General features: G+C 61.7%; 54 protein-coding genes and 1 pseudogene (1 of these 55 cut by a window edge). 20 read left to right on the plus strand and 35 right to left on the minus strand.

Annotated elements, in window-relative coordinates:
* From BN1115_RS22180 to BN1115_RS06670, 4 genes and pseudogenes are all read right to left on the minus strand, one after another.
* On the minus strand, positions 1-72 hold a 72-nt coding region (locus BN1115_RS22180; RefSeq protein ID WP_156135271.1), incomplete at its 3' end, for an HAD family hydrolase.
* A 102-nt stretch (positions 73-174) separates the two neighbouring features.
* Positions 175-1,842: a DUF342 domain-containing protein gene (locus tag BN1115_RS06660; RefSeq protein WP_042656571.1), complete on the minus strand. Its 1,668-nt coding sequence runs from the start codon at positions 1,840-1,842 to the stop codon at positions 175-177.
* 275 nt (positions 1,843-2,117) lie between these two features.
* Positions 2,118-3,265 (minus strand): annotated as a pseudogene (locus tag BN1115_RS06665) (competence/damage-inducible protein A).
* A gap of 53 nt (positions 3,266-3,318) precedes the next feature.
* Complete coding sequence (locus tag BN1115_RS06670; protein ID WP_019446227.1) at positions 3,319-4,557, minus strand: cyclic di-GMP phosphodiesterase; 1,239 nt, start codon at positions 4,555-4,557, stop codon at positions 3,319-3,321.
* 144 nt (positions 4,558-4,701) lie between these two features.
* On the opposite strand from BN1115_RS06670, the gene metA reads away from it, so the two are divergent.
* Positions 4,702-5,649, plus strand: coding sequence for a homoserine O-acetyltransferase MetA (gene metA, locus BN1115_RS06675; protein WP_019446225.1), 948 nt, complete (start codon positions 4,702-4,704; stop codon positions 5,647-5,649).
* Here metA and BN1115_RS06680 read toward each other — a convergent pair whose 3' ends face one another.
* A complete protein-coding gene (locus tag BN1115_RS06680; protein ID WP_042656573.1) occupies positions 5,650-6,168 on the minus strand; it encodes a cyclin-dependent kinase inhibitor 3 family protein in 519 nt (172 codons plus the stop codon).
* Between the two features lie 143 nt (positions 6,169-6,311).
* On the opposite strand from BN1115_RS06680, the gene BN1115_RS06685 reads away from it, so the two are divergent.
* A complete protein-coding gene (locus tag BN1115_RS06685) occupies positions 6,312-6,782 on the plus strand; it encodes an Lrp/AsnC family transcriptional regulator (RefSeq protein ID WP_005336001.1) in 471 nt (156 codons plus the stop codon).
* A 91-nt stretch (positions 6,783-6,873) separates the two neighbouring features.
* Here the strand turns inward: BN1115_RS06685 and BN1115_RS06690 are convergent, their stop codons facing one another.
* Positions 6,874-8,838, minus strand: a complete 1,965-nt coding sequence (locus BN1115_RS06690) for an LTA synthase family protein (RefSeq protein WP_042656574.1) — start codon at positions 8,836-8,838, stop codon at positions 6,874-6,876.
* Positions 8,839-9,097: 259 nt separating this feature from the next.
* Between BN1115_RS06690 and BN1115_RS06695 the strand changes: the two genes are divergently transcribed.
* Complete coding sequence (locus BN1115_RS06695) at positions 9,098-9,355, plus strand: DUF2442 domain-containing protein (RefSeq protein WP_005335997.1); 258 nt, start codon at positions 9,098-9,100, stop codon at positions 9,353-9,355.
* Here the strand turns inward: BN1115_RS06695 and BN1115_RS22185 are convergent.
* The gene (locus BN1115_RS22185) at positions 9,352-9,612 is read right to left on the minus strand and encodes a hypothetical protein (protein ID WP_124928440.1); all 261 of its coding nucleotides are present in this window, start codon (positions 9,610-9,612) and stop codon (positions 9,352-9,354) included. The genes BN1115_RS06695 and BN1115_RS22185 overlap by 4 nt on opposite strands.
* Here BN1115_RS22185 and BN1115_RS06700 point away from each other — a divergent pair.
* Both BN1115_RS06700 and BN1115_RS06705 read left to right on the plus strand, forming a co-directional pair.
* Entirely contained in the window at positions 9,601-11,568 is a 1,968-nt protein-coding gene (locus BN1115_RS06700) for a TonB-dependent copper receptor (RefSeq protein WP_042656575.1), read from the plus strand. The genes BN1115_RS22185 and BN1115_RS06700 overlap by 12 nt on opposite strands.
* A 109-nt stretch (positions 11,569-11,677) precedes the next feature.
* Positions 11,678-13,300 (plus strand): alpha-amylase family protein, encoded by a 1,623-nt coding sequence (locus BN1115_RS06705; protein WP_042656576.1) that lies wholly within the window; start codon positions 11,678-11,680, stop codon positions 13,298-13,300.
* Between the two features lie 85 nt (positions 13,301-13,385).
* Here the strand turns inward: BN1115_RS06705 and BN1115_RS06710 are convergent, their stop codons facing one another.
* Positions 13,386-14,825, minus strand: coding sequence for a RimK family protein (locus tag BN1115_RS06710; RefSeq protein ID WP_042656577.1), 1,440 nt, complete (start codon positions 14,823-14,825; stop codon positions 13,386-13,388).
* A 188-nt stretch (positions 14,826-15,013) separates the two neighbouring features.
* On the opposite strand from BN1115_RS06710, the gene BN1115_RS06715 reads away from it, so the two are divergent.
* Genes BN1115_RS06715 through BN1115_RS06725 form a run of 3 tightly spaced genes read left to right on the plus strand, consistent with a single transcriptional unit; the run spans position 15,014 to position 16,615 of the window.
* The gene (locus BN1115_RS06715; protein ID WP_042656578.1) at positions 15,014-15,535 is read left to right on the plus strand and encodes a GNAT family N-acetyltransferase; all 522 of its coding nucleotides are present in this window, start codon (positions 15,014-15,016) and stop codon (positions 15,533-15,535) included.
* A 31-nt stretch (positions 15,536-15,566) separates the two neighbouring features.
* Positions 15,567-15,812 (plus strand): DUF3624 domain-containing protein, encoded by a 246-nt coding sequence (locus tag BN1115_RS06720; RefSeq protein ID WP_042057594.1) that lies wholly within the window; start codon positions 15,567-15,569, stop codon positions 15,810-15,812.
* A gap of 56 nt (positions 15,813-15,868) precedes the next feature.
* Entirely contained in the window at positions 15,869-16,615 is a 747-nt protein-coding gene (locus BN1115_RS06725) for an SDR family oxidoreductase (RefSeq protein WP_042656579.1), read from the plus strand.
* Between the two features lie 62 nt (positions 16,616-16,677).
* Here the strand turns inward: BN1115_RS06725 and BN1115_RS06730 are convergent, their stop codons facing one another.
* Both BN1115_RS06730 and BN1115_RS22545 read right to left on the minus strand, forming a co-directional pair.
* A complete protein-coding gene (locus BN1115_RS06730) occupies positions 16,678-18,150 on the minus strand; it encodes a C69 family dipeptidase (RefSeq protein WP_042656580.1) in 1,473 nt (490 codons plus the stop codon).
* Positions 18,151-18,260: 110 nt separating this feature from the next.
* Positions 18,261-18,443: a hypothetical protein gene (locus BN1115_RS22545; RefSeq protein ID WP_128821633.1), complete on the minus strand. Its 183-nt coding sequence runs from the start codon at positions 18,441-18,443 to the stop codon at positions 18,261-18,263.
* 180 nt (positions 18,444-18,623) lie between these two features.
* Here BN1115_RS22545 and BN1115_RS06735 point away from each other — a divergent pair, with 180 nt between their 5' ends.
* On the plus strand, positions 18,624-19,049 hold the full coding sequence (locus tag BN1115_RS06735; RefSeq protein WP_042656581.1) for a hypothetical protein: 426 nt from the start codon (positions 18,624-18,626) through the stop codon (positions 19,047-19,049).
* A 196-nt stretch (positions 19,050-19,245) separates the two neighbouring features.
* Here the strand turns inward: BN1115_RS06735 and BN1115_RS06740 are convergent, their stop codons facing one another.
* Positions 19,246-19,824, minus strand: a complete 579-nt coding sequence (locus BN1115_RS06740; protein ID WP_042656582.1) for a hypothetical protein — start codon at positions 19,822-19,824, stop codon at positions 19,246-19,248.
* Between the two features lie 245 nt (positions 19,825-20,069).
* Between BN1115_RS06740 and BN1115_RS06745 the strand changes: the two genes are divergently transcribed.
* Positions 20,070-21,221 (plus strand): iron-containing alcohol dehydrogenase, encoded by a 1,152-nt coding sequence (locus BN1115_RS06745; protein WP_042656583.1) that lies wholly within the window; start codon positions 20,070-20,072, stop codon positions 21,219-21,221.
* A 71-nt stretch (positions 21,222-21,292) separates the two neighbouring features.
* Here BN1115_RS06745 and BN1115_RS06750 read toward each other — a convergent pair whose 3' ends face one another.
* The 3 genes from BN1115_RS06750 to BN1115_RS06760 form a co-directional block, all read right to left on the minus strand.
* The gene (locus tag BN1115_RS06750; protein WP_005335971.1) at positions 21,293-21,751 is read right to left on the minus strand and encodes a methylglyoxal synthase; all 459 of its coding nucleotides are present in this window, start codon (positions 21,749-21,751) and stop codon (positions 21,293-21,295) included.
* 177 nt (positions 21,752-21,928) lie between these two features.
* Positions 21,929-22,405, minus strand: coding sequence for a bacterioferritin (gene bfr / locus BN1115_RS06755; RefSeq protein WP_042656584.1), 477 nt, complete (start codon positions 22,403-22,405; stop codon positions 21,929-21,931).
* Positions 22,406-22,551: 146 nt separating this feature from the next.
* Complete coding sequence (locus tag BN1115_RS06760) at positions 22,552-22,758, minus strand: bacterioferritin-associated ferredoxin (protein WP_005335965.1); 207 nt, start codon at positions 22,756-22,758, stop codon at positions 22,552-22,554.
* Between the two features lie 136 nt (positions 22,759-22,894).
* Here BN1115_RS06760 and BN1115_RS06765 point away from each other — a divergent pair, with 136 nt between their 5' ends.
* Both BN1115_RS06765 and BN1115_RS06770 read left to right on the plus strand, forming a co-directional pair.
* Positions 22,895-23,206, plus strand: a complete 312-nt coding sequence (locus tag BN1115_RS06765; RefSeq protein WP_042656585.1) for an HlyU family transcriptional regulator — start codon at positions 22,895-22,897, stop codon at positions 23,204-23,206.
* Positions 23,203-25,269, plus strand: coding sequence for a tRNA(Met) cytidine acetyltransferase TmcA (locus BN1115_RS06770; protein WP_042656586.1), 2,067 nt, complete (start codon positions 23,203-23,205; stop codon positions 25,267-25,269). The genes BN1115_RS06765 and BN1115_RS06770 overlap by 4 nt, the downstream gene beginning before the upstream one ends.
* On the opposite strand, the gene BN1115_RS06775 is transcribed toward BN1115_RS06770, so the two are convergent.
* The gene (locus BN1115_RS06775; RefSeq protein ID WP_042656587.1) at positions 25,256-25,975 is read right to left on the minus strand and encodes an SDR family NAD(P)-dependent oxidoreductase; all 720 of its coding nucleotides are present in this window, start codon (positions 25,973-25,975) and stop codon (positions 25,256-25,258) included. The two genes, BN1115_RS06770 and BN1115_RS06775, sit on opposite strands and share 14 nt — an antisense overlap.
* Before the next feature lie 204 nt (positions 25,976-26,179).
* Here BN1115_RS06775 and BN1115_RS06780 point away from each other — a divergent pair, with 204 nt between their 5' ends.
* The 3 genes from BN1115_RS06780 to BN1115_RS06790 all read left to right on the plus strand — a co-directional run bounded on the left by BN1115_RS06780 (position 26,180) and on the right by BN1115_RS06790 (position 28,483).
* On the plus strand, positions 26,180-27,196 hold the full coding sequence (locus BN1115_RS06780) for a chemotaxis protein CheV (RefSeq protein WP_042656588.1): 1,017 nt from the start codon (positions 26,180-26,182) through the stop codon (positions 27,194-27,196).
* Positions 27,197-27,371: 175 nt separating this feature from the next.
* Complete coding sequence (locus BN1115_RS06785; protein WP_082034809.1) at positions 27,372-27,851, plus strand: hypothetical protein; 480 nt, start codon at positions 27,372-27,374, stop codon at positions 27,849-27,851.
* Positions 27,852-27,868: 17 nt separating this feature from the next.
* Positions 27,869-28,483: a superoxide dismutase gene (locus BN1115_RS06790; protein WP_042656589.1), complete on the plus strand. Its 615-nt coding sequence runs from the start codon at positions 27,869-27,871 to the stop codon at positions 28,481-28,483.
* Between the two features lie 84 nt (positions 28,484-28,567).
* On the opposite strand, the gene BN1115_RS06795 is transcribed toward BN1115_RS06790, so the two are convergent.
* From BN1115_RS06795 to BN1115_RS06830, 9 genes are all read right to left on the minus strand, one after another.
* Positions 28,568-29,515: a SanA/YdcF family protein gene (locus BN1115_RS06795; protein WP_042656590.1), complete on the minus strand. Its 948-nt coding sequence runs from the start codon at positions 29,513-29,515 to the stop codon at positions 28,568-28,570.
* A 187-nt stretch (positions 29,516-29,702) separates the two neighbouring features.
* Positions 29,703-32,462: a collagenase gene (locus BN1115_RS06800; protein ID WP_042656591.1), complete on the minus strand. Its 2,760-nt coding sequence runs from the start codon at positions 32,460-32,462 to the stop codon at positions 29,703-29,705.
* Positions 32,463-32,681: 219 nt separating this feature from the next.
* Positions 32,682-34,109 (minus strand): o-succinylbenzoate--CoA ligase, encoded by a 1,428-nt coding sequence (gene menE / locus BN1115_RS06805; protein WP_042656592.1) that lies wholly within the window; start codon positions 34,107-34,109, stop codon positions 32,682-32,684.
* A complete protein-coding gene (menC, locus tag BN1115_RS06810; protein ID WP_042656593.1) occupies positions 34,102-35,031 on the minus strand; it encodes an o-succinylbenzoate synthase in 930 nt (309 codons plus the stop codon). Before menC ends, menE begins: the two co-directional genes overlap by 8 nt.
* Positions 35,031-35,891: a 1,4-dihydroxy-2-naphthoyl-CoA synthase gene (gene menB, locus BN1115_RS06815; RefSeq protein ID WP_042656614.1), complete on the minus strand. Its 861-nt coding sequence runs from the start codon at positions 35,889-35,891 to the stop codon at positions 35,031-35,033. The genes menC and menB overlap by 1 nt, the downstream gene beginning before the upstream one ends.
* Positions 35,884-36,021 (minus strand): hypothetical protein, encoded by a 138-nt coding sequence (locus BN1115_RS22190; protein ID WP_156135269.1) that lies wholly within the window; start codon positions 36,019-36,021, stop codon positions 35,884-35,886. Before BN1115_RS22190 ends, menB begins: the two co-directional genes overlap by 8 nt.
* Positions 36,014-36,811 (minus strand): 2-succinyl-6-hydroxy-2,4-cyclohexadiene-1-carboxylate synthase, encoded by a 798-nt coding sequence (gene menH, locus BN1115_RS06820; protein WP_042656594.1) that lies wholly within the window; start codon positions 36,809-36,811, stop codon positions 36,014-36,016. The genes BN1115_RS22190 and menH overlap by 8 nt, the downstream gene beginning before the upstream one ends.
* A complete protein-coding gene (gene menD, locus BN1115_RS06825; RefSeq protein ID WP_042656595.1) occupies positions 36,771-38,516 on the minus strand; it encodes a 2-succinyl-5-enolpyruvyl-6-hydroxy-3-cyclohexene-1-carboxylic-acid synthase in 1,746 nt (581 codons plus the stop codon). Before menD ends, menH begins: the two co-directional genes overlap by 41 nt.
* Before the next feature lie 32 nt (positions 38,517-38,548).
* Positions 38,549-39,868 carry an isochorismate synthase gene (locus BN1115_RS06830; protein WP_042656596.1) on the minus strand — a complete coding sequence of 440 codons (1,320 nt, stop codon included), beginning with the start codon at positions 39,866-39,868 and terminating at the stop codon, positions 38,549-38,551.
* A gap of 208 nt (positions 39,869-40,076) precedes the next feature.
* Between BN1115_RS06830 and BN1115_RS06835 the strand changes: the two genes are divergently transcribed.
* On the plus strand, positions 40,077-40,982 hold the full coding sequence (locus BN1115_RS06835; RefSeq protein WP_042656615.1) for a 1,4-dihydroxy-2-naphthoate polyprenyltransferase: 906 nt from the start codon (positions 40,077-40,079) through the stop codon (positions 40,980-40,982).
* Positions 40,983-41,065: 83 nt separating this feature from the next.
* Here the strand turns inward: BN1115_RS06835 and BN1115_RS06840 are convergent, their stop codons facing one another.
* On the minus strand, positions 41,066-42,460 hold the full coding sequence (locus BN1115_RS06840; RefSeq protein ID WP_042656597.1) for a PepSY-associated TM helix domain-containing protein: 1,395 nt from the start codon (positions 42,458-42,460) through the stop codon (positions 41,066-41,068).
* A gap of 275 nt (positions 42,461-42,735) precedes the next feature.
* On the opposite strand from BN1115_RS06840, the gene BN1115_RS06845 reads away from it, so the two are divergent.
* Positions 42,736-43,143: a hypothetical protein gene (locus BN1115_RS06845; RefSeq protein WP_042656598.1), complete on the plus strand. Its 408-nt coding sequence runs from the start codon at positions 42,736-42,738 to the stop codon at positions 43,141-43,143.
* Between the two features lie 16 nt (positions 43,144-43,159).
* Here BN1115_RS06845 and BN1115_RS06850 read toward each other — a convergent pair whose 3' ends face one another.
* Together BN1115_RS06850 and dbpA are read right to left on the minus strand one after the other, a co-directional pair.
* Positions 43,160-43,450, minus strand: coding sequence for a YkgJ family cysteine cluster protein (locus tag BN1115_RS06850; RefSeq protein WP_042057550.1), 291 nt, complete (start codon positions 43,448-43,450; stop codon positions 43,160-43,162).
* 114 nt (positions 43,451-43,564) lie between these two features.
* Positions 43,565-44,944: an ATP-dependent RNA helicase DbpA gene (dbpA, locus tag BN1115_RS06855; RefSeq protein ID WP_042057548.1), complete on the minus strand. Its 1,380-nt coding sequence runs from the start codon at positions 44,942-44,944 to the stop codon at positions 43,565-43,567.
* Positions 44,945-45,486: 542 nt separating this feature from the next.
* Between dbpA and BN1115_RS06860 the strand changes: the two genes are divergently transcribed.
* Positions 45,487-46,692 (plus strand): NupC/NupG family nucleoside CNT transporter, encoded by a 1,206-nt coding sequence (locus tag BN1115_RS06860; RefSeq protein WP_042656599.1) that lies wholly within the window; start codon positions 45,487-45,489, stop codon positions 46,690-46,692.
* Positions 46,693-46,756: 64 nt separating this feature from the next.
* Here the strand turns inward: BN1115_RS06860 and BN1115_RS06865 are convergent, their stop codons facing one another.
* Positions 46,757-47,257 carry a metal-dependent hydrolase gene (locus BN1115_RS06865; protein ID WP_042656616.1) on the minus strand — a complete coding sequence of 167 codons (501 nt, stop codon included), beginning with the start codon at positions 47,255-47,257 and terminating at the stop codon, positions 46,757-46,759.
* A 125-nt stretch (positions 47,258-47,382) separates the two neighbouring features.
* Positions 47,383-47,832 carry a YaiI/YqxD family protein gene (locus tag BN1115_RS06870; RefSeq protein ID WP_042656600.1) on the minus strand — a complete coding sequence of 150 codons (450 nt, stop codon included), beginning with the start codon at positions 47,830-47,832 and terminating at the stop codon, positions 47,383-47,385.
* A gap of 139 nt (positions 47,833-47,971) precedes the next feature.
* On the opposite strand from BN1115_RS06870, the gene zntB reads away from it, so the two are divergent.
* Both zntB and BN1115_RS06880 read left to right on the plus strand, forming a co-directional pair.
* Positions 47,972-48,937: a zinc transporter ZntB gene (gene zntB, locus BN1115_RS06875; protein ID WP_042656601.1), complete on the plus strand. Its 966-nt coding sequence runs from the start codon at positions 47,972-47,974 to the stop codon at positions 48,935-48,937.
* Between the two features lie 13 nt (positions 48,938-48,950).
* Positions 48,951-49,463, plus strand: coding sequence for a mechanosensitive ion channel domain-containing protein (locus BN1115_RS06880; protein WP_042656602.1), 513 nt, complete (start codon positions 48,951-48,953; stop codon positions 49,461-49,463).
* Between the two features lie 62 nt (positions 49,464-49,525).
* Here the strand turns inward: BN1115_RS06880 and BN1115_RS06885 are convergent, their stop codons facing one another.
* The 6 genes from BN1115_RS06885 to lpxL all read right to left on the minus strand — a co-directional run.
* Positions 49,526-49,774 carry a hypothetical protein gene (locus BN1115_RS06885; RefSeq protein ID WP_042656603.1) on the minus strand — a complete coding sequence of 83 codons (249 nt, stop codon included), beginning with the start codon at positions 49,772-49,774 and terminating at the stop codon, positions 49,526-49,528.
* A 78-nt stretch (positions 49,775-49,852) separates the two neighbouring features.
* Positions 49,853-50,425, minus strand: a complete 573-nt coding sequence (locus BN1115_RS06890) for a DNA-J related domain-containing protein (RefSeq protein ID WP_042656604.1) — start codon at positions 50,423-50,425, stop codon at positions 49,853-49,855.
* Positions 50,426-50,599: 174 nt separating this feature from the next.
* Complete coding sequence (locus BN1115_RS06895; RefSeq protein WP_005335907.1) at positions 50,600-51,121, minus strand: MltR family transcriptional regulator; 522 nt, start codon at positions 51,119-51,121, stop codon at positions 50,600-50,602.
* Positions 51,122-51,254: 133 nt separating this feature from the next.
* Positions 51,255-52,400, minus strand: coding sequence for a mannitol-1-phosphate 5-dehydrogenase (locus tag BN1115_RS06900; RefSeq protein WP_042656605.1), 1,146 nt, complete (start codon positions 52,398-52,400; stop codon positions 51,255-51,257).
* A 37-nt stretch (positions 52,401-52,437) separates the two neighbouring features.
* Positions 52,438-54,360 (minus strand): PTS mannitol transporter subunit IICBA, encoded by a 1,923-nt coding sequence (locus tag BN1115_RS06905; RefSeq protein WP_042057534.1) that lies wholly within the window; start codon positions 54,358-54,360, stop codon positions 52,438-52,440.
* Positions 54,361-54,987: 627 nt separating this feature from the next.
* Positions 54,988-55,213, minus strand: the 3' end of a protein-coding gene (gene lpxL, locus BN1115_RS06910) for an LpxL/LpxP family Kdo(2)-lipid IV(A) lauroyl/palmitoleoyl acyltransferase (RefSeq protein WP_042057533.1). 698 nt of this gene lie beyond the right edge of the window; only the last 226 of its 924 coding nucleotides appear in the window; the start codon falls outside the window, past its right edge; it ends in the stop codon at positions 54,988-54,990.

Here is a 55,213-nt window from a genome sequence, read left to right on the forward strand (position 1 = left end):
GGTGCGGGGAGTAATCTGGCCCTGCGGGTTGAGCAGGGTGCCATCCATATCCAATGCGATCAGCTTGTACATCTCTCACTACCTGAGTCTGGGTGGCCCGCCCGGTGGGGCCAAGGAAGTGGCGAGTGTAGCGAAAATTGGCGGCGGGATCACGGGCGACGGGCTGGTCTTGCTTTAGCTGTGCCCCTCGTACGGGGTCATCTCCAGTGCTTCGTCGTGGATGGCCAGGCGAGTGGGTCCCCGGGTGATGGTGACCCTGCGCTTGAAGCTGGCCATCTCGACCTCGATGCCGGAGAAGAGGTGTTGGGTGGCAATAACCTCCATTTGTGCCATCAAGTTTTGCAGCTCTTCAGAATTTGCTGTGAGCTGCTCGTGGATCAGGGTCAGCTCGGCAAGATGGTGATCCCGGATCGGTTTGATTTTGCGCAGGGTTTCCGGGTTGCGCTTGTCGCCGGGCAGTTGCAGCAGTTTCATCACCAGCGCTTTGATCTTGTCGAGCTGGGCCTGACACTCCAGCTGGCGCAACTTGAGCTGGTGCTCCTGCTCCTTGTGGGTGAAGTAGCCGCCGAGGATCTGCAGCCGGGTATGGTTGGCGGCCTCGGCACCCAGACTCGGCGCCATGATCAGGCGATTGGCAATGCTGGTACCCCCCAGCAGATTGCCTTTGCGCATGTTGCTATCGCCCACCTTGATATCTTGTCCGCTGCGGCTGTAGCAGTGGCTGAGCTGGCTCTGGATCTGGATATCCCCCCCCGCTTCCAGTTGGGCATATTGGGCGTAGCTGGCGTGGATCTCCCCCTGGGCATTGAGCTGGCAGAGGTACTCACCCTGTTCGTTGCGGCGGCCAATGATGCCGTGGCGTACCGTGATGCTGCCCCCCGCCTCGATCAGGCCCCCTTCGATAAAGCCGCCGATGACGATGTCGCCGCTGACCCGCACTTTCATGCCGGGGTTGACGTCACCGCTGACGATTAATCCCCCTTCAAACGCAATGTGACCGTGACGGGCATCCACCTGCTTGACGCTGAGCACCTCGTCCACCTTCATGCCCGCCTTCTCCTGACAGGGCAGTCCGGCGCGACTGGCGATCAGCAGGTCGGGATCGTCGGGAGAGATATAAGTGCCCTCACCTGCGCTCATCGGGCTGTCCTTGCCATCTTTGGCGGGCAGATCCTGACCGGTCACGGTAAAGCCGGGTACGCCCTGGGTGGCTGGGTGGCGGCGCATCAGCTGGGCGCCGGCTTTGACGGTGACGATGGAGCCGAGATCCCGCAGGTCGACTTTGCCATGATCCAGCTCCTGCGGTTTGAGGATCCGCTCGGCCGGGGTCTCCACCAGCCGCTCATAGCGGGTGTCCTGACCATTGACGGCAGGCTGGCCACGGGCAATCACCAGCTTGAGCAGGGTGCCGGGGGCCGCCTCCTTGGCCGATTGAATAGCGGCGGTGAGTAGCTGCTCGCTGACCCCCTGTTTGATCTCGCTGAGAGCGATCGCCTCTTGCAGCTGTTCCAGTGTCACATACTTGCCCCCCCAGTCGGCGGTGATCTGGGCGATGGCACTCATGCGCTCCTTCTCTATCATCACGGCGAGTCGGGCATCCTGACGTTTACCGACAGGGATCGGGCTGGCGGGCACGGGGGCGGCGGGGTTGGTGAGCAGGGTATTGAGCAGGCTGATGGCCTGTTTGATCCCCTCATTCAGCGGCTGATAGCGGCGACAGTTGGAAGCGAGCAGCAGAGCCTGCACATCCTGTTCCGTGACCGGTTTGGTGAGACCGGCGGCAATCCGCAGGCAGACCAGTTCCATGTCGTTTGATAGCAGCAGCCACTCTTTGCTTAACACCGTATCTCCTTGCCAGGTGGGGAGAGGGAGGCTCGGTTTTTCCCCTCTACTGTCATTTAATCTCTCAATGATTAATAAAGCGAGTCGTCAATCTTGAGAGTGGGCAGTATTCAGATATTTCTTCTGAATGGTCAATGGATTGAGGTCAAATCGGTGATGATGGCCGGATAAATTCGGGCGTTGTTCGGCAATGGGGCAGGGTGGCTCGCCGGATCGCGGCAGGGGCGCTTTGCCAGCGACATGGGGAGTGCTGGCAGGGGGAGGCATTGTGGTTATCAGCTGCGCTGCGTCGTTCTGGTCAACGTGAGGAATCACCGAGTACCGGCTCGCCCAGCAGATGGCGGCGCAGCATGTCGAGCGCGGCAAAGGCGAGGATCTTGCGGCGGCTCTCCGGGTCGGGATGGCTGACCTTGACCGTCTGGCCAATTTGCTGGCCATCGGCGCAGAGCTGCAGTGGCACACCCTCTGCCCCCTCTCGCCCTATGGTCAGTTGCAGACCCGTATCGGCTATCGGCAGCCGGGCCAGATCGTCGGCCAGTTGCGTGCTGAAGCGGGCCTCCAGCCGGGAATGGCCGTGACAAAGCGTCAGTAGTGCGCCGCCACTCTCCCCCTCCAGCAGCGTCAGTGGCCTACCTTGCAGCAGCGCGAGGATCTGCTGCGCCGGCTCCGTATCGCCGCTGCCAACCAGCCAGGGGCGGATCCTGTTCAGCAGTCTGCGCTCGGCGCTATTCATGTCAGCGGCGCTGGCGCCGTGGCCGATCAGTTTCAGCTCGATAAGGGGCATGGCGGAGCGGTAACCCAGCTCGATACCGGTGGGCCAGGGGGCGGCATCCAGCATATCGCTGAGGGCAGATTCCGAGACGCCGAAGGTGTAAAAGCGACGCAGCTCGGTATCGACCTGTGCTCCGGCCAGCGCCTTGAGGGGCGGCAGAATCTGCTCTCGCACCATCTGCTTGAACTCGAACGGCACGCCTGGGGTGAAGAAGAGCTGGCTCTGGCCACTTCGCACCACAAAGCCGCAGGCGGTGCCAACCGGGTTGTCGAGGATTTCGCACCCCTGTGGCAGCCATGCCTGTTTGGCATTGCTTTGTGCCATGGGGCGGCCACGGCTGGCGTAGCGGGCCGTGATGGTAGCAAGCCAGTCGGGGAAGAGGGTGAGCGGCTGGTCAAAGGCCTCGGCGGCGGCCTGAGCGGTGAGATCGTCGGCAGTGGGCCCGAGCCCGCCACACACCAGCACCACCTCGGTGCGGCTGGCACTCTCTTGCAGCACCGTTTTCAGGTCGGCGAGGTTGTCACCCACCGTCAGGCGACGGCGCACCTGCCACCCCTGTTCCAGCAGCAGAGCGCTGAGCCAGGCCGCGTTGGTATCCACCACCAGACCCGTCACTATTTCGTCTCCGGTACTGATGATCTCGATACGCATGGCGGGCTCCTTGGATTAAACGGGTGGCAACGGTTGGCCTCGGGCCAACACAATCAGGCTTTGTTGTGCTCGAAGTAGTAGCTGATCCGGGTACGCGGATTGAGGTACTCGAACACGGCGGGCGGCAGCCGTTTGGGGTGGATCACCTTGGCAATCGACAGTTCGGCTTGCTGCAGGTCGATGATGGCCGCTTCCTGACGGGGAATGCGCGGATCGTAGACCAGCACCGAGGGGTAGAGCAGGCGGGAAGCGTTGACCGACATCACCAGCCCCACCTGACCGTTGGAGAGTTGCACCACGCTACCGGGGGGATAGATCCCCATCAACCGGATCAGCATGCTGAGGTACTCCGGATTGAACTGCGCCTTGCGCTGCTTGTAGAGGCCGCTCAGGGCCGAGTAGGGCACCTTGGCCTGCATGTGGCAGAGGTTATCGTACTCGTTGATCAGCGACACCATCTGGGTCAGCGGATCGAGCTGGCCAGCCTTGAGCCCTTCCGGCCCGCTGCCATCGAGATATTCGTGGTGATGGAGCACGATCCCCTTCGCCTCGGCTGGGAAATCCTTGGCCAGATTGAGCAGATCCAGCCCGTAGCGCGGGTGCTGGGCCATCAGGTTCTGTTCCGGCTTGGTCAGCGGCTCGGTCTTGCGCAGGATCTGGCTCGGGATCTTCAATTTACCAATGTCGTGGAATAGAGCCCCCATGCCGACCTGACGGATCTCGTCGGCCGTCATGCAGCACTCCTTGGCCAGCAGCATGCTGAGCACGCTCACATTGAGGGAGTGGAAGTAGAGGTTGTTTCCATCCTCGCTGTCGGAGACCAGATGGAGCACCATCTCGTCCACCGAGAGCAGCTGTTCTGTCATTGCATTGACCAGCTCCTGCGCCTCGCCGATGGCATTGAGGGGGCGGGACTGGATCTTGCTCATCACGCTGCGCACCTGCGCCAGCGACTGCTGGAACTGTTTCTCGCACTGCTGCAGGTTGCGGCGATAGAGTTGCAACTGCTCGATGCGGCGATCCTTCTCCTGCTGCATCTGGGCCTGGCGCTGGGCGGCGTCTGCGCTCTCTTGTTGCTGAGGCTGTACCTGATTGAGAGGCTTGGGCGGAACGTCGCTCTTGTCGGGAATGATGGTGACCAGTTTCAGGCCGAGACGGCGGATCAGCTCGATCTCTTCTTCACTTTTGATTTTGAAGCTGGAAAACAGGAACGGGTGTTCGCGCCACCCCAGTGGCAGGGATACATAGTTGCCGACTTGCAGTCGATCTACGGAAATCTTGATACCGGTCATTATCTTGGAAGCAGGAGACACACTGAGCCGTATGCTAGTCAAAGGCGGGGGTGAATACAAAAGGTATCTGATGACAGGGCAGGAGCTTTATTATAGGCTTCTGGATGTCCAGACATATTTACTGATGCAGTACAGGGAGTAAGCATGCCGATCAAGATCCCGGATCAGTTACCCGCCGCCGAAGTGCTGGGGCAGGAGAACATCTTCGTGATGACGGAATCCCGGGCCGTCACCCAGAACATCCGCCCGCTGCGGGTGCTCATCCTCAACCTGATGCCAAAAAAGATTGAGACCGAGATCCAGCTGATGCGGATGCTCTCCAACTCGCCGCTGCAGGTGGATGTGGATCTGCTGCGCATCGATGACAGGGAGTCAAAGAACACGCCGCAGGCCCATCTGGAGAACTTCTATCACGACTTCGAGCAGGTGCGCGGCAACAACTACGACGGCATGATCATCACAGGGGCGCCGCTCGGGCTGGTGGAGTTCGAGGAGGTGGTCTACTGGCCGCGCATCGTCGAGATCATCGAGTGGTCCCATCAGCATGTCACCTCCACCCTGTTCCTCTGTTGGGCGGTGCAGGCGGCGCTGAAAGCTTTGTATGGCATGGAGAAGCAGACCCACGGCGAGAAGCTCTCCGGGGTTTATCGCCACCATCGCCTCGATGAGCACGAGCCACTGCTGCGCGGTTTCGATGACGAGTTCGTCGCCCCCCACTCCCGTTACGCGGCGTTTGATGGCGATCTGATCCGTGCCCAGACCGACTTGCAGATTTTTGCCGAGTCAGAAGAGGCGGGGGTCTATCTGGCGGCGACCAAGGATTGTCGTCAGGTGTTTGTCACCGGGCACCCGGAGTACGATGCCCTGACGCTGGACGGGGAGTATCAGCGGGATCTGGCGGCAGGGCTCGACCCGGCCATTCCGGTCAACTACTACCCGAATAACGATCCGGGCAAGACCCCGCGCGCCAGCTGGCGCAGCCATGGTCATCTGCTGTTTGCCAACTGGCTCAACTACTACGTTTATCAGCTCACCAGCTATCGGGTGGAAGATATCGGCAAGGTCTTCACCTACGACCAGGGAGGCAAGTAGTCAGTCGCCCTGCGCCAGCCGCTCGGCCAGCTGGTCGAGCCACTGGCGGTGGCAGGCCAGGGTAAACGCCTTGGGTCTGTGGGCCTTGATGGCGGCCATCGCCTCTTGCTGTGGCTGGCCGAGGGTCATCAGCAGCGCGGCGGCGACCAGACCGGTACGACCGCTGCCCCCTTTGCAGTGGATGACCAGATGTTTGCCATCCCCCAGCAGCTCGCGCAGCTGTGGCAGCGCCTGTTGCCAGGCAGCCTCGAAGTCGGTGTCGGGGGCCAGATCATCCTCGATGGGCAGATGGAACCAGCGCATCCCTTCGTGCTCGACCTGCTGGCCGAGCTGCGCCAGTTCGAGTCGGATCAACTCGGCGCTTGTCATCAGGGTCACCACTCCGTGGGCACCGGCCAACCGCAGTTGATCGAGCGCCAGGGTCAGCGGCACCTGCTGGGTGCCGGGGCAGGGGGTCAGCAGCAGCTGACCATCGACACGTGGAACCTCAAGGCTCCAGAAGGGGTGAAACGGGTGCATGGTGGATCCTCGCGTGGTGGCCGCAGGGCTGCGGCCGGTGAATGGCGCCAAGGATAGGCGGGGCAGGGGGGATGTCAATGGCCGTTGTGTTTGCCCCGGTTTACGGGCAGAGTCTAAAAAATTGAGCGGTTCAAGGAGTTAAGATGAGAAACCTGGATCAACTGGATTTGGATATCCTGGCCCATCTGTTTCGGGATGCGGGCATGACCAACAAGGATCTGGCCGCGCTGGTGGGCGTTGCCCCCTCCACCTGTCTGGAGCGGGTGCGCAAGTTGCAGCAGGATGGCGTGCTCAAGGGCGCACACTGCGAAGTGGATTATCAGGCCCTCGGTGGTCACATTCAGGCCATGGTCTCCCTGCAGCTGGCCCGTCACAGCCGCCAGATCATCGATGCCTTCCGCGATGCCATTCTGGCGCTGCCCGAAGTGATCAGCCTGTTCCACATGGGTGGCAAGGATGATTTTCTGGTGCACCTCTGTGTCTCCGACACCGAGCACCTGCGCAACTTCGTCTTTGACCACTTCACCTCCCGCGAAGAGGTGGTGCACCTCGAAACTTCGCTGGTGTTCGAGCACAAGTTCAGCCGCTCCCTGCCCTGCTTTCCCCAGCCATAACGGCCTGTGGGCTGACAGTATGGGTAGATGGAAAAAACCGCCAGCTGGCGGTTTTTTCCATTCTGCTATCGGTTGAATCAGCACGAGCGGCTCAATTGGCGGCGGTGCGTTCATCCTTGGCCGTCCGATAGAGACTCTTCTGATAGGCCATGCTGCCCCACAGCGCCAAACCAAGCGCATCCTCCTTCAAGGCGTCCGGTTGCGCTGCCGGGGTCAGCTTCTCGCTGGCATCATCGTAGACATAGCCTTCCGCCGCGCGTTCCGGTTGCAGGATCACCACATCCTTGCCGCGCATCAGGGCGAAGTTCTTGTCGTACTGCATGATGGCGCGCCCCGGCCAGTCGGCAGGCATGCGAGTCAGATCCTTGCCCAGCATAGGGTAGTCGGCACTGATCCCCATCAGGGAGAGCAGAGTCGGCGCCATATCGATCTGGCTGACGATGCGCGGATCCTTTCTCGGCGCAATACCGTCGCCCACGATAACCCCCGGAATATGGAAGCGGGGGATGGGCACCAGACTGGCGCCACTGACCCGGCTGTCGTGATCGGCGATGACCAGGAACAGGGTGTCTTTCCAGTATTCGGACTGTTTCGCCCTCTTGAAGAACTCGCCGATGGCGTAATCCGCATACTTGGCCGCGTTGTTGCGGGTCTGCTTGGGCTGCTCGAAGAGTTCGATGCGGTTGTCCGGGAATTCGAACGGATCGTGGTTGCTGGAGCTGAACACCAGACTGAAGAAGGGCTTGCCCTCCTTGTGCAGCGCCTTGAAGGTCTCGTCGGCCTTGGCCATCAGATCCTCGTCGGAGGCGCCCCATGAGCCCTTGAACACCGGATTGTCGAAATCCTTCTGCTCGACGATGGTGGTGAAGCCGTTGCCGAGGAAAAAGCTGCGCATGTTGTCGAAGTGACTCTCGCCGCCGTAAATAAAGCTGGTGTCGTAGCCCCGCTGTTTGAGCAGATCCGCGATGGTGAAGAAGTTGGTCTGGCTCTTGCCGAGTTTGACCACCGCCTGTGCCGGGGTCGGCGTGAAGCCGGTCAGTACCGCCTCGATACCGCGCACCGAGCGGGTGCCGGTGGCGTAGAGCTGCTCGAAGGCCCAGCCCTGCTGCGACAGGGCGTCGATGTTGGGGGTAAGCGGCAGGCCGCCGAGGGAGCCGACAAACTGGGCACCCAGACTCTCCTGCAGCAGGATCACCAGATTCTTCGGTTTACCCTGGAAGCTCGCCTGGTTGAAGGTCTGGCTGGGCAGCAGATCAGAGTTGAAATCACTGGCCGGACGGCCACTCTCCTTGCGCATGACCTCGAGCACCTTCTGAGGGGTCATCTCGCCGTAAAACTGGCCGGCATCCTCCTCGGCGCCCATCTGTTTGATGGCAAAGAAGAGGGAGTAGGCGGAGTTGACGGTGAGCGAGTTGACCAGCGGATCCTCGGCAAAGGCGACCATGGCCGGGTTCAGGGCGCGGTGGCCGAGACTGGAGCGGGCACCGAGAAAACCTATGGCCAGAATGAGCAGGGCGAAGGCCGGACGCAGATACCAGCGGGGGAAGCTGAGGCCACGCACCAGACGGCCGCTCAGCCACCAACCGCCGGTCAGCACGGCGCCACTGAAGAGTAACGCCAGCAGCAGCTCGGCTTTGCGCCCCGCCCACAGCATGGCGAACACCTCTTTCGGATAGATGAGGTACTCCACATAGAGGCGGTTGGGGCGCACGCCATATTCGGTGACAAACGAGGGGGTGGAGATCTCGAGGAACAGCATCAGCCAGAGTCCGACGGTCAGCCAGACGCGCATCAGTTGCAGCCAGCCTCGGCCGATGGCATGGGGGCCTGCCAGCAGCAGAGTGAGCATGGCGGGGACACCCCAGACCCAGCAGAGGGTCGCAAAGTCGACCCGGATCCCTTGCAGCAGTATCTCCTGCCAACCGGCCACGGCATCCACTCGTTCCAGTTGCCATATACCGAGGGCGATTCGGCTGAAAGAGAGAGAGAAAAGCGCGAGCGCGCAGAAGACGGCGAAGGGCCAGAACGGGCCGAGTCGCTGTTTTAGATTTGTCATGTTTGTTCCTGAATGAGACTCTAAACGTCTGTCCACAGACGTTTTTTTAGTTGTTGTGAGGTTATGACAGATCGAATTGGTTAAGGTTGCATTCAAGTTTGTTAAAAGTCGGCATTAACACATTTATCATCTAAAAATGTGATGTCGCGCCACTAATGAGCACAGCATAATCTGCTGGGTAAAATGTGAGCCACAGCGTGTATGGATGGGGAGCTGGTGTTTATAATTGCCGCGAATTATCTCAATCGGAGCCGAAGGGATGCCGGTCTTTATCGATGTCGAGTATGTGCGGGGATGGCGCCTGTTTCTGGTGTTATCGGATGGCACCACGGGGGTGCTGGATCTGACCCCCTGGCGAACCCAGCCGCTGTTTGCAAAGCTGGAGAGCGAGCGTCACTGCGCCCGGGTCTTCATCAACCGTCACCACCAGCTGGAGTGGCCCGTCGGATGTACCTTGTCAGCCCATGAGGTCTATCACCTCATCTCTCCCATCGATGAGCGGGAAGCCTTCAGCTAATCCCCATTTTTTGTGAGCCAACGCCAGATTCCTGTTACTGGAATGTTTGCCCGTTTGCCTTTCTGAGCCAACTTGGGTAAAACCTGCGCAACATTTTGCCAACTTGCCTTCGCTTCACCTGACAGAGGCTTGCCGCTTTCGCGCCGCAGGCCTTTTTTGCGGCCAGATGGTAAACCTTTCCCTTGCTGAAAGGTTTGGTTGGTTGAATGAAAATAACAAAATAAACAAATACATAAGGAAAATGTATGGCTTGTCATATGCGCACACCCCTTGCCCTGCTGGTTGGTGGGCTCGCCTGTCACGGCGCTGCCGGTCAGGAATCGGTGCAACAGCTGGATCCCATGGTGGTGGTGGCAACTCGCCCCGCCAGCACCCTGGAGGTGACACTGGATCCCAAGAAGCCCGGTTCCCCCATGCCCGCTGCCGACGGCGCCGGTTATCTGAAGAATGTCACCGGCATGAGCATGGTGCGCAAAGGGGGGCTGGGTGGTGACCCCGTGCTGCGGGGGATGGGGATGTCTCGCCTCAACGTGCAGATGGATGGCGGCATGCTGGCCGGTGGTTGTGGCGGCCGGATGGACCCGCCCACCGCTTATGTGTTCCCCCAATCCTTTGACCGGATCCGGGTGCTGAAGGGGCCGCAATCCCTCGAGCAGGGTGCCACCCTGGCGGGAACCGTGCTGTTCGAGCGGGACAGACCCGAGTTCACCGCACCGGGCCTCAAGGCCGATGCCTCGGCCCTCTATGGCAGCTTTGGCCGTGATGATCAAATGGTGGATATGACGGCGGGCTCGACCGACGGCTATCTGCGCGGTCAGTTCACCCACTCCGACAGCGATGATTACCGCGATGGCCACGGTAACAAGGTGCGCTCCTTCTATCGCCGCGAGAACGGCACCGCCCAGCTGGGCTGGACACCGGGGGAGCACACCTGGCTGGAACTGACCGCCGAGCGCAGCAACGCCCGCGCCGCCTATGCGGACCGCACCATGGATGGCCCCATGTTTGATCGCGAATCCTTCGGGCTGAAGCTCAAGCAGGAGCAGATCACCACTCGCTGGCAGCGCAGCGAGCTGACCCTGTGGGACAACTACATAGACCACATCATGGACAACTTCAGCCTGCGGCAAAACAGCGGCATGAAGATGCTCTCCAACCCGGATCGCCGCAATACCGGCGGGCGTTGGGCCAACGACATCGACCTGCCTGCTGACTGGTTGCTGACCGCCGGGTTCGATAGCAACCGGGATCAGCACCGCAGTCGGAGTGGGGTCGACTATGCCACCAAGGATCGTCAGCGCACCCTGCGTTTCGAGCAGCAGGGCGGCTTCGCCGAACTGGGTCGTCAGCAGGGGGCTCACAGCTACAAGGGCGGTTACCGTCAGGATAGGGTAGAGACCACCCGCTATGGCGCCGGTGAACAGACCCTCTACAGCGATACCCTGAGTCTTAACAGCGGGTTTGGCCGCTACGAATATCAGTGGTCGCCACGCTGGTCCAGCTATCTGGCCTGGGGGCAGGCAGAGCGTGCGCCGGACTACTGGGAGCGCAGCAAGGACAGCACCCCGTTCACCCTCAACCCGGAGCGCAGCCGCCAGTGGGACGCAGGGCTGGCCCTGCGCAGCCGCGAGCTGGATCTGACCCTCTCCCTCTTTAGCGCCAACATCAAGGATTACCTGCTCTACAACAGCAAGTCGAACCAGGTGCGCAACATCGATGCCCAGACCCGGGGCGGCGAGCTGGAGGGGCGCTGGCAGTTTGCCGAGCAGTGGCGTCTCGATGGTGGTCTGGCGGTGGTCTACGGCGAAAACCAGAGCGACAACAAACCGCTGGCGCAGATGCCGCCCCTCGATGGCAAGCTGGCGCTGGGCTGGCAGCCGGACGAAGCGCTGAGCTTCACCCTGCTGGGGCGCGCCGTGGCGGCGCAGGATCGGGTAGATCTCTGGTCCGGTACCGTTGCGGGTCAGGATCAGGGGGAGACTCCGGGCTTCTTCACCATGAACCTGAGCGGCGCCTGGCAGTTTGCCAAGGGGTGGCAGCTCTCGGCCGGGGTAGACAACCTGTTCGACACCTTCTACTACGAGCACCTCTCCAAGTCGGTGCACGCCAGTCAGGCGGGCCTTGGCTACGAGCAGAGCGGCCGTATCCCCGAGCCGGGCCGTTCCTACTGGCTCTCGCTCAACTACCGCATTGCCTCGGCAGGCGTGCTCTAACCAGTTGAGTCAGATAACGTTTTCAGTCACAGACACCGCTGTGTGAGCCTCGCTATCATGGTGAAAAACAGGCGTATCAGACGCTTGTTCTCACAGCGGGAACATAACAATGAAACAAGGAACGTTGCGCTATGGCGGCTTGCTCGGGGCCGCCCTGTTACTGGCGGCCTGTGGAGGTAGCGGTAGCAGCAGCTCTTCCGGTGGCGAGATCATCCCACCGGTACCCAACCGTACCGATCTGGTCAACAACCGCGCCTGTTATGGCGATGATCAACTCGCCTGCAACCTGCGCATCTATCAGGTGATGGTGGAGTCGTTTGCCGATGGTGACGGCAGTGCCAACTACGGCGTCGGTTATGGCCCCTCCCAGCACAACGGCGATCTGCAGGGGATCATCGACAGCCTCGACCACATCAAGAGTCTCAACGTCAACGCCATCTGGCTCACTCCGGTATTCGACTCCTGCGCAGGGCAAGGCGGTGACAACAAGCTCGATGCCACCGGCTACTTCGCCTGCGACTTTTTCACCGTGGATCCCAACTTTGGCAGCAACGCCAAGCTCAAACAGCTGGTGGATGCGGCGCACCAGCGCGGTCTCTATGTATTCCTCGACGGGGTGTTTGGCCACGTCAACAAGGTGGGTATGAGCAAGCCATCGCCAGAGGGGCGTCTGCCCGCCCTCACCGGCGGTGGTGCCGGTTATCCTGGTCAGTTGGTTGATTACAGCAAGCCGGAGAGCCTCGCCTACTTCAAGGAGGTGGCCCGTTACTGGGTCGAGCAGTACGGCATCGACGGCTGGCGCCTCGATCAGGCTTATCAGCTCAATCTGAATGAGTGGCGTGCCATTCGCAGCGAAGTGGAGCAGGCCAGCGCGACACGCAAGGCCGCCGGTCAGCAGTGGGGCACCCTCGGCTACATGGTGGGCGAGGTGTGGAAGAGTGCCGACGAGATCCGTGGCGAGGCTTACGGCAGCAGCGACAATCCGGCGCTCGCCTCGGCGTTCGACTTCCCGTTGCGCTACGGCATCGTGCAGGCGCTGGCGGTGGAGGAGTCCGGCAAGGGCGGGCAAGGGGCCAGCGTGCTCGATGCCAGCTGGAACAAGGTGGAGAACTACCCCGGCCATGCCATGCCAAACCTGATGCTGGGCAACCACGATCTGGTGCGTTTCGGCGATCTGCTGGAGCGCGGCAACTTCAATCCGGCCGAGTACTGGCAGCGCCACAAGGCAGCCTTCAGCTTTATGGCGGCCCGCTCCGGCCCCATCACCTTCTATTACGGCGAGGAGTTTGGTGACGAGGTGCCTGGCTTTGCCAAGCCGGTGAGCGGTGATTGTGCGGCGCAGGGCTTGTGCGATGACCATGTGGCCCGCAGCGACGGCAAGGTGCCCGGTGTCACCGGCTTTGTGCCGGACAGCGAGCAGGCCGAACTGAAAGGGTGGCTCGCCCAGCTGCTGGCGATGCGCGCCGCTCATCCCGCCCTCTATCAGGGGGAGCGAGTCAAGCTGGTGGCCGATGGCAGCCTCTATGGCGACATCAAGCAGACGGCGAGCGAGCAAGTCGTCTATCTGCTCAACCTCTCTACCTCGGCGCTCAGCTACAACCTGCCGACCAACAAGCTGCGCAGCGGCAGTGCGCTGGTGGATCTGCAAAGTGGCGAAAGTCTGGCCCTGGGTAGTGACAGTGTGACGGTGGCGCTTCCCCCTTTGAGCGGCCGTTTCCTCCGCCTGCAATAAGTCAGCGGCAGTCAGCTGTGATATGAGAGAGGGCCCCATCGCGGGGCCCTCTCTGTCATTTGGTCGGCGAAAAGGTCATGGCGGGTTATGCGGTGGTCTGGCCCCGGTTTTCCAGCCGCTGGCGGAAGGCACGGGCCAGTCGCTCGTAGAGATCCTGCGCCTCCTTGTCTTCGATATCGCCGCGGATCCAGGGGTTATCGACGATCTCCAGCAGCACGCAGTCGCGCCCCTGCTGGCGCAAGTCGAGCCCGTAGAGGCCATTGCCGAGCTGATGGACGGCGCGGCGGGCGGTCTGCAGCACCCGCTCCGGCACCTCATTGAGCGGCAGCGCCTCGATGCGGCTCATGTCGAGGGGGTGCTTGCGGCGGCGAATGCGGTTGCCAGGCTCGGGCCGGTAGCGGCGACAGGCAAACAGCGGCGAGCCGTCGAGAAAGCCGATGCGCCAGTCAAACTCTGCGGGGATCCGGCTCTGCACCAGCAGCAGGGCGGAGCGGCTCAGCCCCTCGTCCAGCAGCCGGGCCAGCTGTTGCTCATCGCTGGCCATGGCGAGATCCCGCCCCTGCGCGCCATCTGGCACCTTCACCATCAACGGCAGGCCGAGCCGCTGCACCAGCTCCTCCACGTGGTGGCGGCCGCGACGGGTCACCACCATGGTGGGCGGCATGGGCACGCCGCTGCGCACCATCAGCTCGTAGAGATAGAGCTTGTTGCTGCAGGCGAGGATGGCGCGGGAGCTGTCGATCACCGGCATCTTCAGCTGCTCGGCGCGGCGGGCAAATTCGAAGGTGTAGTGGCCGACTGCGGTTTCGGCGCGCAGCCAGAGGGTGTCGAACTCCGGCAGTCGCTCGATGGCCGAAGGTGGCAGGATCTCTGCCCGGATCCCCTGGGCAGCCGCGGCCCGGATAAAGCGCTCCAGCGCCAGCCCATCACTGCTGGCGCGGCCATCATCGGGATCCACCAGAATGGCGAGCTGGTAGAGCGGCGCCGCCTGCTCCTCATCACCGGTGCCCACCAGCGCCTGAGCGTGGTGCAGCATCAGCGCTTTTTCGCTTGGGCTCAGCTCCAGCGGTGACAGGCTCTGCTGCTGGCGCACCGACCAGCCGTGGCGGCCGCGCTTGAGGGTCAGCTCCTGCAGCGGCAGCTGGCTCAGGCCGTAGTAGTAGCGGGCTAGCCCCGCCAGCTCGCTCTGTTCACACTGGCCGAAGATGGCGCGCACTCTAATCCGATCCTCGCTCTGCTGGGCCAGCCACCCCTGCGCCTTGCGCCACAGCTTGGCCGGTGGCTGCTGGGGTTGCAGTCGGCTGATGGCCTGCAGACCCGGCAGGCAGTGGTGGCCGCGGGCCTGGGCCAGCAGCGAGCAGTAGTAGCCTGCGCTCAGGTGCTCCAGATTGCGGCAGAGGTTGATGATGCGGGGTCGGCCGCCGGTGGTCGGCACGCCATGTTGCAGATAGGTGCGGGCGGTCAGCAGATAATCGGCATGGCAAGGCCAGTCGCCCAGCTCTTCGACGATGACATAGGTACTCATATTTTCGGCTCCACAGATCAGACTGCCTGAAAAAAGGCAGGATCCCCAGTGGGCTTCGATGCACCGACAAGCACGACAATGGCGCGAGGGGAAACAAGAGGTTACAGTGCCTAATATGACGCTTTGGTAACTTGTGATACAAGTCGCATTTTTGGTGCTGAAGATAAATAACCGAACAAGGACTCCCCGTGTTGACCGTACGTGCGGCCCGAACCGATGATCTGGGCGCCATCGTTAATCTGGAACGCTACTGTTTTCCCCCTGAAGTCGCCTTTGGCCGCAGCCGCTGGCACTATCTGCTGGCCCACGCCAAGGGGCGCACCCTGTTGCTGCTGGATGAGAAGCATCAGCTGATGGGCTATCTCTGCCTGCTGGAGCACAGAGGCTGGGATCGGCTGGTCATTCAGGCACTGGCTATCCGCTGGACGGTGCGCCGTCTGGGCTGGGCCCGCCGTTTGCTGGAGCAGGTGATCCGCGAGGGCAAGGCCGCTGGCTGGGGGGCGATTCGCCTCGAAGTGGGGGACGCCAACGAAGAGGCGCTGGCCCTCTATCACGGGTTGGGATTTCGTCCCCAGCAGCGGCTGGCGGACTACTATGGCCGCGACCAGCACGCCCACCGGCTGGTGCTGCCGCTGGTGAGCGACGAGGAGCGTGAGCGGCGCAGACTGGCCCGCACTCTGGCGCGCAAGCCGTCTGCGCAGGCCAACTGACAGTGTTGAACGAGCAACATCGAGGAGCAGGATGAGCTGCGACAACTGCCTTGCCACCGCCATCAAGGCCAAGCTGGGGCGCTGCCCGGTTTGCGCCATCCAGACTTTCGTCATCGGCCTGAGTGGCTGGCTGGTCTGGTGGTGGTTCGGCGCCGACACCTCGGTCAACGCCCTCACCGGCCTGCTGTTTGCGCTGGGGGGCTCGGGCCTGTTGCTGCTCCATCTGGTGGTATTTGTCTGGCGCAAGGCGACCGGACGTGAATTGGGCGATGAATGAATCTGAATAGATTCAGACAGATAAATAACAATATCGGTGTAGATATGGAGGTTCAGATGATTGCAATGGTAACGGGCGCCTCGTCCGGTTTTGGTGAAGCCATCAGCCGCCAGCTGGTGCAGGCGGGCTACCAGGTGATCGGCACCGGTCGCCGCGCCGAGCGGCTGGCCGCGCTGGCTGACGAGCTGGGCGAGCAGTTCCTGCCGCTGGTGTTTGACGTGCAGGACAAGGCGGCCACCCGCGCCGCCATCACCGGTTTGCCAGCCGCCTGGAGCGAGGTGGATCTGCTGGTCAACAACGCCGGTCTGGCGCTGGGGCTGGAGCCTGCCCACAAGGCAGATCTGGAAGATTGGGAGCAGATGATCGCCACCAACATCAGCGGTCTGACCCTGCTCACCCGCCTGCTGCTGCCGGGCATGGTGGCGCGCAATCGCGGCCACGTCATCAATATCGGCTCCATCGCGGGCACCTACCCCTATCCGGGCGGCAACGTCTACGGCGCTACCAAGGCGTTCGTGAAGCAGTTCAGCCTCAACCTGCGCGCCGATCTGGCGGGCACCGCCATCCGCGTCACCAACGTGGAGCCGGGCCTGTGCGGCGGCACCGAGTTCTCCAACGTGCGCTTCCACGGTGACGATGCCAAGGCGGCCACCGTCTATCAGGGGGTGGAGGCGATCCAGCCGGACGATATCGCCAATACCGTGCTCTGGGTGAGCCAGCAACCCGCCCACGTCAACATCAACAGCATCGAGATCATGCCGGTGGCCCAGACCTTCGGCCCGCTCAATATCAGCCGTCGCTGAGCTTCCCGTTTGACGAAATGAGAAGAGGCACCCAAGGGTGCCTCTTTGCTTTGAAGAGCCGGTCAGAGGCTCATGATCTTCTTGAACTCCTCCTCCGAGTACTTCTTCTCGCTGCTCTTGGTGAGATCCGTCATCAGCTTGTAGCGCAGCGCTTTGGCCATCTGATAGGTCTGCTCCAACTGGCCGTAGGAGTAGTCGGCGGCCAGCCCGATGGCGGTGGCCTTGTCGTTGGCGTAGGTCTGCTTGAGGCTCTTGTCGAGGACGGCGACCTCCTTGTAGAGCTTGGCGCTCTCCTTGCTCCAGACGTTTCGCAGCAGCGGCAGGTATTTATCCGGGTTGGTGTTGGCCAGCGCGGTCAGGCTGCGGAACTGCCAGTAGGCGGAATCGTCGGAGTAGCTGTCGCTGCCGGTGCGATAGGGTTGGGGATAGTTTTCCAGGGTGTTGTAGAGCGGCACCATCACCGATTCGGCCAGCACGCCGTAGCTCTGCCAGATCAGCCCCTGCAGCTCTTTGGGCATCTCCTTGCGCAGCTGGATAACGTGGGATTCGAGCTGGCGATCGACGCGGATTGGCCGCTCAGCCTTGCCCGCCAGCGACGTGCCGTCATAGGTGGCGCTCAGCACCCTGGTCACGTCCGGCACTGCGATGGGGGCATCCGGCTTCATAAACAGCGGATATTGCGCCTGCCGGGTTGATTGCTGGTGGCTGGCGGTCAGCATTTTCTGGCCGAGCCACTCCCGATCCACGTTGTAGGGGTCGGCAATCACCCCGAACGCCTTGGCGAAGTTGAAATCTTTCGGGTCGGCGTTATCCAGCAGTTTGTGCTCGCGCACGAACTCCAGCAGCTTGGGCGAGTGCAGCACATCGGCGCTGTCGAGATTGACGCCGTGGATGCGCAGGCCGTTGGCCACCATGGCGTAGCTGTCGTCCGGTACCCGTACCGCGATCCAGTGGTGGCCGGAGCCAATCTCCATCAGCCAGGCCTCGTTCACATCCGCCAGATAGAGGCTATTGCCCTCACCGGCGCCATATTGCTCCACATAGCGGCCGAGCAGCTCGACCCCCTCTTTGGCCGTCTTGGCCTGCGGCAGGATCAGGGTGGGGATGATGGCTTCAATCACTCCCTTCTCGATCAGCGGATCGGCTTTCCGGGCCTTGTCGTTGACCTCGGCACTGGTGGTGGCCGAGATGGCGACGTTGAACTCGTTGATGCCGCGCTCCTCGTAATACTTGCCGTCCGGGTCGCTGGTGGTGGCATCCCAGTCGTGGATGGCGGAGTAGGCGAAGAATGCCTTGGGCATCGGCACTTCCAGCCCGTTGCCCAGTTTCCAGCTCTTGCCCTCGGTCTGTTGTGCCGGGTGGAAGGCCAGATACTTGTTCCAGTTGTTGACGCCAAAATCCTCGTTTCTGGCGATCATCACGCTGCCATCGGCACTGGCCCCCTTGCCGACGATAAGGCCGGTACAGGCATCGGCACTGGTGCCAAGCAGGGTGAGCAGGGTGGCGGAGAGCAGACTCAAGGTGTGTTTTTTCATAGGTGTACCCGAAGGGTTGCGGTGAGTGAGAGTCAGACGAGGGGATGAGGTGTGGGGAGGCTGCAACTCCGAACTGGCAGCGGAGTGAGCACGGCAGATTGGTCTGCCTGTTATTGGTTTGACGAACAGATCATCCATGACACGGCTGGCTGGTTGTGATGTGCGCCAAAATTGTATTCCTGCGTGGTTGTTTGTTTTGTGATCGAACTGCTGTTCCTGACTTTTCTCTGGCGTCGTGGCATGCGGATGGCGAAATGTGCCAAAACAGCGTGAATCGGCAGCAGATGAGTCATGATTCTGACGCCTGCTTGCGTGGGGGGCGTGGTGAGCGCCGCCATAGCGCGGGATCTTGCACCATCTGACAAGTTGGCCTGTAACTTGCTGGTTTTATTGATAATGGTGGGGCCTGACGCCCCATTTGACCGGATCAGCCTGTGCGCATGGCTACAGATGTGCATCGAATTGGAGCCCCCATGGATATCAAACCCTACAGCCAGCAGCTTGCCCAGAGCGCATCCAACAACCGTGCCCTCGCCACCCTCAACAGTGCCGGCAGTGGCGGTCAGGGCGGTGGTTGGGAGGAGATGGTCAGCCTCTCCACCCAGCGCATGACCGGTCAGGCCCAGCAGGTGCTGACCTACGAACATCTGGCCAAGAACAACAAGCTGCCGCCAGCGCTGGATATGAGCTCCGACAAGGGGGGCGTGGTGCAGCAGCTGGTGGACAAGGCGCTGGGCTTCGATCGCAAGAAGTTCAACGAGATAGAGGACAAGCTCAAGACCATCGCCGACAACAAGAAGCTGACGCCGGAAGAGCGGGTGGAGCAGAGCAAGCCGCTCAACGAGCAGCGAGAGAAGATGTTGAAAGAGGCGATGGATCGCCTGACCGGCAAGAAGTAGGGGCGGTGATGTGCCGGATTGGCCGGCAAGTCGGGGTGAAGAGGCAAGATCTTGCCCTGAATGGAGACTCGGGGAGTGAACGGTCTGGGTAAGGAAGGCGGGAGGCAATATTGCCTCCCGCTTGATATGGGCCCGCGAGTGGCCGCGAGTCGGGCGTCATTACGCTGGCATGGCAGCCTGAGCTGCCCGGTCGGGACTATTCGCTAGCGACGATGCCGATCCCGATGGCTTTGGTCTGAACCGCCTTGAGCTGGTCGCCCTCTGCAATCAGGTTAAACTGCTCCGGGTTGTTGATCTTGATGGTCAGGGTCTCATCCACCCCTCTGACGGTGACCGTCTGCTGTTGTTTGTCCAGCCCGATGACATCGGCATAGATGGTCACTTTCATGCCGACACCGCCACCCGGTTTTTCATCTGCCCCGGCCCGTTCGCCATCCACTTCCACGATCCGTTTTCTGATGCCAGCGGTGCCCTTCAGCAGCTCTACATCGAGTATCTGCAGATACTTGAGCATGACCTTGTCCCCGACCTTGACGTTCGGCAGGTTGGCAACCTGCTCGCCAGCGACGATATCGAAGGTTTCACCCTCTGCGTTTTTCAGACTGACCTGGCGGGTCTCCAGGTCGATGGCGGTCACGGTGGCACTCGCCGTGAGTTCTTGCGCCAGACTGGCTTGCCCAGGAGCGACGTCGACCCCTGCGTTGACCTCGGCGGCTTGTACCAGAGTGGTCGAGAGGGTAAACAGACCAGCAATCCATGCATGCTTCAGTTTCATATTTCAGACCTTCCTGTATGACGAGGGATTGGATGAAAACTGACGGGGGCAGCAGGATGGGAAAGTGATGGGGAGCCTGATCTCCAGAGTGCTACCCGCCCTCCTGACAGACCATAGCAGAGCCATACCTGAAAATGCCGCTGCAACGCCCGGCAATCTCCATTCTGATAACCCGCTCCCGTTTTTGACCTGATGGGACGGCAGGCGCACAATGTCCCCGTGCTGTTCAAGTCGAGGATCCCGCCGTGTACAACTTCCAATATGCCAACCCGACCCGCATCTGTTTTGGTGAAGGGCAGATCGCCAGCCTGCCAACGCTCATTCCGCCCGGCAGTCGCCTGCTGGTGCTCTATGGCGGCGGCAGCATCAAGCAGAACGGCGTCTATGAGCAGCTGACCCGAGCGCTGGCAGGGGTGACGTGGCAGGAGTTCTCCGGCATCGGCGCCAACCCCAGATACGAGCTATTGATGGAGGCGGTGGCGCTGGTGAAGCGCGAGCGCATCGACTTCCTGCTGGCGGTCGGTGGTGGCTCCGTGGTGGATGGCACCAAGTTTGTCGCGGCGGCGGCCTGCTATGAGGGGAGCGACCCCTGGGATATCTGCGGCAAACAGGCGAGCGTGCACCAGGCGCTGCCGATGGGCTGTGTGCTGACCCTGCCCGCCACCGGATCCGAGAACAATCCCACCTCGGTGGTGAGCCGCGGGGATGTGAAGATCTCCTTCAGAAGCCCGCTGGTGCAGCCGCAATTTGCGGTGCTCGATCCGGCGACCACCTACAGCCTGCCAGCCCGTCAGACCGGCAACGGGGTGGTGGATGCCTTCATCCATATCACCGAGCAGTACCTCACCTTTCCGGTCGGGGGCGATGTGCAGGATCGGCTGGCGGAAGGCCTGCTGCAGGTGCTGGTGGAGAATGGCCCCAGGGCGTTGGCGGAACCGACCAACTATCAGGTGCGGGCCAATCTGATGTGGGCCGCCAGCCTGGCGCTCAATGGCCTTATCGGCTGCGGAGTGCCGCAGGATTGGGCCTCTCACGCCATCGGCCATCAGCTGACGGCGCTCTATGGGCTGGATCACGGCCAGAGCTTGGCGGTGGTGCTCCCTTCGCTGCTCCGTGAGCGGGCGAGCCAGAAGCAGGACAAGCTGGCCCAGTTTGCCGAGCGGGTGTGGCATTCGACCCGCGAGGACAAGGCCCTGCGCATCGAGGAGGCGATCATCCGCACCGAGCAGTTCTTCCAGAAGATGGGGCAGGGCACCCGACTGGCCGACTATGGTCTCAGCGAAAGCTGCATTCCGGCGGTCTGCTCCAACCTCAAGCGGGTGGGGCGCACCGCACTCGGTGAACATCAGGATATCGATCCGGATCGGGTGGCGCGCATCCTCGCCCGGGCGCTATAAGCCGGTGTCGGTTTGTTTCCCCAATAAAGAGGGCCGCATATTGCGGCCCTCTTGCATGACGGGTTAGCCGATCACTCGGTGCGCGCCTTGAGATAACCGGCGTAATCCGGGATCTGCACGCTGAATGCCTGCTGCATGTGGGGGCTGTCCATGATGAAGTCGGCGGTCGCCTCATTGGTGGCGACCGGGATGTTCCACACCGCTGCCAGCCGCAGCAGCGCTTTCACGTCCGGATCGTGCGGCACTGCATTGAGGGGATCCCAGAAGAAGATCAGCACGTCGATCTTCCCCTCGGCGATCAGGGCGCCGAGCTGCTGGTCGCCCCCCATCGGGCCGGAGAAGAGGCAGGTGATGGGCAGTTGCGCCTTCTTGCCGAGCATGGTGCCGGTGGTGCCGGTCGCATAGAGATGGTGGAGCTTGAGCTCCTCCTTGCGGCGCATCACCCAGTTCAGCAGAGGGGTCTTCATATTGTCGTGAGCCACCAGTGCCACCCGTTTGTGGGGCGCCATCTCGCGTGCAATCTGTTCCATGGAAATCGTCCGTAGCATTGTTTTTGGAAGAGAGCCGTATCCTAATCGAAAGCCATGACAGATGCTGTGTCGGGGCTATTAACTGTGATCCTGTCGAAAAGTTTTCGAGTCATGGCGACTCAAATATGGCGGCCAAAATGAAGAGACCCGCGCTGGCGGGTCTCTTTGCTTGCTGGCTCAGGAGCCGTGGTGCAGTTGCGACTGCTGGTAGTTCTCCAGCCCGATGCGATCGATAAGGTCGAGCTGGGTTTCCAGCCAGTCCACATGCTCCTCCTCATCCTCCAGGATCTCCTGAAACAGGTCTCGGCTGATGTAGTCCTGCACCGACTCGGCATAGGCGATGGCTACCCTGAGGTCGGGGATGGCGTCCATCTCCAGCGACAGGTCGCAGCGTAGCATCTCTTCGACGGTCTCACCGATACGCAGCTTGCCGAGATCCTGCAGGTTGGGCAGCCCTTCGAGAAAAAGCACCCGCTTGACCAGCTCGTCGGCGTGTTTCATCTCATCGATAGACTCGTGATACTCCTTGTGCCCGAGCGCCTTGAGGCCCCAGTCATCGTAGATGCGGGCATGCAGGAAGTATTGGTTGATGGCAATCAGCTCATTGGCCAGCACCTTGTTGAGGTGGACAATGATCTTGGGATCTCCTTTCATCGACAGTGCTCCTTGGTTCGTGTCTGAGGCTTCGATCGTTAGAGCTTAGTCCAGAAAAGTGACAACAAGAGGTCTGGCGAGTCAGCTCGCCCGAGAGGAAGGGTGACCCTGTTGGCGGGTCAAATCAGAAGAGGGGGGGGGCCGGGTCAGGCCACTTCGTAATAGAGCACGGGTTGTTCCTGCTCCATTTTGTCGAGCTCGGCGGCGATGATCTCCATGGTCATGCGTACGCATTTGCCACACTGGGCGCCCACCTCTAGCGACTGCTTGAGCTGGCGGAATTCGCTTTTACCTGACTGCACCGCTTTGCGGATCTGGGTATCTGTGATGCCGCGGCACAAACAGACGTACATGATGATCACCTCTTGTGGTATGGAGTGAAATCTAAATGAGAATGGTTCGTGATGCAAATAACTATTGGTAATAAGATCCCCTGCTTGCCACTGTGCAACCCCTTGGGGACAATGCTGGCAACCAGAGGAGATCACCATGCTCAAGAAACTGTTCAGCGCCCTGTTCGGGGGCGAGCCGACCAAGGCGCCTGAAGTCACTCCCACCGAATATGCCGGCTATCTCATCTACCCCGAGCCCATGGCGGAAGGGGGCCAGTATCGGTTGGCGGGCCGCATCACCAAAGAGCTGGACGGCGTGCTGCACACCCACCGTTTCATCCGCTCCGATCTGTTTGCCAATCCGGCCGATGCCGAGCGTTTCATGGTGCAAAAGGCGCACACCTTTATTGATCAGATGGGGGATCGCATGTTCGAACCCCGCAAACCGGCTGACAGCGCGACTTCATGACGCAGCAAGAGGTCAATCAGCTGCGCGAGGCGCTCGCCCATGCCGGTGAGCGACGCCTGATTTGGTTGGAGGGGGAGGAGGCGGACTGCATTGCCCGCGCCGAAACCCTGCTCGGCGAGCGCATCTTCTGGCTGGGGGCGGGGCCCGAGTGTTATGCCCCGCAGCCTGCCGCCAAGGCGCTGCAGCGGCTCGGTCAGGAGTGCGACACGCTGGTGTTCAATGCCTTCAGCGGTTTTCACCCCGACGCCTTCGGGGCGCTGGCAGGCACCTTGCGCGCCGGTGGCTTGCTGTTGCTGCTGACTCCGCCCAGAGAGATCTGGCCCGCATGGCCGGATCCCGACCGGATCCGGCTGGTGGCGCAGGTGGAGGAGGCAAGCCGGGCCGGTCACGGCTTTATTGCCCGGCTGGTTCGGCTGCTAACTGGCGATCCGGCCCTCTCTCTGGCTCCGCCAGTTTGTCTGCAGCCGTGGCAGCCCATCGGGCCCGAGCGGCCATTGAGCGACGATCAGGCCCGAGCGCTGCCCGCCATCCACAAGGTGTTGCACGGCCATCGTCGTCGGCCGCTGGTGCTAAGTGCCGACCGCGGTCGTGGCAAGAGTGCGCTGCTGGGGCTGGCTGCCGCCGAGCTGCTGCGCCAGCAGCCAGGGCTGAACATAGTGGTGACGGCCCCCTCGCAGGCAACGGTGGTGACCCTGTTTGCCCACGCCGCTCGTGGGCTAGATACCACGCCTGAACAGCTGGTCGGACTGAGCTACTGCTCGCCGGATCGGCTGGTGCACGAGGCGATGAATCCCGATCTGCTGCTGGTGGATGAAGCGGCTGCCATTCCGACCCCGCTGCTTGAGGCTATGCTGGCCCGACACAGCCGCATTGTGTTTGCCACCACCGAGCACGGTTACGAAGGGACGGGGCGCGGTTTTCACCTGCGCTTCAAGCGGGTGCTCGATAGCCAGACCCCGCAGTGGCAGGAGATCCACCTCTCTGAGCCCATTCGCTGGAGTAAGCGCGATCCGCTGGAGCCGCTAATTTTCCGCCTGCTCGGCCTCAATGCCGAAGTGGCGGCGCCTATGTCGCCGACCAACCCGAGCTGGCGTCTGGTCAGTCAGGAGGCGCTGGCGAGCGACGAGGCGCTGCTCAATCAGCTGTTCGGCCTGCTGGTGCTGGCTCACTACCAGACCACGCCGAGCGATCTCAGGTCCCTGCTGGAGAGCCCAGATCTCGACATCCATCTGCTGGAGCAGGATGCGAGCCTGCTGGGGGTGGCGCTGGTGGCGCGGGAAGGGGAGATAGAGCCCGAACTGGCCGAGGCGATCTGGGCCGGTCGCCGCCGTCCGCGCGGCCATCTGCTGCCCCAGTCGCTGCTGGCCCATGCCGGTTTCAAAACGGCGGGGGGGCGCAGCTACGCCCGGGTGATGCGTATCGCCATCCACCCCGAGCTGCACCGGCACGGACTGGGTTCGCTGCTGCTTGGCAAGCTTGAGGAGCACTATCGTCAGATTGGCATCGACTACCTCGGCTCGGCCTTTTCGGCCAGCGCCGACCTGCTCCCCTTCTGGCGCAAGGCAGGACTGACGGTGCTGCGCATCGGCCTGCAACGGGATGCCGCCAGCGGCTGCCACGCTGCCTTGCTGCTAAAGGCGCTGAAACCCGAGCATGAGCCCGAACTGGCCCAGTGGCAGCAGAGATTCGCACGCCAGCTGCCGACCCTGCTGGCGGGCGAGTTGAAAGCGTTGGATCCTGAGCTGGTATGGCAATGCCTGCAAGGTTCTATCGTCACCGCCCCGGAGCTTGGCGAGTTTGAGCGCGATGAGGTTGAATGTTTTGCCCTGCATCACAAGCCCTTCGAATTGTGCCAATCCAGCTTGCAGCAGTGGTTGGCGCGTCATCTGGCTGTGCTGGCTTCGCTGACCCCTGCTGAGCGCCAACTGCTGATCGCCACCATCTGGCAATTCGCAGACTGGGGAGTCTTGGCCGCGAGGTTGCAGCTAGCGGGCAAGCCCGCCGTGATCAAGAGTTTGCGGGCGCTGCTGGCGCGTCTCTTGGGTTCCCCTACCACTCGATAGGGTTGCCCTGCCAGTCGAGAAAGCTGAGCTCGCCATCCGGTTGCAGCCGGTTCATCAGGTTAATCAGATGGTCGGCTACCAGCTCGGGACTCTGCACGTTTCCTGGCGGTACATTGGCGTGAAACGGGCGAGAGAGTGGGGTATCCACTGTGCCGGGATGAAAGGCCAGCAATTTGACGCCGGGAGCCCGCCGAGCCAGCTCGATGGCGGCACACTTGAGCAGCATGTTGAGGGCAGCCTTGGATGCGCGATAGCCATACCAGCCGCCCGCTCGGTTGTCGCCAATGCTGCCGACCCGGGCGCTCAGAACGGCCAGAGTGCAAGGCTCGCGGCCAAACAGCGGTAACAACTGGCTGATCCAGCGCAGCGGCAGCAGGGCGTTGGTCTGGTAGAGGCGGGTCATTGCATCGAGATTGATTGCTTCGAGTCGCTTCTCTGGCTGGATTTCCCCCTGATGCAGGATGCCGTTGCAGATCACCAACCGATGTGGTCTCGGTGCCAACTCCGCGATGCGGGCTACCGCAGTTGCCATCTGCTCATCGCTGTAATCACAACATAGCCAGTGCAGGGCTGGCGACGAGAGGCCCGCTGGTGCGGGCTGACGACTGATGGCGATGACCCGGGTTGTGCCGATTGCCAGCCAGTGTGTCACCAGTGCCGCCCCGATCCCGCCGCCAGCCCCTATCACCACAATGCCTTCACTCATCTCAGGCTCCTTAATGAGTGCATGGTGGGTTTACCATCACGCAAATTTTGTCCCTATTGGCATATACGATCCCGCCAGCCTGCGGGATCAAGCGGTTAAGGTTGCAATCTTGCCGAGATCCGAGTCGCTGGGTGAATTCCATTCCTATACTGAGGGAAAACCGCAGCGGAGTGCTGCCTGCGCAACCAGAGCATGAGAGTCACCATGATGGCCAAAGATGGGGAAGAGCGTAAATCTATCCTGACCGAAAGCGGCACCAACGAGCTCGAGATCATCGAATTTCACCTCAAGAAGCAGTTGCCGGATGGGCGAGAGAAGATCGCCTATTACGGGATCAACGTCGCCAAGGTGCGCGAGGTGATCCGGGTGCCGGAAACCACCGATTACCCCAATGCCCAGCGCCATATGGTGGGGGTATTTTCCCTGCGGGAGCGCCTGATCCCGCTGGTGGATCTGGCCGGTTGGCTCGGCATCAAGACCAACCCTGACCCCAGCCACAAGGTGGTGATCGTCACCGATTTCAACAAGATGGCCAACGGCTTTCTGATCGACAGCGTCAGCCGGATTCACCGGGTCTCCTGGGAGGATGTGGAGTCCCCCAGCCAGTTTCTGGAGGCGGGGGAGAACGACTGCGTGGTGGCTGTGGTCAGGCGCGATGGCAACCTCATCATGATCCTCGATTTCGAGAAGATCATCGCCGACATCAACCCCGAGCTCAGCATGGAGAAGTATGACGTCACCCAGGATCGCAAAGTGCTCATCGACGATCGCATGATGGCACTGCGTCAGGGCAAGACTATTCTGGTGGTGGACGACTCGGCCTTTATCCGCAAGATGATCGAGACCACCCTGCGTACCGCCGGCTACAACGTGATAACGGCCAAGGACGGGGGGGAAGGACTGGAGATGCTGACGGATTTCGATCGTCTGGCGCAGGAGGAGAGGATGCCGGTGACCGGCTTCGTCAATGCAGTGATAACGGATGTGGAGATGCCGCGCATGGATGGCATGCACCTGCTCAAGCGGCTGCGGGATACCCCCTCCTACAAGGAGATGCCCATCGTGATGTTCTCCTCCCTGATGAGCGATGACAACCGCCAGAAGGCGCTGCAACTGGGGGCGAACGATACCATCACCAAACCGGAGATAGGGCGCATGGTGGGGATGATGGATCATATGCTGCTGGGGATCGCCCCGCCCTCGCCAGCCAACAACATCTGACCTGCGATTAATGTGTCATTTACCGGTCGAATCTTCTGACCGGTTGCCTCAAGCGGCCACTCCTTGCCAAGGGGTGGCCGCGCTGTTTTGGTTGTTTGCTGCGATCCCCACACCCCTTGTCTCCCGGATATGATTTATGTAATGATAATTATTATCATTTGTTGGTGTGAAGCGTATGACAGCAACCTGGGTGAAAGGGTGGGTCGAGTCGACCGAAGGTGGCAGCAGTATGACCCACTGGAAGCAGCAGACCAGAGAGGGAAACCGGCTGTTTGATTGCGGCGAGTATCATCAGGCGCTGGCCCATTATCAACAGGCGCTCTGGCTGGCTCGTCAGCAATTGGTGCAGTGGCACGATGCCGACGAGGCGGTGGCGGCACTGGTTGTGGCCCACCACAATCTGGCGGATCTGCTGGTGGCCATGACCCTGCCCGATCGCGCCGCCGACCTGCTCTGCTATGTGCACGACTGCCTGCTGGCGACCTGTCACTCCCCCGCTTGCTCTTCCCGCCTGCGAGAAGCCGCTTTGCGCCATACCCGCACCACCCGTGCCGAGTTGCTGACGTTCGTACAGCGCCACGGCAGCCACGCCGCGATCATGCGCTCGCTCGGTCACTGCCTGTGCCAGAGCGAGCCCTCATCCCGACTCCATTAATCCGAACAGAGGTCATCATGAGCCATACCTTGCCAGCCCTTAACTATGCCTACGACGCACTGGAACCCCATATCGATGCCCTGACCATGGAGATCCACCATAGCCGTCATCATCAGACCTATATCAACAACCTCAACGCCGCACTGGAAGGAGCGCCCGAGCTGGCCGCATTGCCGGTTGAGGAGCTGCTGCGCCGCTTCGATACTCTGCCAGTCAACCTGCAGGGGGCGGTACGCAACCATGGCGGCGGCCATGCCAACCACTCTCTGTTCTGGCTGGTGATGAGCCCGCAGGGGGGCGGTGAGCCGGGGGGTGAGCTGGCTCTGGCCATCGAGCGGGAATTGGGGGGATTCGATGCCTTCAAGCAGGCCTTCACTCAGGCTGCCCTGAGCCGTTTTGGTAGCGGCTGGGCTTGGCTGGTGGTGGACGAGGCGGGCAGATTAGTGGTGGAGAGCAGTGCCAATCAGGATAGTCCCCAGATGCATGGCCATACCCCGATCCTGGGGCTGGATGTGTGGGAGCACGCCTACTACCTCAAGTACCAGAACAAGCGTCCTGACTATATCGCCGCCTTCTATCAGGTGGTGGATTGGGCCGAAGTGGCCCGCCGCTATCAGGCGGCGCGAGGCTGACCTGGCCGCTGGGAATAGATGCGCAGGAGCGCCGCCACAACCCGCGCTGCAATAACAGGACCCGCCAGTTGGCGGGTCCTCTGTTTATGGTGCGGCTGTGCTGGCGCTGGCGGCTGAAGAGCCCACCGGCAATATGGGCAAGGCCGCGCTGGGCGTCTCGGCGACGGCTTCTGCCGCGGATTTGGCGGGGGTGACCGGCTCGGTCGTTGCCGCTGCGGATACAACTGCAGTGACTTGTTCAGTCGCGGCCGAGACAGGCGGAGTGGCCGATTCGGTGGCAACCGCGGCAGATACCACCGCTGGTTTGGTCTTATCCACGGCCGGTTTGGGCTGTTTGAGGCAGGGTTGCAGGCTGCCGATGGTGCTCAGCGAGTGGCAAGGCACAGGCAGACCGATGGGCACCGGTGCTCCGAGGAACTTGGGTCCCTTGTCCAGCACATAGAGATCGAGCAGCCCCATCAGGCGGGCAAAGACTTCCCGCACCCGGGTGCGGATCCCCTGATAGGCGCTGGGATCCTCGGCATTGAAGCCGACCGCGTCGATACCGAAATGGCGGGCAATGAAAATGGCCCGCTCGTTGTGAAAGCCCTGGGAGACCACGGTAAAGCGATCCTGACCGAATACCTCCCTGGCCCGGACCACCGAGTCGAGGGTGCGGAATCCGGCGAAATCCATATAGATGGCGGAGGCGGGGATGCCCGCCTTGATCAGGGCGCGCCGCATCTGGCGTGGCTCGTTGTACTGCACGGTGGCGTTATCACCGGAGACGATGATGAAGTCCACCTTGGCATTGTTGTAGAGCTCGGCCGCCGCCTTGATGCGGTATTTGAAGTAGTGGTTGGGGCCGCCACCGGAGAGATATTTGGAGGTACCCAGCACCACCGCAACCCGGTTGTAGGGCACCTCGTCCACCTTGTCGTGGGTATAGTGGCGGGCATCCGAGACGATCCACTCGCTGTAGCCCAGCAGCATGGCAATCAGGGCCAGCAGCAAAACGAGGCAGGCGAGGAGGATCTTGGCAAACTTCTTCATGCGCGGTGCGGTCAGGGTCTGAAGTTGGGAGTGGCTTTCGGCATTCTATTACAACTCGGCCGCTGGCGTCAGGCTTGATAACGGGCGGGCCGCTCATTCGGGCAGAGGTTGTCGCAGGAGAGGCCGGGCGAGTGGGAGGATAACGCGAGGGGCTGCGGTGGCAGCCCCTCTTTTTGTTGGAGGTCTATCAGTGGGCGGAGTCGTTGCCCTTGCAGGCGTCTGACTCCTTGTTGGCTTGCCACCAGGGCAGCAGATCCCGGCCGAGCCACGCCTGATAGGCATCGCTGTCGTTGGCGATCAGTCGGTCCAGCTCCCCTTCGAAGTCGCTCATCGCCTGCTGCCGATCCGGATTGCGCAGCGCCTGTGCCAGCGCCAGCCAGCTGGCGCCGCGACCGGTCTCGTTGAGGAAGCGATGCACGGTATAGGACCAGGAGTAGACCATCTCGCCACCCTGCTCGTAATCGAGGTGGAGGATCGCCGCCAGGGTCGGGCGCTGGTTGGCGGGGCGGTTTGCCACGTTATCCAGACCCCGGGCAAAGCACTGGCCGTGGGCGATGTACTCTGCAATCCCCTCGGCCCACCAGGTGGTACGATTGAGCGGATAGTGGCCGAAGCTGCCGTACTGGTTGAAGCGGCCATCCAGATAGTGAACGTACTCGTGGCGCAGGTTCCACACCTGGAAGGCGGGGCGCTTCCACTCCGCCTCATAGGCGAAGAAGCGGGCCTGATTGCCGGGGCGAGCCGGATCCCCCTCGATATAGATGCCGCCATTGTCGGTGGAGACGCCAAACAGCGCGCTGCCGTAGCGGCCCCAGTCGGCAGAGGAGTTGAAGATCACCAGCTCCAGCGCCTCGTTGTGATCATCGGCCACCGGTTGCCAGCCTGTCTCCATCTGCTGGTGGAAGCGCTGCTCTTCATCACCCAGCTCGCGGCAGATCCCCTCGGCCTGAGCCAGGGTCAGATCCTGGGCACGCAGACGCAGGGTGGGCGAGCAGGTGTGCTCGAAGGGCAGAATACCTTCCATGCGGATCGGAGTGCAGAGCTCGGCGAACTCACCGCTGACACAGGCCTCGCTGGTGCGATCCGTGTAGGTGAGGTAGTAGCTGGAGAGGGTCAGGGAGACCTCTTCAAGCATGGCGGCCGGATGCTGGCCGCCCGGGACCAGCCCCTGCTGGCGGATGATGGCGATGACATCGCGATCCAGCTGTTGGCGATAGGCGATCGCCTCATCCGGGCTGGTGTGATGGAGGTAGCGCATCATCTGGTAGAGACGGCTATGGGCATCGAGGATGTTGTTGAAGATAAACAGATCCCGTGAGCCATCACGCTGTTTCCAGAGGGCCAGCTCGCTCAGGCCCAGTTGCAGCAGGTGCTGGCGCAATGCCGCCTCCTGTTGCAGCACCGCTGCGCTGAAGTCTGCCTGCTGACCGTAAGAGGCGCTCTGATCGACCAGATTGAGCAGTTCGAACAGGCCATCGGCCCAGGGTTTGTGGCCATTAATTTGCGCCGCATGTTGCACCGCATAGCCGAGCACCTGGTTAATCTGGGCCAGCATGGGGGCGGCACTCTGGCGGAAGGCGGCTTGGCCAAGTTGCCCTTGTGCCGCCACGCTCCAGGCTTCCAGCACTGTGCCAGCCTGATCCTGCGGTTCGGCACTCAGTAGCAATGGGTGGTTGAGCAGATCAATCATCACCCCGGCCAGTGCCCGAGCGACCTGATCACTCTCTTTGCCAATGCCGCCGTGGTAGTTATGGGCGCGCACATAGTAGAGCAGCTTGTCCATTGCCGGATGGGTCGGTTGGTTGGCCGCCAGCAGAGTACGCATGCCGCGCACCACCGCCATCAGCTTGGCGTCATCGTGGCCGTAATCCGCCTGCCAGGCAGGGCTGTTCTGGCCGCTCACGTCGGCCACCAGTTTGGCGGCATCGCTGTCGAGCAGATCCACATCGGGCTGCTCGGGCTCGGAGCAGAGACGACCGTTGGCGCGGCGGCACTCCAGTTGATCCTCCTTGCTGGCCAGCACGATGGGGCGATTGAGCACCCGGCTCTCCTGCCACGCTTTGCTCTCTGGCAGGGGTTGCCACTCGCCGCCTGCGACCGGGTATTGGTAGCCGTTATCTTGCAACGTCACCTGAACCTCGCTGCCTGCGGGGATCACCTGACGGCAGATGCGATAGCGGATGGTGTTACTCCCCTCCTTGCGCTCCTGCGGCTCATCACACTCCTGCTGAGGCGTGAGCTGATCCAGCTGCCACTGATAACGGCGCCAGACATGGATCTCGCTGACCTGAGCGGCAGCCTGACTACCTGCCACCGGCTGCAGGCGGAAGAAGATCTGCTCCAGTCGGCCATCCCGCTCGCTGGGTGTCTCTTCAAGTACCTGCAACTGCTGCCAATCCTGCGGCTGATAGTGCCACTCCGGCTCGGCGCAGCGGCCTTGCGCGTTGAGTTCGCAGCGATCCAGCTCCCTTTCACTCTGACCCAAGATGATGGCTTGCGGCAGCGGCAGACGATCCTGCCGTTTGGCGGTCGGCGTGCCCGCCAGCTGCTCCCAGCGACCCTGCTTCAGGCCATAACCGAAGTCATGACTGCTGGCGGGAATGAGATTGCCCGCCGGAATCCGATCTTCACAGCGAACGAAGCGGATCTGCCAGCCCGCATCCACCTTGAGCTGCGGCTCGCCACACTGCTGCTCGGCCAGTGCGGCGAGATCGCTGCTCTGCCAATCGAAGCGACGGTAGACTCTAAGCTGCTGATAGGGCGCGTTGCTGCTGCGCGCCTTGAGTTCATAGGTGATCTCGGTGATGCGTGCGGCCAGTTGTCGGCTCGATTCGCCAGTCAGCTGATACTGTCGCCAGTCATTGGGGGAGTAGTTGGCTTGCGCCGAGGATGTCGCCAAAAGCAGGGGGCCTGCCAGCAGCAGCCACCCGGTACCCGAACGGTTCATTTTTATCCCTTTGTTGTTGTTTGTGTATTGCCTTGCTAGTAATCGCAAGGCAATTTAACCAGTTCCAAAGGGATATCAATTGCCAATTAAAAATCAGATAAATCAATAAGATGATGGCTTTTTGAGTCTGATCGAATTTTCGTGGGCTGGCGCCGCAGTAAGGACTCACATGTTTCTTTTTCTGTTTTCAGGGCAGATCGGAAAATTGTGAGTCCGATCTCATTCAGCTTGTTGTGACAAGGTGGTCAGCTGTCGGGCAATCTTGCCCAACTGTTGGCGTGAGGGTTTGAGATTGCCGCCGAGATCGGGCCAGGGGATCCAGTGGTCGGGCACCATAAAGCCGGGCAGGGCGTTGCGGATCCAGGCGGCCAGTTCGGAGTCGGGAACCTGCTCGCCGTGCCAGTCGATAAAGGCGGCGGGGCGTTGTCCCCACTCGTCGCTAGGCACCGGCACCACCAGCGCCTGGGCGACGGCGGGATGATCCACCAGTCGCTGCTCGATGGTCTCGGGCTGGATGTTTTCCCCGCCCGAGATAAAGAGGTTGTCGAGTCGTCCCTCCACCAGCAGTTCCCCTGCCGTAGTGAAGCGTCCCTTGTCGCGGGTATGAAACCAGCCCTCGCCATCGAGCGGCAGTTCCAGCTCGCCATCTCGGTAGTAACCGGCAAACAGGGTGGCGCCACGCACGCAGATCTCCTGCTCCCGAATGCACACCTCCCGCCCCGGTAGCGGTTTGCCAACCACGCCCGCATCGCCGGGGACCGCGGTGCAGACCTGACTGCCCATCTCGGAGAGGCCATAGCTCACCTTGGGTTCGAGCCCCATGGCGCAGAGGCGACTCACCAGCGGTTGCGGAATGGCGGCGCCACCGAGCAGCAGTTCACGCAATCGGGTGCTAGCGGGGTCAAAGCCCTCTGCCAGCAGGCGCCAGAGTTGGGTCGGCACCAGCGAGAGGTGGGTGATGGGTTGGCACTCCAGCCGCTCCTTGAGGGAGCGTTCACGCTGATCCAGCACCAGCGTGGCGCCCGCCAGAAAGACCCGAAACAGGATGGCGTAGCCGCCGACATGGAACAGTGGCAGGGAGAGCAGCCAGCCGCACTCCTCATCGAGGGGAATGAGGGTGGCAGAGCCGCGCGCCGAGGCAAGGTGGTTGCAGAGCCGATGCACCACCGCTTTCGGCGTGCCGCTGGAGCCCGAGGTGAGGATCATGTTGTTGAGCTGGGTCGATGCCAGCGGCCACGTTTCCTCGCTTGTCGGCAGTTCGTGCGTGAAGTCGAGCAGCAAGGGTTGCCACTCTCCTGCCGGGATCTCCCCTGCCGACCAGAAGGCATCGGCATCGAGTTGCGTGGCCAGCTCGCGCTGCTTTTCAAGGGGAAAGGCGGGATTGAGTGGACAGAAGATGATGCCGCTGCGCAAGCAGGCCCAGGCCAGCAGCACATCTTCCAGCGCACCGCGTACCACCGCCGCCAGATGATCGCCACGGCGCACGCTGGCCCGTTCCAGCTGTTGGCTCAGGCTGTTGAGGCGGGCATCGAGCTGGCGATAACTGAGGGGGGCTGCGGCGTGGATGGCAATGCGGTTCGGGGTGGTGATTGCCCGGTGGCGTACCGGGCAAGGCGTCTGTTCTGGTGAGCGTGAGGGGTCAATCACGGTAATACAGTTTCTCCAGTTGGCGGAGATCCGGTTTGCCATCTTCCCCCAGCAGATTGCCCGCCATCCAGCGGCGGGTATCGAGGCCCGGGGCCTGTTCCGGTGCCCATTCGCCCGCCAGATGAAACAGCTGGTTCAGGCCCAGATCCGATTCGAAGCAGGAGGAGATGATCACCTTGAGCCGCAGTTCGCGGGCGCGGGCGATCAGCGCTTCGCAGTTGGCCAGTGAACCGAGCAGGGTGGGTTTGAGCACCAGCGCGCGCAGTTGCGGGATCGGCTCCCACGGCTTGCCTTGCGCCAGCAGCTCGTCCAGCGCCACCGGCATGCCGGTGCGGTTGGCGACAAAGGCGATGTCGGCAAAGTCGGCGCAGGGGTCTTCCAGATACTCGATGCGATTCGGGTCGAGGTGGCCACAGAAGGTCCACGCCTCCTCGCGGGTCCAGCCCTGGTTGGCATCAAGCACCAGCTTGAGGGAGGGCAACCGATCGCACAGCAGGCGGATCAGCGCCAGCTCGTCACGCATCGGGTAGCGCGCCACCTTCAGCTTGGCCTTGCTGGGCGTGCGGTGCAGCCACTCTTTCCAGTTGCGCAGCAGCTCCTGGGGAGAGCCTTGAATGAGGGGATAGGGCTCCGGCAGCGGGTTGCTCTGCTCGGGCCATGTCCGGCGTGCGCAGTCGAGGCCAAATTGCACCGACGGCAGCACGGGGTTCGGGGTTTCACCGGCGGCCAGGGTCGCCAGCGCGGCAAGGGCTTCCGCCTCTACCTGTTGCAGGCTCTCTTTCGAGAAGCCGGGCAGGGGGGCAATCTCCCCCCAGCCGTCGTTGATGCGCACCAACAGCCCCTCTCGCGCCACCTCCACCTTGCCGTGAAAGGTCAGTGGCTGGGTAAAAGGCAGTTGATAGCGATACAGGGCTAGTGTCATCAGGGATTCCGCTTGTATTTGGAGAAGTCGGGGCGACGCTTTTCGTTGAAGGCGTTGCGGCCTTCCTGACCCTCTTCGGTCATGTAGAACAGCATGGTGGCATTGCCAGCCAGCTCCTGCAAGCCCGCCTGACCATCACAGTCAGCGTTGAGGGCGGCTTTCAGGCAGCGCAGCGCCATCGGGCTGTTTTGCAGCATTTCGCGGCACCAGCGCACGGTTTCGCGCTCCAGATCCGCCAACGGCACGACGGTGTTGACCAGACCCATATCGAGGGCTTGCTGGGCATCGTACATGCGGCAGAGGAACCAGATTTCGCGGGCCTTCTTCTGGCCGACGATGCGAGCCATGTAGGAGGCACCCCAGCCGCCGTCGAAGGAGCCCACTTTCGGCCCGGTCTGGCCAAACTGGGCGTTGTCGGCGGCGATGGTCAGGTCACACATCATGTGCAGCACGTGACCGCCACCGACCGCGTAGCCCGCCACCATGGCAACCACCGGTTTCGGGCAGGTGCGGATGTCGCGCTGGAAGTCGAGCACGTTGAGGTGATGAGTCCCCTCGTCATCGCGATATCCACCGTAGTCGCCACGGATCTTCTGGTCACCGCCGGCGCAGAAGGCTTTCTCGCCAAAACCGGTCAGGATGATGGTGCCGATATGATCGTCATAACGGGCATCGGCCAGCGCCTGCAGCATCTCTTTGACGGTGCGGGGACGGAAGGCGTTGCGGACCTGGGGACGGTTGATGGTGATCTTGGCAATGCCATCGCCGGACTTGTGATAGAGGATGTCCTCGTAACCGGCGGAGCAATCCTGCCACTCAACAGGAGCGTACAGTTCCGCTTCCGTCATTGCTTCAATCATGGTTTTTTCCTTCTGATCTGGTCGAGCGCAGTTGAGCACCGAGTTGAGCAAAGAGTTGAGCACAGCGTTGAGCAATCCCGGCATGTTGAACAGGTGCGTACAGTTCAGCTTCCGTCATTGCTTCAATCATGACTCGTCTCTTCTTGTTGGTTGACCCACTCCGCGAGGAGTCGGGCAAAGGTTTCTGGCTGATGGGCGTGCAGGTTGTGGCCGCCCTCCAGCACCAAGTGGTTGATTTTGCGATGTTGACTCGCCAGCTGGCAAGCCAGCTGATGGAATTTGTGATCCCGCTTGCCACTCACCCAGGTGACCGGCAGCGGGCACTGCATGAGCCAGAGGGCGAGATCCGGCTGCTTGCCGAGTGAGGTGGCGCGCAGCATGGTGGCGATGGCCTTGCCATCATTGCCAAGGCGGCGGGCAATCTGGCGGGCGCGGGCCGCGTCGTCGAGATCGGCAAAAACACCCTGCCGATACCAGTCTGCCAGCACGTCAGCCAGGGGCTCCTGCTCGAAACGCTGCGCCCACTGTTCATCGTGCTGGATGCGGGCGGCCCGTTCACTGGCCGGTAGCCCCGGGTGGCAGTTCTCCAGTAGCAACCCCTGCAGCCCGGCGGGCTCGCGGCTGGCGTGATAGAGGGCCAGTCGTCCACCCAGCGAGTAGCCCGCCAGCAGATAGCGTTCAATGTTGCGGCTAGCCAGCTCGGAGATCAGCCACTGGTGGCTCTGCTCAACGTCGCTGACGTTGAGATCGCTATGCTGGCCGTGACCCGGCAGATCGAGGGCGATGCAGCGGATGGCGGGCAGCCGGTCGATCACCGGTTGCCAGTCGCCGCTATCCCCCAGCAGGCCGTGCAGCAGCACCAGCGGCACATTGGCATCTTTATTTGCCACGGATGGCGGCCCCCAGCGCCTTGAGATCATCGGCCACCTGCTCGCTCGGTACCCGGATCTCGATCAAGGTAACGCCATGTTTGAGGGCGGCGCGGTAATCGCGTTCGAACTCGGGCAGGGTGGTCGGTGCGCGATAAGCGAGGCCAAACATGGAGGCGGCATGTTCAAAACCGAGGCCGTGGGGCAGCCGGTAGTAGCTCTCCAGCAGCGCCCCTTCGGTGGGCACTGGCAACATGCGGAAGATGCTGCCGCCATCGTTGTTGAGCAGGATCACCACCAGCGGGCGGCTCGCCTTGCCAAGCAGGGCGAGGCTGTTGAGATCGTGCAGGGCGCTGAGATCGCCGAGCAGCAGGGTTGTTGGCTGGTCGCTCGACTGGGCAAAGCCATAGGCGGTGGCGATCAGGCCATCGATGCCGGAGGCACCGCGGTTGGTCATCACCCGGCTCGGCCCCTTGCCCGTGTCACCGAGCATATCCATCAGTCGAGCCGGCATGCTGTTGCCGACAAACAGCTGCCCTTCGATAAGGGAATTGAGGCGATGGCAGATGCCGAGCTCAGAGAAGCGCTCGCAGGCGGCGGCGATCTGCTGGCTGGCGTTGTGTTGCAGCTCGGCCAATGTGTGCCAAGGGGCTTGTGTGGTGACCGGATGGGCCACTGCAAAGGCGCTGGCACTGCAGAGCAGCCGGTTGCGCAGCCGGTAGTCGGGATCGAGCCGCGCCGGTTGTGGATCCACCAGCCAGTAATCCTGCCATGAATGGTGCTTGATGAACTGGCCAAGCCGCTTGGAGACAAGCCGCGCGCCAAATTGCAGCAGCACCTCGGCGCGGCCCAGCTCGGCGACGAATTCAGGGTCGTTGAGCGCCAGATCCATGTGGATGAGGTTGCGGCTATCGAAGCGGATCTGGCTCTGCAGATCCGCCAGCAGCGGCCAGCCGAGTTGTTCTGCCAGCGCGGCGACCACCTGTGCCTGTTCGGGATCCGTGATCCGTCCGGCCACAATTACCCCGCGCTTGTGCTGCCATTCGCGCCACTCGGGTTGCGGCGGGCAGGTCGGCTCGCTCTGTTGCCACGGGCTCCATGGCCTGTGCGAGCTGAGCCAGTCACCGAGGGGTGCCAGATAGTCGCCAAAATCCTGATAATGCTCACCGGGGTAGAGGGGCTCGGGGTACATGCAGTTGAAGTGCACCACCCCTGGGGTGAGCGCCTGCTTGGCCAGCGCCTGATCCACCGAGCTCAGCACAAACGCCGCCGGAATGGTCGGGGTGGGGCTCGGCAGGTTCTGCTGATAGACGGGGTAGCGGCCGAAGACCCCCTGCTGGTCGATCGCCTGATTGGCGCCGTTGTCGATAAGCTCGTGAGGGCGATCGGCGGAGAGAATAATCAGCGGCACGCCGGTGAGCTGAGCCTCGGCCACGGCGGGCCAGAGGTTGGCCACTGCGGTGCCCGAGGTCATGATCACCGCCACCGGCCGGTTGCTCCCCTTGGCCAGCCCCAGCGCCATAAAGCCGAGACCGCGCTCGTCAAAGTGCAGATGACGGCGAAAGCCCAGATGGGCCGCAGCCGCCATGGTCAGCGGCGCGGAGCGGGAGCCGGGGGCCAGCGCGATGTCGCGTACCCCGAGGCGAAAGAGCTCCTCCAGCAAGAGGGAGGACCAGACGTGGTTGAAGGTGGCGTGCTGGCTCGAAAACGGGGGGCAGGCAAACTCTTCGCTGGCAGGCTCTTTACGGGTGGGCATAGGGGCTCTCGCGGGTTGAAAAGGGGTCATTGCTATCCCAGCAGGGAGAGCACATTGGCGATCTTGTTGTCGAGCTCGGCCCACTCGGCGACAGGCTCGGAACCGGCGACAATGCCGGCACCGGCAAACAGGGTGACGCTGCCCGACTGAATGCGGGCGCTGCGAATGGCGACCGAGAACTCCGAGGTCTCCCGACTCAGCATGCCGCAGGCACCGGCGTACCAGCCCCGATCATAGGGCTCGAATTCGCGGATGAAGGCCAGCGCCGCTTCGCGCGGGGCACCGCCCACCGCAGGAGTCGGGTGGAGGGCGTCGAGCAACTGCCAGTCGCAGACCCCGGGCTTGAGTTCGGCTTCGATATCGCACTTGAGGTGTTGCAGCAGCCGCAGTTTGAGAATGCGCGGCTCGGTCAGGGTGGCATCGTGGGCCAGCGGTGCCAGTCGGCTGAGGATGTCGGCGTGTACCAGCCGGTTCTCCAGCCGGTTCTTGCTGTCGGCCAGCAGCTCGGCGGCCAGTTGGGCATCGACCTCTTCATCGCCGGAGCGGCGGATGGTGCCCGCCAGCGCCTCGGTAAAGAGATGGCTCCCTTCCCGGCGGTAGAGCCGCTCGGGGGAGCAGGCGATAAAGGCCTGTTCGGGGGAGAATTGAAAACCGAAGTGGAAGCAGTCCTGGGCGTGGCGGGCCCACTGGCCGAGCATGGCCCAGGGATTGATATCCGCATCATGGTTCGGACTGGTCAGCACGCTCTCCCGCGACAGCACCACCTTGGGGGTGTGGGCCTGAAAATCGGGTGCGGTGACGCGCTCAACAAGCGTCTGCCACTGGATGGGACCGGGGCAATCCTGTCGCTGCCAGGGCTGTTTTTGCAGGGCGGGCAGCGGCGCTTCCGGGCGCAGGGCATCGAGGGCAGCTTCGGCTGCCTGCAGTTCGGCCTCGAGATTGTGGTCATCCAGCCAGAGGTTGAGGCAGAGGCTGACGCACTCGCCACGGCGCACCAGCTCGATGCGGGGCAGCACGAAACGGCAGGGGCCAAACCCTTGCCAGCCGGATTGGGCCGGATCGAACGCCAGTCCGCCATAGTAGCGGGGGCTGTCGTCGTGATGCTGGCTGGCGTTGGCACACACCTGCTTGATGGCGTGCGGCTCGGTCAGTTCATGGATGGCGCCCAGCGCGACATACTCGGGACGATCCTCTCCACGGGCCTGCCAGTAGATGCGGGGATAGAGGGTTTGCGCCGCGAGCCAGCCCAGAAAGGAGCGGGTCTCGATCGCCACTCGCAACCGCACGAAGCCGCTGACGTTGCTGTGACGCAGGGCGTCCAGTTGTTGCTTGATATGGGTCTGAGCCAACATGGATTCTTTTCTGAGCCGGGTAGTAACGAGCGATCCGGTAGCTGGATGCCGTAGGTTTATGCCAAAGGGCGATGATTTCCTATATATTATCTGCCCATTCGTCCATGTAAATCGCCCGAGGGAGCTTCACTCTCCGGGGCCAAGTATACCCAAATCCGGTTCGATAACCCTTAACACGATCAATATCCGATTGTTTGGCCATCACAATATGACAAATACCTTCTCTGTTTGGTTGCTGGCGGCGCGTTTGCGAACACTGCCGCTCGCCTGCTCTTCCATCCTGCTGGGCTCGGGGCTGGCTGCCAGTCGTGGCGCTTTCGATGGCACCATCATGGCGCTCTCGCTGCTGACCGCCATCCTGCTGCAGATCCTCTCCAATCTGGCCAACGATTACGGCGATGCGGTCTCCGGCGCCGACAACGGCGAGCGGATCGGCCCGCAGCGGGCGGTGGTCTCCGGCCTTATCACCAAAAAACAGATGTGTGTGGCGATGGCGCTGACCGCGCTGGCGGCGGTGGCCAGCGGCCTGCTGTTGCTCGGCTGCGCCTTCGGTGGTCAGTGGCTGCAGATCCTGGCATTTGTGGTGCTGGGTGGCGCGGCCATCGTCGCGGCGGTGACCTATACCGTCGGCAAGACCCCTTACGGCTACCGCGGGTTTGGCGATATCTCGGTGTTCCTGTTCTTCGGTCTGCTGGGGGTGCTCGGCTCCTACTACCTCTTCACCAAGAGTCTGGAGTGGGACCTGCTGCTGCCCGCCACAGCCTGTGGTCTGCTGGCCACCGCCGTGCTCAATATCAATAATGTGCGCGACATCGAGACCGACGCCGCCAGCGGCAAGATCACCCTGGCGGTGCGCCTTGGCCGCAACCGCGCCATCGCCTATCACTGGGTATTGCTGGGGGCTGCGCTGCTGGCGACCATCGCCTTTATCCTGACCCAGCCCGCCAGTTTCTGGCCGTGGATCTTCCTGCCTGCCATGAAGCCGCTCAGCGATGCGGCCCGTACCCTGCGCGAGAGCTTCGATGGCGAGGTGCTGACCGGCGCCCTCAAGAAGACCGCCATCAGCGCGTTTCTGTTCAGCCTGCTGCTCTCCATCGGGTTGGCGCTCTCCTGACGGGGGGTCGCAAACGCCAAGGCGAACAATGAACAGGGCTCCCGAGATGGGAGCCCTTTTTCTTTTCAGCTGTGCCGTCGGGTTTAGCTGGCGCGCGCCACCTTGAGGGGGCGACGGGAGAAGAGCAGGGTATCCAGCAGCCAGATGGCGACCATGGAGGCGCCCACCAGCGGGAAGGCGATCCCCAGCAGGATCAGCAGGGTGATGGCACCGCGCATCGGCGGGAGTTTGGCGGGCAGTGGCGGCGCGGCGAGACGCCCCTGCGGGCGGCGGCACCACCAGATCCACAAGCCGCTTACGGCGCTGGTCAGCACCATCAGGCAGATGATCAGCATGGCGAGCTGATGGGGCCAGCCGTAGAGCTTGCCCATGTGCAGCATGACGCCGCTCTCTACCGTCTTGGCGACCGGGCCGTAATCCTGCCAGCGCACATCGGCCAGCACCTTGCCGCTGTATTGATCGATATGCAGGGTGGCGTCGTTGCGTGGATCGTCGGCAAACAGGGCGATGGTGTAGACGCCGGTAGTGCCGACCGGCGGGGTGATGCTGTAACCCGGTTTGACGCCCCGTTCACTGGCTGTCTCGACCACCTGTTGCAGCGCAATGCGCTGGCTCGCCATCACCATTCCCTCATGTTCGCCGTGGTTCATGGCGCCATGATCGTGCGCTTCATCGATCGGCTGCGAGCTGGGCATAGGGGTGTTCTCCACCGCCCAGGGGACGGTCTGCTCGTGGGCCTGATTCAGGCTGCGAGCCAGTGGCGCCGATTTGGGCACCTCGTTCCACATGGCGGCGGGGAAGCGGTTCCAGACTGCGGCAAACTGATCGCCCCAAAAACCGGTCCAGGTCATGCCACTCAGCAGCAGTAGTAGCAGGAAACCGGCGCCCCAGAAGCCGACCACGGCATGGAGATCCCGCCACCAGAGGCGTCCGCGCTGGCCCATTCTGGGCCAGATGATGCCGCCCACCCCGGGCCCCTTGCGTGGCCACCAGAGGTAGAGACCGCTCAGCAGCAGCACCAGTCCCCAGCCTGCCGCCAGTTCGATCAGCCGATCCCCGGTGGTGCCGAGCAGCAGGTCGGCGTGCAGGGCGCGAGCCACCGCTTGCAGATTCCACTTGTTATCCATGGTGCCGAGCAGGGCACCGCTGGCGGGATCGAGGAACAGGGTCAGCTCCTGTTCGCCCCGATTGACGATGAACTGGGCGCTCTGGTCGGGAGCGGCAGGCGGCAGATATTTACGCAGGCTGGCATCGGGCATGGTCATCATCGCCTTGGCCAGCAGCTGGTCGGCACTCAGCGTCTGGCTGGCGGGGGCGACCTTCATCAGATCGGGGTACATCAGGTTGTCGAGCTGGGGTTTGAACAGATAGACGATCCCGGTCAGTGACAGCAGGATTAGGAAAGGAGCGACAAAGAGACCGGCGTAGAAGTGCCAGCGCCAGATCCGTTGGTAATGACTCGAGTCCCTGTTTTTCATTGCGCATCCTTGTTGGGGGGCAAACCTTTCGGCTGGTGGAATGTTTGTGGCGGCGCGGATAATAGCAGTAACGTTTCGTTAACTGCAATCGCACATCTCGAGGTCGATGCAGGGCGGGATGGCGGTGATATGGTGTACTTACAGGGCGATGGCGGCTTGCCGGATGGGATGAGAACGCTTCGGGGGAAGCGTGTCTGCTGCTGGACTTTTCTTTATAAATTATTACCTTGTGATAACAATCTGCAGGCGGTGGTGGTAACGGAATGGGAGCAGTCATGCAGCCACATGGGCATTTCGACATGGAGCGCAGGGGCCAGATGCTGATCTGTCGCCCGCGTGGCCCCTTCAATCTGGCGGGGGCCATGGCCTATGAAGCGGGCTTTCGCCACGAGCTGGCCGGACTGGTGGATCGCCCCTGGGGGATTGTCGAGGTCGCGACCGAGTTCGAAGCGGCCGGGCCCGAGGTGCTGGCCCGTTTTCGTCGCCAGTTTGGCTGGTGTGCCGAGAGTGGCTGTCAGTTTCTGGCGGTGGTCTTGGTGGGGGGCTTCAAGCGCTATCTGGCGGATAACATCTTCAAGGAGCTGCCGTTTCGGGCGGTGCGTTACTTCGAGCAGGAGGCCGCCGCTATCCAGTGGCTGGGGGAGCAGCTCACAGCTACTCCCTGCGAACACGCGGGCGCTTGACCTGCTTGGCCCTTGCTCACTCCAGCTTGATAAACCACTTGTCCCGCTCGTCAACGCAGTCGGGCTCCCCCATTTCGAACTCACGGCAGATCAGCGGTCGCACCTCATAGATACGGCACATCATGGTGTTGCGGTCGAGCGCCGCACACCAGCCATCTTCCAGTCGGTGCATCACGGGCACCTGTCCCTCTATCTCGTCCACGTAGCGATCCGGTACGCCGGTATCGGTAAACAGCATCACTTCGAGGCGGCAGCAGCAGGCTTCGCAGTTCTGGCAGCTGACTTCGGCTTGGGGTTCTCTGTTCATCTGTGTTGTCCATGCCATCGGAATGGCACATTTTCGATAAAAAACAGGCGCCTGCAAAGGCGCCCGTGCTGTGGTTCATGACAAGTCGGGCAGAGATACTGCCCGCCATCGCCCTTAGCCCAGTTTGCGGGCGCGGTAGCTGCGCCCCTTGATCTTGCCTTCCTGCAACCGCTTGAGGGCGGCGCTCGCCACGCTGCGCTTCACGGCGACGTAGGAGTACTGCTCTGAGATCTGGATCTTGCCCACATCGGCGCCGGCAATGCCGCCTTCGCCAGTCAGCGCGCCCAGAATGTCACCGGCCCGCACCTTGGTCTTGCGACCGGCATCGATGGAGAGGGTCACCATCTGCGGGGCGATCGGCTTGATGTCGCGGCCGATGCTGTCGAGATCACCCAGCGGCATCGGAGCCTGCTGGTACTCTTCGATGAAGTTGACGCGCTGGGCTTCGTTCGGCTGATAGAGGCTCAGAGCCAGACCCTGCTGGCCGGCACGACCGGTACGGCCGATGCGATGCACGTGCACTTCCGGATCATAGGTCAGCTCGTAGTTGATGACGGCGCCCAGCTCCTTGATGTCGAGACCACGGGCCGCCACATCGGTGGCCACCAGAATGGTGGCGCTGCCGTTGGCAAAGCGCACCAGCACCTGATCCCGCTCGCGCTGTTCCAGATCGCCGTTCAATGCCAGCGCCGAGAAGCCCTTGGCAGCCAGATGGTCGGCCACGTCGTTACAGGCACGCTTGGTGTTGCAGAACACCACGCAGGAGCTCGGCTGGTAGTGGCTCAGCAGCCAGGTGAGGGCATCAAGGCGCTGACCAAAGGGGACTTCATAGAGCTTCTGTTCGATGGCGCTGCCTTCGTGCAGGGACTCCACGCTCACCTCGACTGGATTGCGCTGCACGCCGCGGCTCATCTGGGCGATCCCTTCCGGATAGGTGGCGGAGAACAGCAGGGTCTGACGGCGCTCGGGGGCATAGCTGATGACCCGGTTGATGTCTTCGCCAAAGCCCATGTCCAGCATGCGATCCGCTTCGTCCAGCACCAGCGTTTCCAGGCTCGAGAGCTCCAGCGTGCCCTGCTCCAGATGCTTGAGAATGCGGCCCGGGGTGCCGACGGCGATATGGGCGCCAAAGCTCAGGGTGGCGGATTGCGGTGCAGTCGGGGTGCCGCCGCACAGGGTGACCAGCTTGACGTTGGGCAGGGCGCGCGCCAGACGACGGATCTCCTGAGCCACCTGATCCGCCAGTTCGCGGGTCGGGCAGAGCACCAGCGCCTGTACGTCGACACGGTTGACGTTGAGGCGGGAGAGCAGGCCGAGGGCGAAAGCAGCGGTCTTGCCGCTACCGGTTTTTGCCTTGGCGATCAGGTCTTTGCCTTCGAGTACCAGGGGCAGGCTCTGGGCCTGGATCGGGGTCATCTGCAGGTAACCCAGGCTGGTGAGGTTTTCTTGCAGGGCGGGGGAGAGATTGAGGCTGCTAAATTCGCTGTTGTTCACAAAAGGACTCTATTTCGGAGAAAACGGGGATGCGCCGTGCGCAAGGGCGCGCATTGTATCAGAAAGCGCTGCCGGATGTGGCGGATTTTTGAACGGTTGGCCACGAGGCTGCATGCCGGGTTCATTTGTTGCCAAACCGATCGCGGGCAATCACTGGCAATCCAATAAGGACTATTTTTCAAACACTCATCTAATTATTTATCGCGGATAAACGTTTTTCAATTTCGGTATTTCAATATAATGGCTGAAAAATATTCCACGAGCAGCGACTACGCCGCAATGGATGTTGCGAAAATGCTGCTCGAATATTTTCAAAAAACATGAAAACGGCGTCTGCATTGCCCAACATGATGTTTTAAAAGGATTTATGTTATCTATGTTGTGCGATTAATATCAGTTCATTGCGTAATTAATTTAAAAACGTTTGTATTATCCTGCATGCATATTATTGGGCGGGATTGTGATGGCTATCTGATTTTTAAATGTGCAAATGTCTATGATGGCGCCGGTCAAAAATTACAATTCACTCAGGTGCTACAGGTATGGAATACATTCACTTTGTGCTCGGACTGGTGATGGTCCTCGCTCTTGCTTTGCTGGCTAACCGCCACAACTGGAAACAGATCAAACTGCGTTATATCGGCCAACTGCTGGTGGTCGAACTGGCGCTGGCCTGGTTCATGCTGAACTCCGAAGTGGGTCTGGCGGTGGTGGGTGGCTTCGCGGCCGGCTTCACCAAGTTGATGGAGTTTGCCAAACAGGGTACCGACTTCGTGTTCGGTGGCCTGGTTAACGAAGGGGCCTTCTCCTTCTTCCTGATGGTGCTGATGCCCATCGTCTTCATCTCCGTGCTGATCGGTATTCTGCAGTACATCCGCCTGCTGCCGCTGGTGATCCGCGGTATCGGTACCGTGCTGGCCAAGATCAACGGCATGGGCAAGCTGGAGTCTTTCAACGCCATCAGCTCGATGATCGTCGGTCAATCCGAGAACTTCATCGCCCTCAAGAACATCCTGCCGCACCTGAACGAGAAGCAGATGTACACCCTGGCGGCGACGGCGATGTCTACCGTCTCCATGTCCATCGTCGGTGCTTACATGCAGCTGATCGAGCCGCGCTACGTGGTTGCCGCGCTGGTGCTCAACATGTTCAGCACCTTCATCGTGCTCTCTCTGATCAACCCCTACGAGCCGGATAACTCCGTGACCGACATCAAGGCCATTGCCGAAGGTGACGAGCACCACACGCCGAAGAAAGAGAACTTCTTCGAGATGTTGGGCGAGTACATCATGGCCGGTTTCACCGTTGCTGTGATCGTGGGTGCCATGCTGGTCGGCTTCATCGCTCTGATTGCCCTGGTCAACTACCTGTTCGAGATGGCATTTGGCGTGAACTTCCAGTTCGTCATGGGCTACCTCTTCTACCCGATCGCCTGGATCCTGGGTATCCCGAGTGGTGAAGCGCTGCAAGCGGGCTCCATCATGGCGACCAAGCTGGTGACCAACGAGTTTGTGGCGATGATGGATCTGGGCAAGGTGGCTGCCGAGCTCTCTCCGCGTACCGTCGGCATCCTCTCCATCTTCATGGTCTCTTTCGCCAACTTCAGCTCTATCGGCATCATCGCCGGTGCGGTAAAAGCGCTGAACGAAGAGAAGGGCAACATGGTTTCGCGCTTCGGTCTGAAGCTGGTCTACGGTTCTACCCTGGTCAGCCTGCTCTCTGCGGTTATCGCAGGCATCATGATCTGATCCTCTAGTGGCTCGCGCCACTGCTTGGGCCCCTGACCTCGTCAGGGGCTTTTTTGTTTCTGGCTCACAGCCGCCAGCCGCACCACCAGCCAGCAACCAGCAGGGTGAGGGTGCAAAAGCCGGTTTCGATGGCGCCGCCACTGCGCAGCGGCCAGCCCGGCAGTCGGAAGCGGCGCTTGATGGGCCAGAAGAGCGGAATGCCCGCCGGGGTGAGCCAATCCCCCAGCAGATGGCTGAGGTAGCCGACGATCAGGGCATCCTTGACCCCCACGGGCAGGGTGCCCGGCGGCAGGCTCTGGTTCAGCCCCCAGACGGCGGCGACGACCGCCAGCAGGCTGTGGGTGAAACCGCGATGGCCAAACAGCCGCGACAAAGGTTTCGAGATCCACGGCAGTCGCTGCCCCAGCACCGATTTGGGGTGGTCGAGGTCGGGCAACAGGGCGCTGGCCAGCGCGGCAGGGATGGTCTGCCACAGGCTGGCATCGGCCAGCGCCGGAGTGAGCTGCAGTTTGTGGGCGATCAGGGTGCAGGTAACGGAGAAGAGCAGGTGTCCTTGGGCGGTCATGATGATTACGGCGTGGACAAGATGGCGGCGCATCTTACCAGCCTGACGGTTGTGGTCAGCTCTTATTTTAAAAATCAGGATGTTACGGCGAAAAAGCGCCCATATTGGGCGCCTTTAGGGTCTCTTTACAGCTTGCCTTTGACCAGCCACTTGTCGAGGGCGTTGGCGAAGCGCTGTTTGTCGGCGGCATTGAAGGGGGCCGGGCCGCCGGTCTGCACACCGGCCGAACGCAGCTCCTCCATAAAGTTGCGCATGCCGAGCCGCGCCTTGATGGTCTCGCGGGTGTAGATCTCGCCACGGGGATTGAGCGCCTCGCCACCGGCATCGATCACCCAGGAGGCGAGGGGAATATCGCCGGTGATCACCAGATCGCCGGGCTGAACCTGCTGGGCGATGACATGATCTGCCACATCGAACCCCTTATCTACCTGCTGGGTTTTGATGAAGGGGGAGGGGGGCACCCGCAATCCCTGATTGGCCACCAGGGTGGTGACGACCTGGGCGCGGTGGGCGGCGCGGTAGAGGATCTCCTTGACCGGAATGGGGCAGGCATCGGCATCAACCCAGATGGGCATGGCATGGTTTCCTGTAGTGAAAGCGGAGAGAAACGAGAGCGGGCATCTTAACACAAGCCTCCCCTTGCCGGTGCGGGGCTGAGTCTGCCTCACCTTTCGTGTAAGCTGGGGCCAGCACATGCAACGAGAAGGAGACGAGATGGATCGGGTGCCCGGTGAAGTGATTTATGCCCTGACCCTGGATGGCAAGGGTGGCATGGCGCCGCTGGCGGCGGGAAGCGAGATCCCGGGGGATCGCCCCGGCTGGCTGCATCTGGATTACGGCCATCCCGATTCGGCGCGCTGGTTGCTGCAAACCCCGCTGTTGGGTGAGGCCGCCAAGGAGTCGCTGCTCGGCCAGAGCAATCGTCCCAAGCTGGTGCGGATGGGGGAGACGGTGCTGCTGATCCTGCGTGGCATCAACCACAACAAGGATCACCGGCCCGAGGAGATGGTGGCGCTGCGCATCTTCATCACCCCGGATCTCATCATCAGCAGCCGTCGTCGCCCGCTGCTCTCCGAGCAGGATGTGTTCAACCAGCTCAAGCTGGGGGGCGGTGCCGATACCCCGGCCGATTGGCTGGTGGAGATCTGTGATGCCCTGACCGATCGGGCGGGGGAGTTTGTCGAGGAGCTGCACGACAAGATCCTCGATCTGGAGGAGATGGTGCTAATGCGCGACCTGCCCGCCAATGGCCGCCTGGCGCTGATCCGCAAGCAGCTCATCATGATCCGCCGCTACCTCTCCCCCCAGCGGGATCTGGTGGCGCGCCTCGCCAACGAGAAGATCAGCTGGCTGGATGAGGATGACCGCCGTCGTCTGCTCGATATCGCCGACCGGCTGCGGCGCTGGCTCGATGACCTCGATGCCGGGGTGGCGCGTACCGCCGTGCTGGCGGACGAGATCAACAATCTGATGGCGGAGGCGACCAACCGCCGCGCCTACCAGATGTCGGTGATGGCGCTGCTGTTTCTGCCCGCCAGCTTCCTGACCGGTCTGTTTGGCATCAACCTGGGGGGGATTCCGGGGGCCGAGAGCCCGACCGCCTTCTGGGTCTTCTGCGGATCCCTGGTGGCGCTGGCCAGCGGGCTGGCCATCTGGCTCAAGCACCGGCGCTGGTGGTAGGGAGGCATAACCTATGTGGCAATCCATTGGCCTGACCCTGCTGCTGTTGCTGGGGCACACCCTGATCCGGCGGCTTATTCACAAGAGTCTGCTGGCGCTCGGTCAGAGCAGACAGGTGAGCGAGAACCGGGTGCTCTACGTGGCCCACGTGTTCCACTTCCTGCTCGGCTGCGCCACCTTGCTGGTGCTGGCCGGGGTGTGGGGGCTCGACTTCTCCCGACTGGTGGTGCTCGCGTCATCTTTCTTTGCGGTACTGGGGGTCGCCATGGTGGCCCAGTGGTCGATCCTCTCCAACATTACCGCCAGCATAACCATCTTCTTCGCCTTTCCCTACAAGATTGGCGACCGGATCCGCATCCTCGACAAGGACGACTCGGTCACCGGCATCATCACCGAGATTGGCCTGTTCTACGTGCGGGTACGGGATGACAACGGCGATCTGGTCACCTATCCGGCCAACCTGATCTTGCAAAAACCGGTCAGGAAGCTGGAGGGCAAGGTGGCAGAACCCCTGCAACCGGAATAGCAAGTAACCGGAATAAGAAAAAGGCTCCTCGGGAGCCTTTTTGCTGTGTGGCAGGTGCTGATCTAGCGTTCGAAGAAGCGGTAGAGGTGCTCCACCTGCATCGGGCAGTCGGCCACCAGATGCAGATGTTCGCGGGCCTGATCGACGGTGCCGAAACTGACCGGGCAGCCGAGGGTGTCGGTCAGCTCGTAGAGGGCACCATCCTTGCCTCTGAATTCGATAAGCCAGCCGGGGATGGCAACGTCGTGGAGAATTTCGGCTTCTTGCAGGATCTGTTGCTGATAGAGCTTACGAAGTTCACTGACTGTCATGATGCGCTCCTTTGGGGAATATCCACTCCCAGTCTATGCCTGCCCTTTATATGCGGCAACAGTGGTGCGGCAACGGGCTTATCCCCGCAGGCACTGCCAGGCCCAGCGGATGCGGATAAAGGTTTCGGCATTGCCGCCCCGATCCGGATGGTGCTGCAGCGCCAGCTCCCGCCAGCGGCGGCGGATCGCCTCTTGGCTCGCCCCTTCATTCAGCTCGAACAGGGCCAGCGCCTCGGCTTTGTGCCCCTCACCGTCATAAGCGCGCCAGAAGCGGTTGAGCAGGGCTTCGACCTCGGCACGGTCGGTTTGCCAGAACACCTGCCAGTCGAGGTAATAGCTGCGCAGATTTTCGCCGATAGCAAAGGCGTGGCTGGCCTCCGGGGTCTTGGCCAGCGGTTCGAGCCGGATATCCAGGGTGCTGATCACCAGCCACCAACCCTCTTCATAAAGCTCGGCTTGCAGTTGGTAGAGGGCGTTCATGAGCAGGAAGTTGACCCGAAACAGCTGCAACTGCTCGTCGTCGGCCAGCTGGGGGATCGCCCCCTGCTGGCGCAGGGCGGCCATCAGCTCGTGCACCTTGTAGCTGCCCGCCGCCTGCTGCAACAGCGCCAGCAGCGGGGCAATCAGCGGGTTGACGTTCGGGTCGCTCATGACGTTCGCTTCTTCCATGTGAGGGTTTTTCTGCCTGTGGCGCCAATAGTGTGTGACGTACAGGCGAGGCGGTGCTGGATCAGAGTGGCATCTGCCAATGGGCGGGGCAAGGTGCAGTGGCAAGGGCGGCGCAGAAAAAGCGCGCCAGCGGGGCGGTCATGAGCGTGAGCCCGATCAGATGGGGCTCTCCTTGTGGAGCTCGCCGACACAGTCGGCCAGCGCCAGCACCAGTGCGGAGCGCACCATCTGATCGAGCCGGTTGAGCTGCATCTGGTAGAAGGCCCAATCCTCTTCGCTGGCGGGGGGCTCCAGCTTCATCATGCCGCCCTGATTGACCCCGTGCAGGCGGTCGAGCAGGTCGCGGATCGGCTTGTCGCTGAAGCGGTAATCCTTGGGGTCGCGTACCAGAAAGTCGCGGATCTTGATATAGGCTTCGATATCCTGATAGCGCTCCAGGGAGATGAGGCCGAGGGCGAAGATGAGCTTGAGGCGCACTTCCAGCTGGCCGAGGGGGCCGCTCTGGTTGAGCAGGGGTTCGATGGCGTATTTGACGGCATACTCCTCCTGACGGAACGCGCGTCGCATCAGGGAGTCGACCGCCTCTTCCAGGATGGTCACGGCTTCGAGAAAGAAGCCGCGAGGGCCATCCTGCTCGTTTAGTCGTTCCAGTACTTCATCTTCCTGGTGTGTGGTCATAGGTGTATAGGGTCCAGCTGACAGGGAGAGAGTGGGCCTCTCTCCCGGTTTTTATCATATGGGGCACATTCCCTTGCCATTCAAGCGCTTGTGGCGCTATCAGTGGTGGCTGAATGCGCCGCAAGCAGGGTTATTACAGGGTTTCGTAACGGGCGACGATGGCGCGAACCACCTCGCTCTCTTCATCCAGCCCGGTGACGCGGGCCAGCGCTTTGGCCGGGCCCAACTCCGCCAGCAGCTGTTGCAGCTCCACCGCTTGCGGGTCATCGGTGTTGCGATAGTGGAGCGCCGCGGCGATCCCCTCCTGCAACTGCTCGTTGGGCAGGCCGTACTCCAGGGTGCCGAGCAGCGGCTTCACCAGTCGATCCCCCGCCGCCAGCTTGCGCAGCGGCTGACGACCGACCCGGTCAATCTCGTCCACCAGATAGGGGTTGGCGAAGCGGGAGAGGATCTTTTCGATGTAGGCGGCATGCAGGCGCGGGTCGAAGCCGTAGCGTTTCACCAGCACGGCACCGCTCTCCTCCATGGCGCGGCGCACCTTGCTGCGGATCACCGGATCCTCGATCGCCTCGCGCACGGTGCGATAGCCCCGCAGTTTGCCGAGGTAGGCGGTGACGATGTGACCGGTGTTGAGGGTGAACAGCTTGCGCTCGACGAAGGCCATCAGGTTGTCGGTGGGCTCCATGCCCGCCACCTGGGGCAGCTCCCCCTTGAACTGGGTCTGGTCGACGATCCACTCGCTGAAGCTCTCTACCGTTACTTCCAGCGGATCATCGTTGGCGGCCGCGGCGGGCGGTACGATGCGATCCACCGCCGAGTCGACGAAGCCGATGCAGGATTCGAGCGTGGCATGATACGCGACTGGCAGGTACTTGAGTACCTCCTGCTTGAGATGGCTGGTGCCGCGCACCATGTTTTCGCAGGCGATGACGTTGAGCGGGGTCAGGTTGCCGGCATCGAAGCGGGCCTGCAGCCCCTTGGCCAGGGTGCTGGCAATCTTGTCCAGAATGTTGGGGCCGACCGCGGTGGTGACCAGATCGGCGGTGATGATGCGGGCGATCACCTCGTGACCGGCGGAGCTCACCGCCGCCACGTTGCGCACCACGTCCAGCTTCTGATCCGCCCCCACCACGTGCACCTTGTACTCCTGACGGTGGTTGAGCTGATCGATAAGCGTGTCGTTGACGTCGGCGAAGGTGACCTGATGGCTGGCATCTGCCAGCAGTTTGCCGATAAAGCCGCGACCGATGTTACCAGCACCAAAATGCAATGTTTTCATGATATTAACCTCTTGAACCAAAGACGATGAAAGATGATTACGCAGCCTGTTCGGCACCCAGCAGATCCAGGAAGGCCTGGGGATCCGTGGTGCTGGCCAGCCGGTCGATGAGACCGGGTTCATCCAGTGCATTGGTCAGGCGGGTTATCACCTGCATGTGTTCGTCGTTGCGGGCGGCGATGCCGATCACCAGTCGCGCCACCTCATCAGCCGCCTCGCCAAAGGCGACCCCGGCCGGATACTGGCAGATGACGATGCCGGTACGCTTCACAAACTCCTTGGCGGCGATGGTGCCGTGAGGCACGGCGATGGATTCGCCTAGGTAGGTGGAGACCAGCTGTTCGCGCTCCAGCATGGCGTTGACATAGTCGGGCGCCACGTAGCCGCGCTCGGCCAGCAGTCGGCCCGCGGTCAGGATGGCGGCCTCCTTGCTGTCCGCTTTCAGTCCCAGATGCACGTCATGACGGCTCAGGGTAAAGACTTCGGCGGCCTGCGGCTCGTAGCTGTCATCGTTGGCCGCCACCAACAGTTGCGGGTTGGCGACGTCATCGTTGGCGGCCTGGGTCAGGCTCTGTACCAGCTCCTGATAGAGACCGTTGTCGAGGAAGTTGGTCAGGGAAATATGGTGAGCGTTCGGCGCATGGCGACGGGCCCGCTCGGTCAGATCCTTGTGGGTGATGACCCAGTCCACCTGATCGTCGAGCTGATCGATGGCACGGTTGGTGACGCTGATATCGAGCCCGGCGGCCTGCACCCGCTTGCGCAGCATGCCGGCGCCCATGGCGCTGGAACCCATGCCCGCATCGCAGGCGACCACGATGTTGCGTACTGCCATCAGTTCGCCGCCCGGTTTCTTGGCCGCGGCGGTCTCGGGCTTGCCGCCCTTCATGGCTTTCATCTTGCGGGTGGCTTCACCGAGCGCATCGGCCTCGTCAGCTTCCGGTTGCTGGGCACGGACGAACACGGCGGCGACCAGGAAGGAGACCAGAGTCGCGCTGATGATGGAGAGGGCGACTCCGATCAGGGAGGCTTTCGGTGTCATCAACAGCACGGCGAAGATGGAGCCCGGCGACGCGGGAGAGACCAGACCGGCATTGAACAGGGTCAGGGTAAAGACCCCGGTCATGCCACCGGCGATCACCGCCAGAATGAGGCGCGGGTTCATCAGCACGTACGGGAAGTAGATCTCGTGGATGCCGCCGAAGAAGTGAATGATGGAGGCGCCAGCCGCGGACTGCTTGGCCGCACCGCGACCGAACACCATGTAGGCCAGCAGCACGCCCATGCCCGGGCCCGGGTTCGCTTCGATCAGGAAGAAGATGGAGCTGCCGTGCTCGGTCGCCTGCTGGATCCCCAGAGGCGAGAAGATGCCGTGGTTGATGGCGTTGTTGAGGAACAGGATCTTGGCCGGTTCGACGAAGATGGAGGTGAGCGGCAGCATGTGGTTATCCACTAGGAAGCCGACGCCACCGGCCAGCACGCCGGAGAGCACCTTGACGAAGGGGCCAATCACGAAGAAAGCGAGAATGGCCAGCAGCATGCCGATAAGGCCGGCGGAGAAGTTGTTGACCAGCATCTCGAAGCCGCTCTTGACGCGACCATCCATCGCCTTGTCGAAGCGCTTGATGGCCCAGCCACCGAGCGGGCCGACCATCATGGCGCCCATGAACATCGGGATATCGGTCCCTACGATGACGCCCATGGTGGTGATGGCACCGACCACGCCGCCGCGCTCACCGCCCATCAGTTTGCCGCCGGTGTAGCCAATCAGCAGCGGCAGCAGGTAGGTGATCATGGGGCCGACCAGCTTGGCCAAGGTTTCGCTTGGCAGCCAGCCGGTGGGGATGAAGAGGGCGGTGATAAAGCCCCAGGCGATGAAGGCGCCTATGTTGGGCATGACCATATTGGACAGGAAGCGTCCAAAATTCTGTATCTTGACTTTGGTATCCGGTGATAACATGTCGGGACCCCGTTTTAAGCCTGTTTGATTAAAAGTGGTAGTCGGGATGGCCGGTTTTGCCGAACCGCCATCCCGGTCGTCTAAGCAACTTCAATCTACCAGCTTGCGATCAAATTAGGCTGAAAACGGGGTGTCTTGTGATCCACCTCTCAGATACCCCGCCATACCCCCTCAACAACCAGTGATCCTGATCACATTCGGATGCTGTAATTCGGCTACATTTCGATCTTTTCTGTTTTGCATGACCATTTTTTGTGACTCAAATCACCAAAGTTGTTTGGTGGTGCCTTTGGTTAAAGGTGACTCAGGTCGCAAATTCAATTTTTGTATTCGAATGGGTCAAGTCACTCAATCACTCATCAGCGGGTGGTGACGATGGATCTATCGAAACCTCTCACTGCTTATCAATGAATCAATAAGTTTGTAACCCGCTTTCAGTTTTTACGGTCGGTGATGAGGGCTCTTTTGCGACTGGTTGATGGGAATGGGCGCCAACATGCAGGATGTGATTGCACGGCTGACGCTCGGGGCGCTTGCTTGCCGCACAGGGCAGACAGCAGATAAAAACAAACCGCCAGCAGGCGGTTTGTCGGTTTTTGCGATCTGGCCCCTGTCGGGGACTGCGGCTTAGTAGAAGCCTGCATCCTCGGGGGAGGGGCGGGTCTTGAAGCGGCGATGGAGCCACATGTACTGCTCCGGCGCCTTGCGCACGGCGGCTTCAATCTCGCGGTTGGCGCGGGCGGCATCGACCATGTCATCCCCGCTGGGGTAGTCGGCGAGCGGCGCCCCGATATGCAGGGTGTAACCCTCGCTGGTGCGGATGTTGTAGCAGGGCAGGGTGACGGTGTTCTTC

The organism is Aeromonas allosaccharophila (genome assembly GCF_000819685.1).
Classification (GTDB): domain Bacteria; phylum Pseudomonadota; class Gammaproteobacteria; order Enterobacterales; family Aeromonadaceae; genus Aeromonas; species Aeromonas allosaccharophila.

Excerpts from the sequence above, each read along its gene's own strand:
- BN1115_RS06670 (WP_019446227.1), bottom strand. The coding sequence starts at position 4,557 with ATGACCGGTATCAAGATTTCCGTAGATCGACTGCAAGTCGGCAACTAT.
- metA (WP_019446225.1), top strand. The coding sequence starts at position 4,702 with ATGCCGATCAAGATCCCGGATCAGTTACCCGCCGCCGAAGTGCTGGGG.
- BN1115_RS06680 (WP_042656573.1), bottom strand. The coding sequence starts at position 6,168 with ATGCACCCGTTTCACCCCTTCTGGAGCCTTGAGGTTCCACGTGTCGAT.
- BN1115_RS06685 (WP_005336001.1), top strand. The coding sequence starts at position 6,312 with ATGAGAAACCTGGATCAACTGGATTTGGATATCCTGGCCCATCTGTTT.
- BN1115_RS06690 (WP_042656574.1), bottom strand. The coding sequence starts at position 8,838 with ATGACAAATCTAAAACAGCGACTCGGCCCGTTCTGGCCCTTCGCCGTC.
- BN1115_RS06695 (WP_005335997.1), top strand. The coding sequence starts at position 9,098 with ATGCCGGTCTTTATCGATGTCGAGTATGTGCGGGGATGGCGCCTGTTT.
- BN1115_RS06700 (WP_042656575.1), top strand. The coding sequence starts at position 9,601 with ATGGCTTGTCATATGCGCACACCCCTTGCCCTGCTGGTTGGTGGGCTC.
- BN1115_RS22185 (WP_124928440.1), bottom strand. The coding sequence starts at position 9,612 with ATGACAAGCCATACATTTTCCTTATGTATTTGTTTATTTTGTTATTTT.
- BN1115_RS06705 (WP_042656576.1), top strand. The coding sequence starts at position 11,678 with ATGAAACAAGGAACGTTGCGCTATGGCGGCTTGCTCGGGGCCGCCCTG.
- BN1115_RS06710 (WP_042656577.1), bottom strand. The coding sequence starts at position 14,825 with ATGAGTACCTATGTCATCGTCGAAGAGCTGGGCGACTGGCCTTGCCAT.
- BN1115_RS06720 (WP_042057594.1), top strand. The coding sequence starts at position 15,567 with ATGAGCTGCGACAACTGCCTTGCCACCGCCATCAAGGCCAAGCTGGGG.
- BN1115_RS06725 (WP_042656579.1), top strand. The coding sequence starts at position 15,869 with ATGATTGCAATGGTAACGGGCGCCTCGTCCGGTTTTGGTGAAGCCATC.
- BN1115_RS06730 (WP_042656580.1), bottom strand. The coding sequence starts at position 18,150 with ATGAAAAAACACACCTTGAGTCTGCTCTCCGCCACCCTGCTCACCCTG.
- BN1115_RS22545 (WP_128821633.1), bottom strand. The coding sequence starts at position 18,443 with ATGACTCATCTGCTGCCGATTCACGCTGTTTTGGCACATTTCGCCATC.
- BN1115_RS06735 (WP_042656581.1), top strand. The coding sequence starts at position 18,624 with ATGGATATCAAACCCTACAGCCAGCAGCTTGCCCAGAGCGCATCCAAC.
- BN1115_RS06740 (WP_042656582.1), bottom strand. The coding sequence starts at position 19,824 with ATGAAACTGAAGCATGCATGGATTGCTGGTCTGTTTACCCTCTCGACC.
- BN1115_RS06750 (WP_005335971.1), bottom strand. The coding sequence starts at position 21,751 with ATGGAACAGATTGCACGCGAGATGGCGCCCCACAAACGGGTGGCACTG.
- bfr (WP_042656584.1), bottom strand. The coding sequence starts at position 22,405 with ATGAAAGGAGATCCCAAGATCATTGTCCACCTCAACAAGGTGCTGGCC.
- BN1115_RS06760 (WP_005335965.1), bottom strand. The coding sequence starts at position 22,758 with ATGTACGTCTGTTTGTGCCGCGGCATCACAGATACCCAGATCCGCAAA.
- BN1115_RS06765 (WP_042656585.1), top strand. The coding sequence starts at position 22,895 with ATGCTCAAGAAACTGTTCAGCGCCCTGTTCGGGGGCGAGCCGACCAAG.
- BN1115_RS06770 (WP_042656586.1), top strand. The coding sequence starts at position 23,203 with ATGACGCAGCAAGAGGTCAATCAGCTGCGCGAGGCGCTCGCCCATGCC.
- BN1115_RS06775 (WP_042656587.1), bottom strand. The coding sequence starts at position 25,975 with ATGAGTGAAGGCATTGTGGTGATAGGGGCTGGCGGCGGGATCGGGGCG.
- BN1115_RS06780 (WP_042656588.1), top strand. The coding sequence starts at position 26,180 with ATGATGGCCAAAGATGGGGAAGAGCGTAAATCTATCCTGACCGAAAGC.
- BN1115_RS06785 (WP_082034809.1), top strand. The coding sequence starts at position 27,372 with ATGACAGCAACCTGGGTGAAAGGGTGGGTCGAGTCGACCGAAGGTGGC.
- BN1115_RS06790 (WP_042656589.1), top strand. The coding sequence starts at position 27,869 with ATGAGCCATACCTTGCCAGCCCTTAACTATGCCTACGACGCACTGGAA.
- BN1115_RS06795 (WP_042656590.1), bottom strand. The coding sequence starts at position 29,515 with ATGAAGAAGTTTGCCAAGATCCTCCTCGCCTGCCTCGTTTTGCTGCTG.
- BN1115_RS06800 (WP_042656591.1), bottom strand. The coding sequence starts at position 32,462 with ATGAACCGTTCGGGTACCGGGTGGCTGCTGCTGGCAGGCCCCCTGCTT.
- menC (WP_042656593.1), bottom strand. The coding sequence starts at position 35,031 with ATGACACTAGCCCTGTATCGCTATCAACTGCCTTTTACCCAGCCACTG.
- menB (WP_042656614.1), bottom strand. The coding sequence starts at position 35,891 with ATGATTGAAGCAATGACGGAAGCGGAACTGTACGCTCCTGTTGAGTGG.
- BN1115_RS22190 (WP_156135269.1), bottom strand. The coding sequence starts at position 36,021 with ATGATTGAAGCAATGACGGAAGCTGAACTGTACGCACCTGTTCAACAT.
- menH (WP_042656594.1), bottom strand. The coding sequence starts at position 36,811 with ATGATCTCAAGGCGCTGGGGGCCGCCATCCGTGGCAAATAAAGATGCC.
- menD (WP_042656595.1), bottom strand. The coding sequence starts at position 38,516 with ATGCCCACCCGTAAAGAGCCTGCCAGCGAAGAGTTTGCCTGCCCCCCG.
- BN1115_RS06830 (WP_042656596.1), bottom strand. The coding sequence starts at position 39,868 with ATGTTGGCTCAGACCCATATCAAGCAACAACTGGACGCCCTGCGTCAC.
- BN1115_RS06835 (WP_042656615.1), top strand. The coding sequence starts at position 40,077 with ATGACAAATACCTTCTCTGTTTGGTTGCTGGCGGCGCGTTTGCGAACA.
- BN1115_RS06840 (WP_042656597.1), bottom strand. The coding sequence starts at position 42,460 with ATGAAAAACAGGGACTCGAGTCATTACCAACGGATCTGGCGCTGGCAC.
- BN1115_RS06845 (WP_042656598.1), top strand. The coding sequence starts at position 42,736 with ATGCAGCCACATGGGCATTTCGACATGGAGCGCAGGGGCCAGATGCTG.
- BN1115_RS06850 (WP_042057550.1), bottom strand. The coding sequence starts at position 43,450 with ATGAACAGAGAACCCCAAGCCGAAGTCAGCTGCCAGAACTGCGAAGCC.
- BN1115_RS06860 (WP_042656599.1), top strand. The coding sequence starts at position 45,487 with ATGGAATACATTCACTTTGTGCTCGGACTGGTGATGGTCCTCGCTCTT.
- BN1115_RS06865 (WP_042656616.1), bottom strand. The coding sequence starts at position 47,257 with ATGACCGCCCAAGGACACCTGCTCTTCTCCGTTACCTGCACCCTGATC.
- BN1115_RS06870 (WP_042656600.1), bottom strand. The coding sequence starts at position 47,832 with ATGCCCATCTGGGTTGATGCCGATGCCTGCCCCATTCCGGTCAAGGAG.
- zntB (WP_042656601.1), top strand. The coding sequence starts at position 47,972 with ATGGATCGGGTGCCCGGTGAAGTGATTTATGCCCTGACCCTGGATGGC.
- BN1115_RS06880 (WP_042656602.1), top strand. The coding sequence starts at position 48,951 with ATGTGGCAATCCATTGGCCTGACCCTGCTGCTGTTGCTGGGGCACACC.
- BN1115_RS06885 (WP_042656603.1), bottom strand. The coding sequence starts at position 49,774 with ATGACAGTCAGTGAACTTCGTAAGCTCTATCAGCAACAGATCCTGCAA.
- BN1115_RS06890 (WP_042656604.1), bottom strand. The coding sequence starts at position 50,425 with ATGAGCGACCCGAACGTCAACCCGCTGATTGCCCCGCTGCTGGCGCTG.
- BN1115_RS06895 (WP_005335907.1), bottom strand. The coding sequence starts at position 51,121 with ATGACCACACACCAGGAAGATGAAGTACTGGAACGACTAAACGAGCAG.
- BN1115_RS06900 (WP_042656605.1), bottom strand. The coding sequence starts at position 52,400 with ATGAAAACATTGCATTTTGGTGCTGGTAACATCGGTCGCGGCTTTATC.
- BN1115_RS06905 (WP_042057534.1), bottom strand. The coding sequence starts at position 54,360 with ATGTTATCACCGGATACCAAAGTCAAGATACAGAATTTTGGACGCTTC.